This is a genomic window from Blautia sp. JLR.GB0024, assembly GCF_037000545.1.
GTDB lineage: Bacteria > Bacillota > Clostridia > Lachnospirales > Lachnospiraceae > Blautia > Blautia celeris.
In genome coordinates this window covers 1-57,671 of sequence record NZ_JBANBF010000014.1, presented here as the reverse complement: position 1 = coordinate 57,671, position 57,671 = coordinate 1, and the positions used below count along the sequence as shown (strand labels likewise).

Annotated in this window: 42 protein-coding genes, 1 pseudogene and 1 CRISPR repeat array (1 of these 44 running past the window's edge); of the genes and pseudogenes, 15 read left to right on the top strand and 28 right to left on the bottom strand. The window is 46.5% G+C overall.

The genetic code is table 11. From position 1 onward, the window contains the following. Positions 1–133, bottom strand: partial view of a hypothetical protein gene (locus tag V8Q34_RS22410; protein WP_335836360.1) — the 5' portion only. The gene continues 65 nt to the left of window position 1, outside the view; only the first 133 of its 198 coding nucleotides appear in the window; it begins with the start codon at positions 131–133; its stop codon lies off the left edge, out of view. Between the two features lie 69 nt (positions 134–202). Between V8Q34_RS22410 and V8Q34_RS22405 the strand changes: the two genes are divergently transcribed. Together V8Q34_RS22405 and V8Q34_RS22400 are read left to right on the top strand one after the other, a co-directional pair. Beyond that, the gene (locus V8Q34_RS22405) at positions 203–472 is read left to right on the top strand and encodes a hypothetical protein (RefSeq protein WP_335836359.1); all 270 of its coding nucleotides are present in this window, start codon (positions 203–205) and stop codon (positions 470–472) included. 320 nt (positions 473–792) lie between these two features. Then, positions 793–960 (top strand): hypothetical protein, encoded by a 168-nt coding sequence (locus V8Q34_RS22400; RefSeq protein WP_335836358.1) that lies wholly within the window; start codon positions 793–795, stop codon positions 958–960. On the opposite strand, the gene V8Q34_RS22395 is transcribed toward V8Q34_RS22400, so the two are convergent. Both V8Q34_RS22395 and V8Q34_RS22390 read right to left on the bottom strand, forming a co-directional pair. Beyond that, complete coding sequence (locus V8Q34_RS22395) at positions 941–1,138, bottom strand: hypothetical protein (protein WP_335836357.1); 198 nt, start codon at positions 1,136–1,138, stop codon at positions 941–943. The genes V8Q34_RS22400 and V8Q34_RS22395 overlap by 20 nt on opposite strands. 106 nt (positions 1,139–1,244) lie before the next feature. Then, positions 1,245–1,463, bottom strand: a complete 219-nt coding sequence (locus tag V8Q34_RS22390) for a hypothetical protein (RefSeq protein WP_335836356.1) — start codon at positions 1,461–1,463, stop codon at positions 1,245–1,247. Between the two features lie 482 nt (positions 1,464–1,945). Here V8Q34_RS22390 and V8Q34_RS22385 point away from each other — a divergent pair, with 482 nt between their 5' ends. From V8Q34_RS22385 to V8Q34_RS22350, 8 genes and pseudogenes are all read left to right on the top strand, one after another. Then, positions 1,946–2,275: a helix-turn-helix domain-containing protein gene (locus V8Q34_RS22385; RefSeq protein WP_335836355.1), complete on the top strand. Its 330-nt coding sequence runs from the start codon at positions 1,946–1,948 to the stop codon at positions 2,273–2,275. Positions 2,276–2,298: 23 nt separating this feature from the next. Beyond that, positions 2,299–2,625 carry a helix-turn-helix domain-containing protein gene (locus V8Q34_RS22380; protein ID WP_335836354.1) on the top strand — a complete coding sequence of 109 codons (327 nt, stop codon included), beginning with the start codon at positions 2,299–2,301 and terminating at the stop codon, positions 2,623–2,625. Positions 2,626–2,639: 14 nt separating this feature from the next. Further along, complete coding sequence (locus tag V8Q34_RS22375; RefSeq protein WP_335836353.1) at positions 2,640–3,236, top strand: ImmA/IrrE family metallo-endopeptidase; 597 nt, start codon at positions 2,640–2,642, stop codon at positions 3,234–3,236. 16 nt (positions 3,237–3,252) lie between these two features. Further along, positions 3,253–3,564 carry a hypothetical protein gene (locus V8Q34_RS22370; RefSeq protein WP_335836352.1) on the top strand — a complete coding sequence of 104 codons (312 nt, stop codon included), beginning with the start codon at positions 3,253–3,255 and terminating at the stop codon, positions 3,562–3,564. A gap of 43 nt (positions 3,565–3,607) precedes the next feature. Next, positions 3,608–4,801, top strand: coding sequence for a hypothetical protein (locus tag V8Q34_RS22365; RefSeq protein WP_335836351.1), 1,194 nt, complete (start codon positions 3,608–3,610; stop codon positions 4,799–4,801). A 270-nt stretch (positions 4,802–5,071) separates the two neighbouring features. Continuing rightward, on the top strand, positions 5,072–6,640 hold the full coding sequence (locus tag V8Q34_RS22360) for a recombinase family protein (RefSeq protein ID WP_335836350.1): 1,569 nt from the start codon (positions 5,072–5,074) through the stop codon (positions 6,638–6,640). Between the two features lie 24 nt (positions 6,641–6,664). Continuing rightward, positions 6,665–7,111 (top strand): annotated as a pseudogene (locus V8Q34_RS22355) (manganese catalase family protein); the annotation flags it as partial. Beyond that, positions 7,108–7,617 carry a superoxide dismutase family protein gene (locus tag V8Q34_RS22350; protein WP_103732449.1) on the top strand — a complete coding sequence of 170 codons (510 nt, stop codon included), beginning with the start codon at positions 7,108–7,110 and terminating at the stop codon, positions 7,615–7,617. The pseudogene V8Q34_RS22355 and the gene V8Q34_RS22350, both read left to right, overlap by 4 nt. Positions 7,618–7,702: 85 nt before the next feature. On the opposite strand, the gene V8Q34_RS22345 is transcribed toward V8Q34_RS22350, so the two are convergent. Further along, positions 7,703–8,452, bottom strand: a complete 750-nt coding sequence (locus V8Q34_RS22345) for a NifB/NifX family molybdenum-iron cluster-binding protein (RefSeq protein ID WP_033139328.1) — start codon at positions 8,450–8,452, stop codon at positions 7,703–7,705. A 130-nt stretch (positions 8,453–8,582) separates the two neighbouring features. After that, positions 8,583–9,767, bottom strand: a complete 1,185-nt coding sequence (locus tag V8Q34_RS22340) for an iron-containing alcohol dehydrogenase (RefSeq protein ID WP_033139335.1) — start codon at positions 9,765–9,767, stop codon at positions 8,583–8,585. A gap of 257 nt (positions 9,768–10,024) precedes the next feature. Here V8Q34_RS22340 and V8Q34_RS22335 point away from each other — a divergent pair, with 257 nt between their 5' ends. Further along, complete coding sequence (locus V8Q34_RS22335) at positions 10,025–11,149, top strand: aldo/keto reductase (protein WP_335836349.1); 1,125 nt, start codon at positions 10,025–10,027, stop codon at positions 11,147–11,149. A 98-nt stretch (positions 11,150–11,247) separates the two neighbouring features. Further along, positions 11,248–12,204, top strand: coding sequence for an alpha/beta hydrolase (locus V8Q34_RS22330; protein ID WP_033139326.1), 957 nt, complete (start codon positions 11,248–11,250; stop codon positions 12,202–12,204). 66 nt (positions 12,205–12,270) lie between these two features. On the opposite strand, the gene V8Q34_RS22325 is transcribed toward V8Q34_RS22330, so the two are convergent. After that, positions 12,271–14,646, bottom strand: coding sequence for a glycoside hydrolase family 31 protein (locus V8Q34_RS22325; protein WP_103731944.1), 2,376 nt, complete (start codon positions 14,644–14,646; stop codon positions 12,271–12,273). A 348-nt stretch (positions 14,647–14,994) separates the two neighbouring features. Between V8Q34_RS22325 and V8Q34_RS22320 the strand changes: the two genes are divergently transcribed. Both V8Q34_RS22320 and V8Q34_RS22315 read left to right on the top strand, forming a co-directional pair. Further along, positions 14,995–16,584 (top strand): DEAD/DEAH box helicase, encoded by a 1,590-nt coding sequence (locus V8Q34_RS22320; RefSeq protein WP_033139333.1) that lies wholly within the window; start codon positions 14,995–14,997, stop codon positions 16,582–16,584. Between the two features lie 158 nt (positions 16,585–16,742). Beyond that, a complete protein-coding gene (locus V8Q34_RS22315; protein WP_335836348.1) occupies positions 16,743–17,618 on the top strand; it encodes a hypothetical protein in 876 nt (291 codons plus the stop codon). A 74-nt stretch (positions 17,619–17,692) separates the two neighbouring features. Here V8Q34_RS22315 and V8Q34_RS22310 read toward each other — a convergent pair whose 3' ends face one another. From V8Q34_RS22310 to V8Q34_RS22295, 4 genes are all read right to left on the bottom strand, one after another. Next, on the bottom strand, positions 17,693–18,295 hold the full coding sequence (locus V8Q34_RS22310; protein ID WP_103731941.1) for a peptidylprolyl isomerase: 603 nt from the start codon (positions 18,293–18,295) through the stop codon (positions 17,693–17,695). A gap of 153 nt (positions 18,296–18,448) precedes the next feature. Beyond that, on the bottom strand, positions 18,449–18,904 hold the full coding sequence (locus V8Q34_RS22305; protein ID WP_148393270.1) for a GyrI-like domain-containing protein: 456 nt from the start codon (positions 18,902–18,904) through the stop codon (positions 18,449–18,451). A 122-nt stretch (positions 18,905–19,026) separates the two neighbouring features. After that, a complete protein-coding gene (locus tag V8Q34_RS22300) occupies positions 19,027–19,944 on the bottom strand; it encodes a helix-turn-helix transcriptional regulator (protein WP_335836347.1) in 918 nt (305 codons plus the stop codon). A gap of 22 nt (positions 19,945–19,966) precedes the next feature. Continuing rightward, positions 19,967–20,758 (bottom strand): nitroreductase family protein, encoded by a 792-nt coding sequence (locus V8Q34_RS22295; protein ID WP_335836346.1) that lies wholly within the window; start codon positions 20,756–20,758, stop codon positions 19,967–19,969. Between the two features lie 75 nt (positions 20,759–20,833). Here V8Q34_RS22295 and V8Q34_RS22290 point away from each other — a divergent pair, with 75 nt between their 5' ends. Continuing rightward, on the top strand, positions 20,834–21,502 hold the full coding sequence (locus V8Q34_RS22290; protein ID WP_033139320.1) for an MgtC/SapB family protein: 669 nt from the start codon (positions 20,834–20,836) through the stop codon (positions 21,500–21,502). A 42-nt stretch (positions 21,503–21,544) separates the two neighbouring features. Here the strand turns inward: V8Q34_RS22290 and V8Q34_RS22285 are convergent, their stop codons facing one another. The 18 genes from V8Q34_RS22285 to V8Q34_RS22200 form a co-directional block, all read right to left on the bottom strand. Beyond that, positions 21,545–22,357 (bottom strand): DNA-3-methyladenine glycosylase family protein, encoded by an 813-nt coding sequence (locus V8Q34_RS22285; protein ID WP_335836345.1) that lies wholly within the window; start codon positions 22,355–22,357, stop codon positions 21,545–21,547. After that, a complete protein-coding gene (locus V8Q34_RS22280) occupies positions 22,354–23,226 on the bottom strand; it encodes a phosphatidylserine decarboxylase (protein ID WP_335836344.1) in 873 nt (290 codons plus the stop codon). The genes V8Q34_RS22285 and V8Q34_RS22280 overlap by 4 nt, the downstream gene beginning before the upstream one ends. Before the next feature lie 19 nt (positions 23,227–23,245). Beyond that, positions 23,246–23,923 carry a CDP-alcohol phosphatidyltransferase family protein gene (locus tag V8Q34_RS22275; protein ID WP_033139332.1) on the bottom strand — a complete coding sequence of 226 codons (678 nt, stop codon included), beginning with the start codon at positions 23,921–23,923 and terminating at the stop codon, positions 23,246–23,248. Between the two features lie 60 nt (positions 23,924–23,983). Next, a complete protein-coding gene (locus tag V8Q34_RS22270) occupies positions 23,984–25,021 on the bottom strand; it encodes a lysylphosphatidylglycerol synthase transmembrane domain-containing protein (RefSeq protein WP_033139317.1) in 1,038 nt (345 codons plus the stop codon). Further along, positions 25,018–25,731 (bottom strand): phosphatase PAP2 family protein, encoded by a 714-nt coding sequence (locus V8Q34_RS22265; RefSeq protein WP_033139316.1) that lies wholly within the window; start codon positions 25,729–25,731, stop codon positions 25,018–25,020. The genes V8Q34_RS22270 and V8Q34_RS22265 overlap by 4 nt, the downstream gene beginning before the upstream one ends. 175 nt (positions 25,732–25,906) lie before the next feature. Beyond that, the gene (locus V8Q34_RS22260; RefSeq protein ID WP_335836343.1) at positions 25,907–33,805 is read right to left on the bottom strand and encodes a DUF5695 domain-containing protein; all 7,899 of its coding nucleotides are present in this window, start codon (positions 33,803–33,805) and stop codon (positions 25,907–25,909) included. 476 nt (positions 33,806–34,281) lie between these two features. Continuing rightward, positions 34,282–35,319, bottom strand: coding sequence for a LacI family DNA-binding transcriptional regulator (locus V8Q34_RS22255; protein WP_033139315.1), 1,038 nt, complete (start codon positions 35,317–35,319; stop codon positions 34,282–34,284). A 305-nt stretch (positions 35,320–35,624) separates the two neighbouring features. After that, a CRISPR array of direct repeats spans positions 35,625–36,128; the repeat unit is 33 nt; unit sequence ATTTCAATCCACACCCTCCTCGCGGAGAGTGAC. 291 nt (positions 36,129–36,419) lie between these two features. After that, positions 36,420–43,973 (bottom strand): family 43 glycosylhydrolase, encoded by a 7,554-nt coding sequence (locus V8Q34_RS22250; protein ID WP_335836342.1) that lies wholly within the window; start codon positions 43,971–43,973, stop codon positions 36,420–36,422. Between the two features lie 143 nt (positions 43,974–44,116). Further along, on the bottom strand, positions 44,117–45,343 hold the full coding sequence (locus tag V8Q34_RS22245) for a helix-turn-helix domain-containing protein (protein WP_335836341.1): 1,227 nt from the start codon (positions 45,341–45,343) through the stop codon (positions 44,117–44,119). Between the two features lie 131 nt (positions 45,344–45,474). After that, entirely contained in the window at positions 45,475–48,099 is a 2,625-nt protein-coding gene (gene ppdK / locus V8Q34_RS22240) for a pyruvate, phosphate dikinase (protein WP_033139312.1), read from the bottom strand. A gap of 216 nt (positions 48,100–48,315) precedes the next feature. Then, positions 48,316–49,233 carry an aldo/keto reductase gene (locus V8Q34_RS22235; protein WP_033139311.1) on the bottom strand — a complete coding sequence of 306 codons (918 nt, stop codon included), beginning with the start codon at positions 49,231–49,233 and terminating at the stop codon, positions 48,316–48,318. A gap of 80 nt (positions 49,234–49,313) precedes the next feature. Beyond that, entirely contained in the window at positions 49,314–50,666 is a 1,353-nt protein-coding gene (locus V8Q34_RS22230; protein ID WP_033139330.1) for a Sapep family Mn(2+)-dependent dipeptidase, read from the bottom strand. A 19-nt stretch (positions 50,667–50,685) separates the two neighbouring features. Next, positions 50,686–51,981 carry an L-cysteine desulfidase family protein gene (locus tag V8Q34_RS22225; RefSeq protein ID WP_244806905.1) on the bottom strand — a complete coding sequence of 432 codons (1,296 nt, stop codon included), beginning with the start codon at positions 51,979–51,981 and terminating at the stop codon, positions 50,686–50,688. A 13-nt stretch (positions 51,982–51,994) separates the two neighbouring features. Continuing rightward, the gene (locus tag V8Q34_RS22220) at positions 51,995–53,494 is read right to left on the bottom strand and encodes a response regulator transcription factor (RefSeq protein WP_335836340.1); all 1,500 of its coding nucleotides are present in this window, start codon (positions 53,492–53,494) and stop codon (positions 51,995–51,997) included. Positions 53,495–53,556: 62 nt separating this feature from the next. Next, on the bottom strand, positions 53,557–54,396 hold the full coding sequence (locus V8Q34_RS22215) for a carbohydrate ABC transporter permease (protein ID WP_033139308.1): 840 nt from the start codon (positions 54,394–54,396) through the stop codon (positions 53,557–53,559). Further along, entirely contained in the window at positions 54,393–55,280 is an 888-nt protein-coding gene (locus V8Q34_RS22210) for a carbohydrate ABC transporter permease (RefSeq protein ID WP_033139307.1), read from the bottom strand. The genes V8Q34_RS22215 and V8Q34_RS22210 overlap by 4 nt, the downstream gene beginning before the upstream one ends. A gap of 91 nt (positions 55,281–55,371) precedes the next feature. Continuing rightward, a complete protein-coding gene (locus V8Q34_RS22205; protein ID WP_335836339.1) occupies positions 55,372–56,688 on the bottom strand; it encodes an ABC transporter substrate-binding protein in 1,317 nt (438 codons plus the stop codon). Between the two features lie 2 nt (positions 56,689–56,690). Next, positions 56,691–57,647, bottom strand: a complete 957-nt coding sequence (locus V8Q34_RS22200; RefSeq protein WP_335836338.1) for a uroporphyrinogen decarboxylase family protein — start codon at positions 57,645–57,647, stop codon at positions 56,691–56,693. Between the last annotated feature and the right edge of the window lie 24 nt (positions 57,648–57,671).

Below are 57,671 nucleotides of genomic sequence, written 5' to 3'. Positions count from 1 at the left end.
CTTCTTTGTTTCTTTGCATCCGTATGTATATTTTGTGGCCTATAAACAAGATTAATAATGCCGCTAGCCCAAATGCTGACGCGGATAATAAAAATATGACCCACATATCTTTAACACCTTTCTCGATTGACATTTTCTTTCTGTTTCCCTATTCTTTAGTTACAGGCCCCGCCAGGCCGAGTAAAAATGAAAGGAGAACCTTATGAGCGAATACTATACGATTCTTGGAAAATCAGTTAAATGTCCTCAATACAACAAGAATATTGTACTTTCTGCCAAATATAGATTTACACAAAATCCTGAAAATGAATATGAAGTACGTTTTGCATATGCAACCTGTCCTATCATCGAAAACTCAAAATTGGATAAAGACAATCAGCGCAAAGAATATAAATACTTAGATTGTTTTAATCCTGATTGCAAACTTTTGAAAGACTTTCCTGAATTGTTTGATTCGAGAAATCATCTTTAAAAACGCACTTCCTTTTTTCTATGCAAAACTCAAAATTTTGAGCCGACTCTAAAAGGTCTTTTACTAAAGCCGCCCTGTACGACAATTGTTCGCTTTGTGCGGTTTTAGGCATTTCATCCATGAGAATTTCCAGATTTAGTTTTGCCTTTCTAATGGTTTCCTCAAGATCCGCAATATTTATAATCCTCTCAGATACAAATACCACCCTACATCACCTCCTTCATTTTTCATTGACACAACCATTTACATTATTTACCATATCTCCTATAATCTAAGTTACAGGCCCCGCCAGGCCGAGTACGCAAGAAAGGAGAAATAGCATGATTGATAAAGAGAAACGTGCTCACGATTTAGCAATTCTCTATATACAGGCAGAGATTAAAAATGGTCAAATAGAAACGCCTGAAGATTATTATTTGGATGATTTTGTTTCTTTGTACTATGACCATTACAATGAGATACTAAAAATCATTGAGAAATCATACTAAATTCTGTATTTTCATCTACCAGCATAAGGGCCTTGTTGATTTTTCCTGGAAGAATTACAGCAAGGTCCTTCATGTCGGAAACTGTGAAACCTTTTCTCTCACACTCCTTAAAAATCTCCGTAACAAAATCCTTAACCTTCTGATTATGCTTAATGCGTAATAATTCTTCGGTCTGCATTCTCTCACCTCCTCATTTCTTATTGATACAAACATATACATTTTCTTTCATATCTCCTATAATCTAAGTTACAGGCCCCCGCCAGGCCGCCGCCGATTCATGGCTGTCATTTCATGTAATCCGGTATATCAGCTCTATTAAAAATACTTACATCAATTTCCAGGGTTAACATCGGTGGCCTATCACATGGCGGGACCTCAAGTTTTAAACTCTTTATTCCATATAACTCTTTACCGTCCAGCACTATGCTGGTTATGTTTCCTAAATCTGTATGTCTACAATCGACTCTTAATTTAGGATATGGTAATTTAATTTCTTCCTTCACTTTTACCTCCTCATTTCTGATTGACACAAACGTATGTTCATGCTATATTTATTTCATCGAACATAAGTTTGTATTATTGGCGTTTAAACAGATATTCCATATCGTATTTTGGGAAAAATACTTTATGTATTTTGCACGCATCTTCATAGTGAAACCCTTTAATGGTATTACCATTAACAATGTCACTAACAGTTTGGTATCTGCATTCAAGTAACTCACCAATTTGAGTGAATGTTATTTTTTCGTTCTTCATGACCTCAATTAGATTTGGATACACTTTTTCACCTCCCAAAATATTCGCACGTGCGAATTTCATAACTGCATTATATACTCACGAACAACCATTGTCAAGAAAAATATTTGCACACGAGAATATTTTCACTTATATTTCTTATATTTATTTGTTTTTGAATACTTTTTCGTTTACAATATTCGCAAAATCGTATATAATATAAGTAACAGAAAAGGTGGTGAAAATTTAAATGGAACGGGCCAAAATAATCGAAGAACTTATAAAAGAACAAGGCTATAGTTTACGATCATTCGCTCAAAAATGTGATATACCATATACGAGTCTTTATACAATACTTAAAAGAACTGGTATACGAAAGACAAGTGTTGAGGTTGTAATAAAAATATGTCAGAATCTCGGCATCACTGTTGAAGAACTTGAAGAGATGGCTACAGGAGAAAAACTTAAACATGAGCCGTCATATGATGATGTTGAACGCCTCATAGCAAGAAATGGTAAACAGATGTCCAAAGAACAGAAATTGCGCCTAATACAGCTCTTGTCTGAAATAATTGAGTAAAAACAACTACAAGGTGAGAATATATGAAAAAAGCCAGAATACTCGAACAATTAATTAAAGGGCAAGGGTATAGCCTAAAAGCTTTTGCTAAAAAATGTGACATGCCATATACCACTCTATATGGAATTTTAAAAAAGGGTGTGGGATGCGCAGGCGTTGATAATGTTATACAAATATGTCAGCATCTTGGTATCACAATTGAAGAGCTTGAAGAAATGGCTACTGGTGAAAAGCAAAAACATGAGCCGTCATATGATGATGTTGAACACCTCATTGCCAGAAATGGTAAACAAATGTCAAAAGAACAGAAATTACGCCTGATACAACTTTTGTCCGAAATAATTGAATAATTCTGGAGGACAAAATGGATCCTGAAAAACTACATCAAAAAGTCTGGGAAGTCTGTACAGAGTGCGGAATTAAAGACTTCCCTTTTGATTGCATCGCTGTCCTGAAGCATTATGAGTTTAAGGTATTTACATACGAGCAGGCAAGATACCTGCGCCCTGAATTATATGCCCTGTGTCGGGATATGTCAGATGATGCGTTTTCGGATAAAATTTTAAAGGTCGTGTTTTATAATGATAAACTTTGTATACAGCGTATCCGCTTTTCATTAATGCATGAATTAGGCCACTTTTTATTGGGGCATGAAACTGAAAGCAGAGAAAATGAATCGGAAGCGGACGCCTTTGCTGCCAACCTTTTAGCACCTGAGGCATTGATAAAGTACCAAAATTTCCACAGTGCCCCGTCCGTCAGCAGTTATTTTGGAATTTCAATAGCTGCTGCCAACCATATAATGATGCGGACAAGATACCGCTCTTTCTGGAGCACAGATAAGTATGAGGCTAAGCTTTTGGCTTACCTATACCCAAATTCATCGACAATCCATTTTGGAGAGGATGGTATTGTAACGTCCGTTAAATTTGATAACATATATTATCTGGTTAATGGTTGAAAGGGATGACAAATAGATGACATACAAAGAATTTTTAAATTACCTGGAAAAAAACTTTGATGGATACATGGTTTTTATGGAAAAGGCCACGGAATTTCAGGAGACTAAAAATCAGAATCGGCCCGCTAAGAGCCGTTGGAAAGAGGCTAAGGTGCAGAAGGCGGTCCGTGAGATGTGGAACAAAGCCATGCAGCCACTCTATGACAACCTGAAACGAGAAATAAAATCAGGTATTCCTTATAAGTGGATAGAGTACATAGAGCAGCATGAGGTGCTGGAAGGTCTGCGTGATGCAATGGCCGATCTGAGCTTTGGTGATGTAGATTAATTTGCTGCGGCATGTTAATAAATTATTTTAAGGGGGATATTTTATGAAGAAAAAGATTCTTATAATGCTTTTCGCAGCCATGTTAAGCATTTCTTCCATAGGGTGCGGAGCCACAGAGACCAAGTCCGACGATACCTCAGACAAACAACTTGAACAGTTGCAAAAAGAAAATGAGGAACTCAAAAAACAGCTTGAGAAAGATAACGTAGCGACTAATACACCTGCTATGTCAAGTGACTTTAAGAAAGGTACAACAAAAGTCACTCATGGGGAGTTTACAGTAGATATACCTGCAAATTGGATTTCAAAAAATATAGAAGGAGAAGACGGCTTATATTTTTACCCTACAGAAAATAATACAGCGCTTTTAATGCTAACGTATACTCCCGTTCCTGAACTCCAGTCGGCATCCGATGAACAAATATCTAAAAACATGGATGGCTGGGTAAGCGGGTTAAAAGATGGTACCGGAGTAATTTCTATTGATAGTGTCAACGACTCTCAATATAATGGTACTAATGTAAAATTAGTTACTATGACACAAAAAATAGATATTTCAGACGAAAACTTTAAGGTTAGTGCAATAGGTTTTATTGCCAATAATGGACTTGGACAAATATTCATGGCTGTAGTCAACAACAATAATATTGATTACAGTGATGATTTTGAATCTATTCTAAACAGTTTAACAATTTCAGAACCTGAAACAAATAATCCGGAAAAAATCGAATCTGCCACGCAAGAAAATAATAATGAAGAAGCGCCACCATCGGTTACAGTTTACGGACCTGGTGTCCTAAAAGTTGGGTATGATATGCCTGCAGGCGAATATATTGTGATGCCGTCGAATAGAAGTAGTGGATATTTTTCTGTAAATTCTGATGCAAATGGTGATGATATTTTGTTTAATGACAATTTTAAATACAATTCAATTATCACTGTATATGATGAAGAGTATCTTGAGTTATCATCAGCAGTAGCCTACCCTTTCGATGAATGGTGTTCGCAGAATACCTTGGATACCTCGAAAGAAGGTTCTATGCTTAAAATAGGTGTTAATCTTCCTGCTGGTGAGTATAAATTGAATGCCACCTCAGATCGGGGTGGATATTATTGTATTTATTCAGACAGTCGGCAACAAGATATTCTTTCAAATGATAACTTTGAAGGTCAGGCATATATTAATGTATCCGATGGACAATATTTAGTTTTATCAAACTGTATCATAGAACAGTAACAAAAAAGCCCTTGTTGCTACAGGGGCTTCAAAATAATATATTCCACGAGGAACCGAAGGGGGAGATCATACCAACTGCCGGTTGCTAAAAATGTCAAATAATAAAAACCGGCCCCTGCGCCAACAGAGACCGGCCATACATCCGAAGATGTACACTATTACCCAAACACTAATATTGTATCATCTTCGGGGCAGCCATGCAAGCGGAACAAAAGTTCGCTGGCTGTTATTTTTGTACCCAAAAATCATATCCTATAGAGAGGTGATACGATGAATACACTTGAAAGAGACTGTATCTATTTAAGAAAGTCCCGTGCAGATCGGGAGGCCGAAGCACGCGGAGAGGAGGAAACCCTGGCCCGGCATGAAAGAATCCTGCTTGACCTTGCCAAACGCCGCGGCTGCCACATTGGAGCCATTTACCGGGAAGTAGTATCTGGTGAAACAATATCTGCCCGGCCGGTGATGCAGCGCCTCCTGCAGGAAGTGGAATCTGGTATGTGGGACGGTGTTCTTGTTGTGGAAGTAGAACGTCTGGCCCGTGGAGATTCCATAGATCAGGGTGTTGTTGCCAGGGCATTCCAGTATTCTGACACTAAAATCATAACCCCTACAAAAACATATGACCCGAACAATGAGTTTGACGAGGAATATTTTGAGTTCGGGCTGTTTATGTCCAGAAGGGAGTATAAGACCATAAAGCGCCGCCTCAATGCAGGCCGGGTATCGTCTGTACAGGAGGGCAAATATTGTGGTAACAAGCCTCCGTACGGATACCGTAGGGTGGAGCTGGAACACACAAAAGGCTACTCTCTTGAGCCTATCCCTGAGCAGGCAGAAATTGTAAAACTGATTTATAACTGGTATACATACGGGATAGATGGCGAGCGCATCGGCATGTGCAAGATAACCCGTAAGCTGATTGATATGGGTGTCCCATCTCTATCCGGAAAATCATGGTCAACCGCCACAGTAGCAAATATACTGGAAAATCCGGTCTATACCGGAAAAATAAGGTGGAACCGAAGGAAGGGCATGAATAAGATTGAGAATGGAAATGTGGTAAAATCCCGTCCTCGTTGCAATGATTACATATTAACAGACGGTCTCCACGAGGCGATCATATCGCAGGATATCTATGATCTTGCCCAGTATTACCGGAGCATGAATCCACCCAGACCGATAGGCGCATCAAACACCGTAAAGAATCCTCTGTCCGGTATAATAAAATGCGGGAAATGCGGTCATAACATGGTCAGGCGGCCGTATAACAGCCGGAAACAGGAAGACACACTCCTCTGCTCTTACACTGGATGTAATAACGTGAGCAGCCGGCTGAGTCTGGTAGAAAAAGCCCTCATTGCCGGCCTTGCAGATCTAGTACAGAGTTATAAAATCAATGACTCACTTAATGATACCAACGGAGTAGACATCATAGCCACAAAGGAAAAAGTCCTTTTGGATAAGCGCGCCGAACTGGAGAATCTTAACACCCAGAAGAATAGGCAGTATGAACTACTGGAACAAGGTATATACACCACAGAGGTTTTCCTGGAGCGATCAGGCGCCACGGCAAAGCAGATAGATGACTGCGCCGCTGCCATAGAGCGCATTGCCGCAGAACTGGCACATGACCGGGAACTCCTGGAACAAAAATTTAATTTTATCCCAAAATGCGAACACCTCTTATCCAATTACTGGGACTGGGACGCACCTACCCGGAACTCCGTGCTGAAAGAGCTACTCGAAAGAGTTGACTACTTTAAAGATAACAAAAATGACTTTAAGCGCGGGGATGAAATCACCTTTACCCTGGATATCTACCCCAAAATCCAATAGAAATACCATTGATAACCTCTCTGTACCGACGAACTGGCACACATGGAAATGGTAGCCACCATTGTACACCAGCTTACACGCAACCTTTCCATGGAAGAAATCGAGAAATCCGGCCTCGGTCCCTACTATATTGACCATACAGTAGGCATCTGGCCTCAGGCTGCCGGGGGTGTCCCCTTTAACGCCTGTGAGTTCCAGTCAAAGGGTGATCCTATCACGGATCTGTTTGAGGATATGGCAGCAGAACAGAAAGCGCGGACCACTTATGACAACATTCTGCGTGTCATCAGAGATCCGGATGTTGTGGACCCCATCCGTTTCCTGCGTGAAAGAGAAGTTGTGCATTTCCAGCGTTTCGGTGAAACCCTCCGTTCCGTTCAGGAAGAACTGGATTTCAAAAACTTCTATGCATTCAATCCCAGCTTTGACATGCCTGCCAAATGCAGCTGCGATTCAGGCTGCAGCAAATGACATTCATGCGCCGGGAATTATTGGAAGCCATGCAAAAGGTGATCACCACTGCACCGGAAGCTTACGCCTTTGTTTACGGTGGAAAAAAATATCCTCATATCAAAGGTTTCGTATACTTTTTCCCGCTGTGGGGAGGTACGGTTGTCCTTGCTGATGTTGCCGGACTTCCCACATCGGAAGCTGCCTGCCGGGAAAAAATCTTCGCCTTTCACATTCATGAAGGTTCTTCCTGCGAAGAAAATGCAGAAGGGGATTTCCCACTGACCGGCAGCCATTTAAATCCAAAGGATTGTCCGCACCCGGAACACGCCGGAGATCTGCCTCCGCTCTTTGAAAATGACGGCTATGCCCTTTCCATGTTTTATACCAACCGGTTCGTCCCGGAGGAAATCATTGGCCGGACGGTTGTGATCCACGAAAACCCTGACGACTTCAAAACCCAGCCCTCAGGGGATTCCGGCAGCAAAATAGCGTGCGGGGAAATAAAAAGCAATCTGGAAGATTAAAGCACCGCATTTCATTCCATGAAAATAGGCATCCGCAGATGAACCTTCACCTGCCGATGCCTTTTTCCTGACTTTGAGTATAAAATTAATTTCCGCAGTGATGGCCGCACTCATGGGAATGCTCACCGCAGCTGCCGCTTCCGTGCTCATGCTCATGATGTGCACAGACTGTATCCGGATCATAATTCAGGCTTCCTGCCAGAAATGCCTCCACCTGGGCATCCGCATCTCCGCATGCTCCGGGATAAAGCTGGATCCCTGCCTCTGCCAGCGCATTCCTTGCGCCACCGCCGATACCTCCGCAGATCAGCACCTGAGCACCGCACTGATTCAGAAATCCGGCCAGGGCACCATGTCCGCTGCCATTGGTATCTATCACTTCAGAGGATACGATCTTACCGTCCTCCACCTCATATACCTTGAACTGTTCTGTGTGTCCAAAATGCTGAAATACCTCTCCATTGTCATATGTCACTGCAATCTTCATGTTTGAATCTCCTCTCCTGAATGATTGAACGCACGCATTCTGCCGGTGTTCTCTCTGCCCGCAGATTCTGTAGCTCCCGCCGCTGATTTCCAGAGATGACGCCTCCACCAGAAAACGCGCCAGCTTCTTCCTGGCTTCCGTATAGACCGCCTGGACAGTGGCTCTTCCCACTTCCATCTGCACCGCACACTCTTCCTGGGTATATCCCATATAATCAATCAGCCGAATCGTCTCATACTCCTCGACTGTCATCCGTATCCGATGCGTAGGCTGACCACCCTCACCCGGCACAAAAAAACCGCACCCCGGCAGCCTGCATATCCTCTTTTCCTTACTCGGCCTCGGCATCTCTCCACCTCCCGCAGCCTCTCACTTCTCATGCATTCATTATTAACATATGCTTATTATACTCATGTTATTAGCATATGTCAACTATGTATTCAAAAGTTTTTTCTCCCGGCCCGTCCGCATTTTCAACTCACAAATGATTCGCCCCTTTCAATATTTCATACACATCCCTCTGATGCAGCTCCCTAAACTTCGCCACCGTAAACGTATCCTTCCCCGTTGCCCTCTCAGCCATATCCACCAGTTCTTCTTCCGTCAGCACCCCGGCCTCCAGTTCTCCCAAACAAACCGGCATTCCCAGTTCCCTGAAATATTCCACCGTTTTTCTTATCCCTTCTCTCGCAGCAGCCACATCATCTTCCGCCTGCACACCCCACACCTTTCTTCCATACTGCGCAAACCGCCCCGGCTCCTCCATATACACATACAGTGCCCAGGACTCCCAGACAGCAGACAGGCTGGCTCCGTGTGCCACATCGTATTTTGCGCTGAGCTCATGTCCGATCTTATGGGGTGCAAAATCTTTTTCCGCTCCAAGCCCCGTAATTCCATTATGGGAAAGACTGCTGCACCACATCAGCTCACTCATGGCCTCGTAATCCGTCTGGTCCTTCCACGCCTTTCTCCCGTTTTCAATGACAGTCCGCAACAGCGCCTCCGCAATCTCGTCTGTCATCTGATTTCCCTTTGTATGGGTAAAATACCGGTCCAGGGTATGCATCATAATATCCACGATTCCGCATGTCACCTGATATTTTGGCAGCGTGTAGGTAAGCTCCGGATTCATAATGGCAAATTTCACCCGGTTAAAATCCGTACTCAGTCCCTGCTTCCTTCCAATGGCCTCATTTGTCAGCACCGCGGAATCACTCATCTCACTTCCCGCTGCCGCAATGGTCAGAACCACTCCCACAGGAAGGCTCTTTGTCAGAGGCACTTTCTGTGTCCAGATATCCCAGAGCGCAGTTCCCGGATTCGCCGTCCCGTGTGCGATCCCTTTTGCCGTGTCAATGGAGCTTCCCCCGCCCACAGCCAGAATAAAGTCTGCTCCAAAGGAAACCGCAGCCTCCACACCTGCCTGTGCAAAGGACAGCCGCGGGTTTGGTTTCACCCCGCCCCACTCTTTGAAGGCGATCCCCGCCCTCTCAAGTTCCGCTTCGATCCTGTCAAGCAGCCCGCTTCTTTTCACACTGCCTCCGCCATAGACAAGGAGTACCCTGTTCCCGCCCCATTTTTTTACTTCCTCTGCTGTTTTCTTCTCCGCGTCTTTTCCAAACACTACTTCTGTAGGTGCGTAATAAATAAATTCCTGCATAATTTCTCTCCTTTTCTCCCGTAATTCCTGTTCTTCCATGCGCTTTCCCAGGCGGTACGTGCCTGGGCTGCCCCTCCTTTTTGGGACATTCCTGCGCATTCTGGCCATTAAGTTCAGTATACTTTATTTTTTCACACATTTCCACGAAAAACCCCTAATAATTCAGGAAATCTCTTGTCATTCCCCTGCATAGAATGATAAAATAGATATCAGCTACTAATGAAACCATTTTGACTGAAACGAGGAGGTTTTACACTATGGAATACCGTAAATTTGAAAATCTGGGCGTATCTCCGTCCCTTCTGGGCTTTGGCTGCATGCGCTTTCCGCAGACACCTGACGGAAATATCGACGAGGCGGAAGCTGAGAGAATGCTGGACCGCGCACTTAAGGCCGGAGTCACCTACATAGACACAGCCTATCCATACCACAACGGCGACAGCGAACCCTTTGTAGGAAAAGTCCTGAAAAAATACGACCGCAAAAGCTTCTATCTGGCAACCAAACTGCCCGTATGGAATGTAAAAACCCTGGATGACGCAAAACGTATTTTCCAGGAACAGCTTGACCGTCTGGATGTGGATTATGTGGACTTCTACCTGCTTCACTGCCTGGACAAAGAAAAATGGCAGAATGTCCTGAATCTGGGTATCATCCCTTATATGGAAGAGCTGAAAAAAGAAGGAAAGATCAAGTTTTTCGGCTTCTCCTTCCACGATGATTTTGAAACCTTTAAAACCATAGCCACTTACCGCAAATGGGACTTCTGTCAGATCCAGTACAACTACGTGGACACAGACATACAGGCCGGTGACAAAGGCTACGAGCTGACACAGGAGCTGGGTATCCCTCTGGTGATCATGGAGCCTATCAAGGGCGGCTCTCTCGCCACTCTGCCGGATTCCGTCACAGAACCATTCAAGGATTACAAACCAAATGCCAGCATTTCCTCCTGGGCGCTTCGCTGGGTGGCAAGCAAACCCAATGTAAAAGTAGTTTTAAGCGGTATGACCACTATGGAACAGGTGGAGGACAACCTGAGCACATTTGAGAACTTTACGCCGCTTTCCCTGCAGGAAAAGGAAATCGTAGCTGATGTTGCCACTGCCATCAAACAGCGCACCAAAAACGGCTGTACCGGATGTGCATACTGTATGCCATGTCCCTTTGGCGTGAACATCCCCCAGAATTTCCGCATCTGGAATGATTTGTCCATGTATGAAAATAAAGAACAGGCCAAACGTGCCTACTTTAATGACCTGGAAGAAGATGCCCGGGCTGACCACTGCCAGAAATGCGGCAAATGTGAGGAAGTCTGTCCCCAGGCCATGTCCATCCGCGACGATCTGGAACGCGTTAAGGAAGCCATGGAGAATCTTTGATTTTTTATACAGTCAATGCACAGACCTGACCGAATAATCACCTCCTGATTTTCATATACTGTAAACGCCGGAAAGAGAAAAGGAGTATTGATAATACTATGAAGGAAAAATTATCTTCCAAAACTTTAAAACATGCCGCGGTCGCAGGGGCAGGTGTCTGTATAGGGGCCTCCTATGTGCTCACCAGTTTTCTGAGGCGTTTTGCCCTCTCCCGCACATTTCCCATGTACCGGACGGAGCGGAAAAATACAGACAAGCCTGATCCGCTGGGCGATTTCCTGCGTCCAGGCAAGGAATGGATCCGGAAAGAAGCTTCCTCAGTCACTCTGATCAACCGGGACGGCATGAAGCTGAACGGGCTGTTTCTCCCCTCCATCCAGGCGGGAAGCACACGCTATGTGATTCTATGCCACGGCTACCGCAACAACTGCTGTGAGCTGGGCATGTATGCCAGACACTTCTGGCACAGAGGATATTCCGTGCTTCTTCCCGATGCCAGAGGACACGGGGACAGCGAAGGCAAATACATCGGTATGGGATGGCAGGAGAGAAAAGATGTGCTGGAGTGGATTGACTTTCTCCGCCAAAAGGACCCCAAGGCCCAGATAGTCCTGATGGGCATTTCCATGGGCGCAGCAACAGTAATGATGACTTCCGGCGAAAATCTTCCGTCCAATGTAAAGGCTGTGATCGAGGACTGCGGATACACCAGTGTCTGGGAAGAATTCAGCGTGCAGATCCACAATTATTTCCACCTGCCGCCCTTCCCCTTTTTGTACCTGTCCTCCCTGGCCTCCAGAATTCGTTACGGTTTTTCCTTCAAGGAAGCCAGTGCCATACGGCAGGTGGCAAAATGCAACCGCCCCATCCTCTTCATTCACGGCTCAAAGGACACCTTTGTTCCCTTCTACATGCTGAACAAGCTGTACCACGCGGCCAAATGCGAAAAGGAAAAGCTGGTTGTGGACGGTGCCGGACATGCGCTGTCCTGTGCCACTGACCCCAAACTGTATTTCCGTACCGTGGACAGATTTCTGGACAAATATATCATATAAAGAAGAGCTGCCGTACAGGATAAATTCCTGCACAGCAGCTCTTCTGTCTTTTTGAAAAATTTCTTCTCAGCAGGCGGTCAGCACTTCTGTAACCGCACACAGCAGCGGTTCCTCCAGCTCCATGGCAAAAAGGGCCGGAACTGCTCTCTCACCCAGCTCCTCCACGGTTTTCAGCACAGCCTCTTTTACATCATAGGCAATCTGCGCACGCTCCAGGATCTCATATACACTTCCTGTCATATCCTTTTCAGCCATCATGAGCCCTTTTATAAACCGGACTTTAATCTCACTTGTCACCGGTACTTCCTCTGCCCTGACCGTAAGGGTTCGTGTATCGGCATCATAGGACTGCACTGCTTCCATGGCCTGTCCGTCTGCCAGCACCTCTGCAGCAGCATTTTCCACGCCTTTAAAGCGCAGTGTCCATGTCCTTCTCTCAGGCAGCACGGAAATATTTCCTTTCGCGGCAGAGATCAGGAAACTCTCCCCGTTTTTCTGTGTCAGCTCTGTGCAGACCCAGTTTTCATCTGCATCCTCCGGTGAATCCCCCTCATCCTCCCAGAGGGAAAAGCTGCCGTCAGCTCCCGGGAAGATACAGATCTCCAGATTCTGCGGATTACTCAGATCATTCATCTGCTCCGGAAGCTCCTGCATGGGCACAATGCCTCCGGCACGGACAAATACCGGCATCTCCTCCACACATCTATAGACAGAGAGCAGACGTCCGCCTTCATATCGGCGCCCGTTAAAGAAATCAAACCAGGTGCCTTTTGGAAGCCATGCCTTCGCGCATCCCATACAGGTGCAGGTATCTGCCGGATCTGTGATAGGTGCTGCGATCAGCTCTGTTCCGAAATAATATTCATTCGGCACATGGTAAGTCTCCTCCCTCTCCGGCTCCAGCCAGTACATAGGCCGCACCAAAGGCTGGCCGTCCCTGCTGGCGTAACGGTTCATGGTGTACAGATACGGCACTAATTTATGGCGCAGGCGAAGAAATTCTTCCATGACGCTCTGCGTGATCTTGTTATATTTCCATGGTTCCTTGCCATTGAAAGGATTATCCGTGCTGTGCAGGCGGTTCAGCGGTGAAAATACACCTAACTGCACCCATCGGGCAGTCATCTCATCATCGCGAACCCCGTGCATATGGCCTCCGATGTCGTGGCTCCACCACCCATATCCTGCATTGCTGGCAGTTGCGGTAAAGTAGGGCTGGAATCTCAGGCTCTCCCAGGAAATAACCGTATCACCGGAAAATCCGATGGGGTATCTGTGGCTTCCGATTCCGGCATATCTGGAAAAGGTGAGACGCCGTTTTCCTCTCCTGGCACTGTCCAGATAATGAAAATGGTTCAGCATCCAAAGCGGATCCAGTCCCGGAATCTTTGTGACGGTTCCCTGCTGCCAGTCCAGCCACCAGAAATCAACGCCCTCGTCCTCCAGAGGATGATGCAGCTCCTCAAAGTACACCTCCAGAAAATGCCTGTCCGTCACATCAAACGGCACCGGCTCCCCGCTTTTTGGATCTATTCCCATACGTTTCGCCACCCGCTCGTAGGCCTCCTCATAGGCACGTACCCCGTCCGCAGGATGTACATTCAGTGTGATCTTCATATTTCTGCTGTGAAGCCAGTCCATAAACTCTTTTGGGTCCGGGAAAAACTCACGGTTCCAGGTATATCCGGTCCAGCCGCTTCCGTATTTCGGATCAATATCCACCAGATGCCAGTCCATATCCACAACGGCCACTGAGAAGGGAATCCGCTCCCGCTCAAAACGCTCCATCAGCTCCTTGTATTCCTGCTCTGTGTATCTGTGATAGCGGCTCCACCAGTTTCCGAACACCCATCGGGGCAGCAGTGGTGTTCTGCCGCAGAGATAGTAGAGGTCCTTTACTGCCTCCTGATACCTGTGGCCATAGCCGAAGAAATAGAGATCAATACTTCCCTCCGGACGCAAGTCCACCCATCCATCCTCTGTAACTGCCATACTGCGGCTGTCATCCACAATGGAAAATCCGTTTCTCGACACCACACCGCTTTCCAGAGGAATAGCCCCGTCCGCCTCGTCCAGAGTGCGTGCTGTTCCTCCCAGATCTTTTACAGGGTCCTTATAATGCCAGTTCGTCTCATTGGATTTTCCGCCTGTCACTTTGATAAAAAGACCGTTTGGGGCAAATTCCTGTTTGTTGTAGGTAAGCTCCAGGGCACTGGTAAAGATTTTCAGTTCCCCCTCTGTCTCTGACACCTTGAATACAGGCACCGGAAAATCCCGGTTGAGAACTGTCTGGGTTGCCCTGTCCTCAAAACTTCCGTCTCTGCTGTATTCCAGACGCAGAAGAGATTCCGTCAGAACTGTGATTCTGTAGTTTTCCCCCTGAATAATGCTTTCTTTTCTGGCCATCGGTCTTGCTTCCAGCTTTTCATTGATTCCGCTCATGTCTGATCCTCTCCTGTAAAATTTTTTTTCTTCCGGAGTTCTCTCTCCGTTTTCCTTTATTGTAATTGTTTTGTATAATACCCGCAAAGGTTTTTTAAGAAAACCTGCTGTTTTTATGCAATATCGTCATTTTTGCCTCTTTCTCCTGTCGATATCTTCTAATTGACATTGGTTTCTGATTCTGGTATGATGTAAGCTGCTGATTGTGTATAAGAGGGTGCCGCGATAAGCATTTACTGCGCTTATGCGACACCCCTTTTTCATGCAGCAGCACATTTCAGCGTGACGAACCTTTATATAATGAAGGATTCGGGGCAGTCCCCCGATAGAAAGGATTATTTATTTTATATGGAAACAACGAAATTTGAAGAATTGGATTTATTCCCGGAAATTGAAAAAGCAGTGAGATACATGGGTTTTGAGGAGGCCTCCCCCATTCAGGCCAAAGCGATTCCTGCAATGATAAGCGGCCGTGATATTATCGGCCAGGCACAGACCGGAACAGGAAAAACCGCAGCCTTTGGTATCCCTCTTTTGCAGAAGATAGATATTAAAAACAAGAAACTCCAGGCCATTGTACTCTGTCCCACAAGAGAGCTTGCCATTCAGGTGGCGGATGAGATCCGTAATCTGGCAAAATACCTGCACGGCATCAAAGTGCTCCCCATCTACGGCGGCCAGGACATCGTAAAACAGATCCGTTCCCTGAAAAGCGGAACACAGCTTATCATCGGTACCCCGGGCCGTGTCATGGACCACATGCGCAGAAAAACCCTGAAAATGGAAGATGTGCACACCGTTGTCCTGGACGAGGCAGACGAGATGCTCAACATGGGATTCCGCGAAGACATCGAGACCATTTTAAGCGGAGTTCCGGAAGAACGCCAGACGGTACTCTTCTCCGCCACCATGCCCAAACCCATCCTGGAGATCACCAAGAAGTTCCAGAAGGACGCTGAGGTCATTAAGGTGACGAAAAAAGAACTGACCGTTCCCAATATTGAACAGTTCTACTATGATGTAAAGCCAAAGAACAAGGAAGAAGTGCTCTCCCGTCTTCTGGACCTCTATTCCCCAAGACTCTCCGTAGTGTTCTGCAATACAAAGAAGCAGGTGGACCTCCTGGTCAATGCCCTGATCGGCAGGGGCTACTTCGCTGCCGGCCTGCACGGAGATATGAAACAGGCCCAGCGTGACCGCGTGATGCAGAGCTTCCGAAAAGGAAGAACCGACATTCTGGTTGCCACAGATGTAGCTGCCCGCGGCATTGATGTGGATGACATTGAAGCTGTATTTAATTATGATCTCCCCCAGGACGATGAATACTATGTTCACCGTATCGGACGTACCGGACGTGCAGGAAGAGAAGGCCGTGCCTTTACCTTCGCCAGCGGAAGGGAGCTCTACAAATTAAAAGAGATCCAGCGCTACTGCAAGACAAAAATCTATGCGCAGAAGGTACCTTCCTTAAACGATGTTGCCAACACCAAAATGGAAAACATTCTGGAAAATGTGGACTCTGTCATTGAAAGGGAAAATCTTTCTCTCATGATCGATGCCATTGATGAGAAAGTCAACAACTCTGACTATACAACTCTGGACCTGGCTGCTGCCCTGCTGAAAATGTACATGGGCATGGTGCAGGAGGAGCCGGACGAGGAAGTTGTGGATTTCGGTGACACCGGAGCTGAGGAGCCCGGCATGGTCCGCCTCTTCATCAATATCGGTAAAAAACAGCGTGTCCGTCCCGGAGATATCCTGGGCGCCATTGCAGGGGAAAGCGGAATGCCCGGCAAACTTATCGGAAGCATTGATATGTTTGACAAATACACCTTTGTGGAGGTTCCCAGAGAGTATGCCAAAGATGTGCTGAATGCCATGAAGACCGCCAAGATCAAAGGAAATACCATAGCCATTGAACCTGCAAATCAAAGATAAGAAAAACATCTGCCGTGATTTGCATAACACCCGAAAGGGTGTACAATCATCCGATCGTATGTTAAAATGTCTGTATCCTGATAAAATAAGGGGATACAGACATTATTTTTATGCCGAAATACAGCATTTACATGCTGCCGGCAAAAGGGGGTATACTAATGAAGAAAAAAATTGCAGCACGGATGCTCTCGGCCATCCTGGTTTCCGCCATGCTTTTTTCAGTAAGCGGCTGCGGCAGCCGTCAGGCAGAAGAAGCATCCAAGAAGACGGAGGCGGCCGCAGAGACGAAAAAGGATTCTCCTTCTGACAAAGATACGAAGGAAGAGAATACGGAAGCTCCGAAAAGCACCGTAAAAATACTGGACGGAAAGGGCATTACACTGAATAACGGGGAGAACAATGCCGGTTCGCCGCAGTCAGCCGGGGAACCTTCCCAGGAGACAGAAGCCCCTGCAGAGTCCTCGGAGACAGAAGTTCCGGGCAGCACCCAGACCGGCCCTCAGGAGATTCCGGACCCTTTGGCAGGCACGGAAGAACGCCGTGATCTGACTGCAGAGGAACTGGACGCTTTCTCCGCCTTTGTCAGTGACATGGAGAATTACGGTTTTCTGTGCTCTACCTACAGCGTTCCTCAGGAGGTTGACCTGGATCAGGTTTTATACACCGGCGCAGGTATGAGTTCTGAACCGCTTACCTTTGAGGAAAGCGCCGCACTGCAGGCAGCGGAGGGGGAACCGGTCTTTACAGATGTGACACATCTGACCTCACAGCAGATCGAGGACTTTCTTCAGCGCAAGATGGGAATCAGCCTGAGCGAAGTCAGCCGCTTTAGCTGGACTTATCTGGAACAGTTTGACAGTTATTATGTCCAGCACGGAGACACCAACCGTGTGACCTTTCTCTGCACCAGCGGATGGACAGAGGACGGCATGTACTATCTTGACTGCCAGACTGAGAGCGGCGACATTCACACTGCGCTGACGCTGGAGAGAAGCGGTGACACGTATCTGTTCCGTTCCAATATCATGCAGTAAAAAACTGCCGTACCGGCTGCCGGGAAATATTCTTCCCGTCCGCCGATGCGGCAGTTTTTACTTTTCAATACAATCTAGTCCACCACTTCTACGCTCTCTATGACCGGCTGGTCCTCCGGCGCCACACTTCCGTTACTGTCCGTTGTTTTCACCTCATCACAGATTTTGTCCACAACATCCATGCCTTCTGTCACATGACCGAAAGCGGCATATTCCTTGTCCAGATGTGAGGATGTCTCCTGTACAATAAAAAACTGGGAACTGGCGCTGTCCATATCGCTGGAACGTGCCATGGAGATGGTTCCTCTCGTATGCTTCAGAGGATTGTTGACTCCGTTTTTGGAAAACTCACCTTTGATGGTCTGATCCGCACCGCCGGTGCCGTCTCCCTTCGGGTCACCGCCCTGGATCATGAATCCCTTGATGATCCTGTGAAAAGTCAGGCCATCGTAGAAACCCTCCCCGGCCAGATCCATAAAATTTTCCACGGTCACAGGCGCCGCCGAGCTGTCCAGCTCCACAGAGATGGTGCCGTAATCCTTTATATGGATCTTCACATGATGCAGGTCTTCAGGTGATGCCTGGCTGACCGGCTCCTCCTGCTGTCCGCCGCATCCTGTCAGCAGAACAGACAGTGCCAGAGTCACTGCCGCAAGTAAACAGTTCCATTTTTTCATATCTCATGCCCTTCCTGTTTTGACCGGAATATCACGTTCTCCGGCCATATTGTCTTATATTATGGTCTATATTTTGGCCGCAAAATGCATCTGCGGACAACAACGCCAGTATACCATATTTTTCGTCCTCGGAAAAGACTGAGCTTCTTATTTTTATTTCAGACCTATATAAATATAAATGACTGCGTTCTCCACATCCTGATTCCGGTATTCTTCAAAATCTGCGCCGAATGCCCTGTCCAGATCCATCTTCCACAGCTCCTGCCAGAATGCCGCCACTGCACGCTGCATATGGCCTTTTACTGTAAATCTGGCATATCTGCCCGCAGGAATCCGCAGGCTCACCATACCTTCCGGTGCCTCCCCTTCTGCATCTGTCTCGCACCCCACGGTAAAATCATAATCGTCCAGAATCCCTCCGGCATATCCGGAATAAATCCCCAGCGGCATTCCGCTGCACTTATCCGGTATCGTATCGTGGATTCCCTGCACAAAAAATCTATCCCAGAGTCCGCCGATCACGGCTCCCACATCAGGTGCCTGGTTATTCGTACGTGCTCTCAGGCCAAAAACCTTTTTCTCTTCTAATTCCACAATTTCATATTCCATTTATAACAGCCTCATCTCTTCTGATTTTCCCGGCCCGGACAGAACCCGCAGGAACCGCCGGATACGGGATAAGGCTACTATAACAGATGAACCATGACAACTGTCTGTCATCATTGCCGGGATTATTCCGTTTCTTTTTGATAACATCTCTGCATTCTGCCGAACATGTCCGCCAGTTCCTTCCGCAGCTCTTCCGGTTCCAGAAGCTCCATCTGTTCCCCAAAACTTAAAAGCCATCCATAAAGACTGTTCCTGTCCACAAAATCTGATTCAAACAGCAGGAATCCATCCTCCTGTTCTGTAAAACACTCCACCCCGTACTCTTCAATGAGACGCCATTTCATACCGGATGCACACCGTACCTTCACATGGATGGAAGCGGGATAGATACGCCTGGGGGACCAGTCACAGTCAGGGAGCTGCCTTTTTTCAAACTTCCCGCCTGTATCCCGAAGACTGTCCATACGGTTTAATTTGAACATCCGGTAATCGTTTCTCTGCCTGCAGTATCCCCACACATACCAGGAAGACCACTGAAAAATCAGAAGATACGGCTCAATCTCCCGCTCCCCCTCTCCCCTTGGGGAATAATACCGGAAGCTTATGAGGCGGCAGGCTTCAATGGCATTTTGTATCCGTTCTATCTTTGGCGCAAGGGCGGATTTATACCAGGAGGACAGATCAATTCTGATATGGTCATTGCTGGTGAGCACGTCCCGGCTTCCCATGGACAGCTTCTCCATTAGAAGCTGATACCGATTGGTTCCCGCCACACTGTCCAGGCTCCTGAGCCCTGCCAGTATGGACTGCATGTCCCGGGAGGTCAGAAGCGTCTTATCCAGCCGGTATCCCTCCATAATGGAAATACCGCCGTTCTGCCCCTGGATCGTGACCAGCGGAATCCCCGCCTTGCAGATATCCTCCACATCCCGGTTAATGGTCCGTCTGGAAACCTCAAATTTTTCTGCCAAATAAGGGGCTGTCACCTTATCCTGCTGCAGCAATATAGAGAGTATGCCGATCAGCCTGTCTATTTTCATCTCTTTACCTCATATTTACTTACTATTTCCACAGAATATCCGCTTTTTTCCTGGGCGCGGTGCGTCTGTATTTCACATCCGGATATCCCAGCAGCATACAGCAGGAAACCATCTTTTCCCCGATTCCCAGCCACTCCCGCAGAACAGGGCTTTCCTTAATAACACGCATCATATAGCCGCTGTAGAGCACTCCCAGGCCCTGTGTAACAGCCATATTCTCGATATTGGCAGCTGCAAGGCCTCCATCCAGAGGATTTTCCGAAGCAATGACCAGAAATACAGGTGTATTGAAAAAGAATGTATCCTTCTCCCTGTCCCGCTCCCATAATTTATAGAATAAGGAAAATGCCCGGGCATAATCCGGCCCTGTCTCTTTTAAGGACCGGATGATCCCCGGCATTTCCTGCCAGACAAGGCTTTTAAACTCTGCCAGCCGCTCTCGGACCACCACGAAAGTACAGTCCTGCATATTTTTGGCTGTGGCTGTATAGCGGCCCGCCTCCAGGATCTTTCCTATGGTTTCTCTGTCCGGAATCTCCTTCTTAAAACTGCGGATGCTTCTGCGGTACTTTACAGCTCTTAAAAAATGTTCACCGGAAACGGAAAACTCACCCTCCCGATACTCCTCCACTTCTTCCATATCAAATTCCGGGATGGACACCGCATTGACCGGACAGACCGCAACGCAGTGGCCGCACTGGATGCACGGACGAATGGCCGCAGCTTTTCCCTCATCCAGATGAATGGCACTGCCCGGGCAGTCCTTTACACATGCCCCGCATCCCACACAAGTTTCCTGATTGATCACTATCATGGCAAAATCCTCCTTTGCTGGCTATTGAAATCATATTCTGTTATAATAGATGGAAATAGAAACGGAGGGATTTATATGGAACTTATTCTGCTTTATTTGAAGTATCCGCTCCGCATGCTGGGCGCCATTCTCTGTGGTGCCCTCATCGGATACGAGCGGGAAAATCAAATGAAAATGGCCGGCATCCGCACACATTCCATTGTGTCCCTTGCCTCCGCACTCATGATGATCGTATCAAAATACGGATTTTTCGATGTCCTGTCCTCCCACGTAAACCTGGACCCATCCCGTATCGCCGCGGGTGTGGTCACTGCTATCGGTTTTCTGGGCGCAGGGGTCATCTTCACCCACAAGATGAATATTAGCGGCCTGACCACCTCAGCAGGGCTGTGGGCAACGGTCGGCGTGGGCATGGCACTGGGCGCAGGTATGTATGTTCCCGGCATCACTGCCACTGTCCTGATACTGCTTCTGCAGTTTTTCTTCCACCGAAATTTCCGCTGGCTGAAATCCTCCAGCATTGAGCAGGTGACCCTTATCATGGAGCAGGAGGATGATTTGCGCAGCATCCTGGAGAATACCTTTCACCTGGATGAGATCAAGATCACCAGCATGAAGGTAAAACGCCTGAAAGACAATCAGGTGGAAGTGAAGCTTTTCGTAAAGTTCCCGGACAGCTATGATATCTTCCATACCCTGGAGCTTCTCAGGAAAAATCCCAAAATCACTTCCATCGATCTATAGCTGTTATCTGACAGCAGGCTATGTATAAGGCCTGCTGCCTTTCTATGCCGCGGCATTTAAATCGTGATAAAACATGTACTGCTGCAGGATTCCCGCATATCCCTTATACCTTTCATGGGGAAATCCACCCGGATAATGGGCCTCCAGAATCTTCTTCACATGGGTATCCACCGGAAATGCCTCTATATGGTAAAGTCCGAAAAGGCAGATACAGTCTGCCACCTTTTTTCCGATCCCATACTGTTTTACCAGCTCTTTGTGGGCAGTCTCATAATCTGCCAAACGCAGCATTTCCAGGTCCAGACTGCCGTCCAGGACAGCCTGCGCTGCACCTAAAATGTACTTATCCCTGTATCCCAGTCCCAAGGTGGAAAGGACTTCCATACCTGCATGCGCGATTGCTTCCGGTTCCGGAAATGTATCATACCGCAGCCCTTCCTCTGTATACTGTTCTGTTCCTACGGTACTGCACAGCAGTTCAATGCTTTTTCTGATGCGGGAGATATTGTTGTTCTGGGATACTAAAAAGGTCACTATCATTTCCCATAGATCCTGACGCAGGATCCGTATACCCCATCCTTCCCGCACCGCTTCCAGAAGATAGGTATCCTCCGCATCTACCGATCTTTTGATCGCGCCGTAATCTGTATGCAGGTCCAGATAATCCTCCCAGATTTCTCCAAACGCTTCCTCTGTGCAGGAAAAAGAAAACATGTCTCCGTTCTGTTCTATTTCCAGATACTTTCCAAAAGCGGTAAGGGCATACACATTTTCCCTTTTCCGGACCATTCGGAAGCACTGCCCGGACTCTGCGATCTGCCGCAGATCCAAATCTGCTATTTTTCTCTCTGTCATTCCCTGTCCGTTTCCTCCCCCAGTCTCTCTCCCATTTTCACAATGGTCTCATAACCGTTCTCTGTATTTTCCAAAAAACGCCGGTCAAACTTCACCGCATCCTTCTGAAAGAGCAGGATCACAGTGGAACCGCCGAACTCAAAGCGTCCCTTTTCCTCTCCCCTTCTCACGCTGCCCTCCTCATGATAATTGGTGATACGCCCCACCATGAGTGCACCTACTTCCATCATGAGCACCACCTTAAAATGCTCACTCTGCAGCAGAGAGAATTCTCTTGTATTTTCCTTATAGATGGGACAGACCTCATTTGCCGCCGGATTCACCGTATGAAATACACCCGGTATCCTGATATTGACGGATTTGACGCCGTCATCCACATAGCAGTAGCGGTGATAGTCATCTACGGTCAGACGGAAAATGCACGCGTATCCTCCCCGGTATCTCCCGGCAATACGTCCGGAACGCAGCAGGGAATCCACGGTATACTCTGTCCCTTTAATAGAAAAGCGTCTTTTCCCGTCAATGGGATAGACGCTCAGCTTTCCATCACAGGGACTGATCAAAGTGCCTGCATCCCCCTCTATGGGCCGGTGTTCCTTCTTAATCTGTCTTGTAAAAAAATCATTGTAGGAGGCATATTCCCGCCCCTCATACAAGTCAAGGTCGATACCCTGCCGTTTCACAAAGGGGTTGATGAGCACTCTGGAACACCTGCTGTCCAGAAGCCATCCACCTGCTTTGGAAACTCCGGGCAAAACCAGGACCTTTAAAGCCAGACGTCCTGCCCTGTGGGTATACATCCACCGAAGGAGTCTGTCCTGCCCGGAATCCTCTGTTGTGATCTTTCCTTCTCTGTCTATGTATTTCATCCCGTTATCCTCCTGTATCTTACAGCTTTCGCAGCCAGGGAAGCCATGGCCAGCCGTGTCTGAATTCTATGCGGTATCTGGTCCTGAGAATCATAATGCAGAGAGCCACAGCCACCACTGCCACCAGAACTGCCAGCGTGGAGTTCTTTGGCTTTCTAAACCGGAAATTCACCACGAACAGTGTCCCTACCACCAGAAGCGCCAGGTGCAGGCATATGATGAAAACAAAATCCGGCACAAAAAACTGTATCATGAACACCAGCGGAAGCACCACAGCCATGGAGGTGATGGGAAGGCCCTTGTAGTATTTCTCCCCCTCCTCGCTGACCAGTGCGCCTTTCATTTCCATCACGTTAAAGTAAGCGAGCCGTATGACAGAGTTGACACAGTACAGCGCTATGATCACCAGCCCCACAGGCCCCCTCACGCCTAAAAGGTAACATATCATAGCCGGAAATATACCGAAACAGACCACGTCACACAGGGAATCGATCTGGATGCCAAATGATTTCTCATCCTCTGTCCTGTTTTTCATGGAGCGGGCGATTTTTCCGTCAAACATATCACACAGTCCTGACAAAGCCAGGCAGAACACTGCCACCTTAAATCTGCCGTGTATTGCCTGCGACATTCCGAATACGGAAGAAATCAGGCTTATATAAGTCAATATCACTGAATAATTATAAAATCCTATCATCTTTTTCTGTCCCTCTTTTCTTTATCCTTCCCGGTACATAAGGCGCCGGTTCTCAAAACCCTACGCGGCACTGTCCTGGACTTTACGTCCTATTGTAAAATGCGCAACTGCAGTCATACCCGCGCTGAAAAGCAGCTGCACGTAAAAAGCAATCCCTCTGCTTAAAACCATGCCGGGCAGCAGCAGGCTGCCCACAAAAATCGTCTTGAATATGATCAGAAACAGATTCTCACTGATTCCCATTCCTCCCGGCAGAGGCAGCATATCCACAGACACAGACACTACCGCCTGAAGCATGACCACATCATAGACACTTGCCCCGTGCAGACCGAAGGCCCGGTAAACAAACCATGTCACAAAAAACAGGGCAAATCTCTGCAGAAATGTGATCAGCAGCACATTTACGATCACTTTCCCATGTCCTTTCAGGTAATCCGAAGTAACCGTATAGTGATTCATGGACTCTTCCAGTTTCCTGGTCCTCTCCTCTTTTTTCCTGAAAATCCGCACATGTTCCAGAATCGCAAGTCCCTTCATCATAATGAACTTTGCCAGTGAGGGACACAGCACCAGGACAGACATGGCAATGCAGCAGAATACATTTAAAGCCACTCCCAGATAAAAGACCGGAAGAATTCCTTCCAGATATTTATGTACAAACCCTCTCTGGAAAAATGCAACAAAAAGGCCGATAAACACCAGCACCGATTTGTACGTGATGGTAACGATCATAAGCACCAGTGTAGCCACCGGAACGGGAATCTTGTTTTTCCTCATATAATAAATCTGCATAGGCTGCCCGCCGCTTGCGGACGGCGTGATACAGCTGAAGAAGAACCCGATACAGGAATACTGGAAGCAGGTCCTTTTCTTTGTCCTGATACTCAGTGTTCCCAGCATGTAATGGATAATGATGGATTCTCCCCAGATAAAAATGATCACGCCCAGCACCGCCGGAAGAAGATACCAGGGGTTCACCCTGACGATGGCCTTCAGCACAGCATGGAGATCCTCCCCGTGGAAAACACTGTATATGGTCAAAATGAAAACCGCTGCAAGAAACAGTCCGTTTCCTATTTTTTTCTTTTTACTTGTCAAACTTCACTCTCTTTCCCGCAGGCACTTTTTCTCCTGCTAAAAAACATTTCATATAATCTGTCAAATACTTTTTTAGACAGCCTGTAAATATTCGTATGGAATGCAATATAATAAGTAATTTCCGCTATGGCGATCCCGCCGAACACATCCACTATGTAATGCTGTTTTGTCACCTGCGTGGACACACATACCAGCAGGGCAAACAGGCAGGAAAATACCCGGTACGCCTTCGGAACCGATTTTCTTCCCCGAATGCCGATAAAACAAAACCAGCTTACCAGGCAGTGGATGGAGGGGAAGAGATTCACCGGCGCATCCATGTTATATACAGCCTGCAGCAGAGTCACCCAGATGCCCTCCCCTTCAAGCGCAGGCCTGACATTCGTTGTTGGCAGCAATAAAAAAAACACACAGCAGACCAGCCTTGACATCATGTCTGCCGTGGCAAAACGGATACAATGTTCCTCGCCCTGCCTTGCGATCAGTATGTAATTTATAATCCAGAACAGATAGCAACCCAGATAGACGGATACAAATCCGGGAACCAGAGGTACCGCCCTGTCAAAGGGCAGCGTCAGGTCATAATGCTTCCATTCGCCGGCAAGCTTGGCAATCCCAAAATACACAATACAGTTCACTGTCACACAGGAAAGCAGCGGAAATACTGCGTATGAGGGAATCCATGCATTCTTTTTCTGTTTGTTCTGCATAGTCTGTCTCCTTAATACATCTAAAAGGTATTATAACAGATTTCAGCAAATAGTCTAATAAAATTATCTTAATAACAATATTTTACTGTTTTGCGCAGGTTAATGCAAAAGAGCATCTGCCGGCTCAGTCGCCGCAGATGCTCTGTAAAAAATTCTTATTTTATTTTGTTATTTCTTATTCTGTCCGTCTTCTCTTGAGAAGACACACGATTCCTGCAAGGGAGAGCACAGCAACGCCTGCAAACGGAAGGATTGGTGTTTCATCTCCTGTTTTCACACTTTTGGCACCATTTCCGGAACCGGAACCGCTTCCTTTGCCTGAATTGCCTTTTCCTCCAGTGTTTCCGGGCGCCTTGGGTCCGGAACCTGATTTTTTCTTCAGATTCTTCATGGCTTTTTCAAGTGCCTGCGCTTTTTTGTCTACATCACTCTGTGACGCGCCGTCAGCGTCCAGGATTGCCTTTGCCTCCTTTAATGCCTGGCTGAAGGTTTGAAAGCTTGCTGCTGTGTAATCTTCTTTTTCCAGCTTTTCCGCCTTTTGGATCAGGGCTTTGATGCGGCTCAGATCCAGGCTGCTTTCGTTGTTTACCTTCACAAGCTGATTCATTGCTGCCTGCAGGTCTTTACCTGCCTTGTCCACAGTCTCCTGGTCTGCTGCTTTGTCAGCCAGAACTTTCTGGGCGTTTACCAGTGCCAGGTCAAAGACTGCCCATGTATCTTCCGTATAGTCAGCTCTTGTAAAACCATTGGCCTTCTCCACAAGCTTTGCAAGTGCTGCCTTGTCTGCCTCCTGCTCCGGGTCTTCCGGATCTTTTTCCCTTAATACCAGGGCTGTCATGGCTGCATTCAGAAGAGCTGTCTGCTCCTCCACCTGCTCCGCAGTGGCGGCCTCATTCTCAAAGACTTCTTTTGCAGCCTTCCAGGCCCGGGCAAATCCTTCCCAGCTCTCTTTTGTATATTTGGATTCCTCTTTTTTCTCTGCCTCCTCAATCGCTGCTTTCAAAGCTTCTTTATTTACCACATCTGCATCTTTTTTCTCCAGGTTCTCCATAGCAGACCGCAGGGCATCTCTTGCGTTGTCGGCTTCCTCCTGTGTGATATCTTCTTTTTCCGCCGCAGCTTTCGCTGCTGTCAGAGCCTCTGCAAACAGATTCCAGGTTTCCTCTGTGTAAGCATCCTCTGTCTTCTTCTCAGCCCGGGCAATCATACTGTTAAGCTCTGTCAAATCTGCTTTTTCGGTCAGGCATGATATGGCATCGTTCAGTTCTGCCAGTACAGCATTCACAAGTGTCTGGTCCGCATCTGTATCGGCATAAATATCTTTTGCCTTTTCATAAGCTTTTCGGAACGCTTCCCAGCTTGCTTCTGTGTAATCTGCCTGCTGTTTTCCTGCCGCCTCAGCCAGTGCTTCCTTCAGCAGTGTTTTATCCGCGTTTTCCTTGATTTCATCTGCGTACCGGCCCATTGCCTGCCATTCAAGGACTCCGGTTCCCCTTGACGGGTCTTCCTCACTGCCCTCCCGCAGAGCCGGTTTCATAATCATCCGGATGGAGGTTGTGGTAATCTTGTCAAATGTTATCGTGTTAAATGTATCCGCATCGCATCCCATACGATTTTCAGAAACAGGAAGCCATGTGCCCTCCTCACTGAGATACTCAATCTGTGCGGATGCAGGAAGGAAATCCCCGTTTCCATTTTGGAAGAAGTATACACTGCTGCCTTCCAGAACCACCGGTTTCTCCCAGGTATAGGATACCCAGCCGTCTTGTATGCTGCCGTTCTCATCGTAGCGGTCTAACCAGTTGTGCCATGCACCGTTTGCTGTATCCGCAGAATTCTCGGGTACGGCGCCGTCATTTAAAGCTGCAAGTCCGCCCAGATCGTATGGTCTGCCGTCCTGTCCGTCATAGCTGCATAATCCCTCTGCCGCCGCACAGGCCGCCATATTTCTGACCCCTGATTCAGTACCGGCTTCTGTAAGGTTTTCCATGGCCTCCATAAGGCTGTCAAGAGCATTGTCAACCTGCTCCTGATCCGTATATATGTCATTCAGAACTTCTTTTGCATTTTTCAGCGCCCGGTCGAATATTTTCCAGGAGTCCTCTGTATAATCTGTCTCCTGTTTCTCCTCTGCCGCCTCTACAGCTTTCCTGAGCGTATCTTTGTTTGGCAGTTCTTTTGCGTAAATGCCCATTACCTGCCATTCAAGGACTCCGGTTCCTCTGGAAGGATCTTCCTGATTCTCTTCCCTGAGGGCCGGTTCCATGTTCATACGAATCGCTGTGGTGGTGATTCTGTCAAATGTAGTGGTATTGAATCGGTCAGCTTCACAGCCAAGTCCCTCTGCACCTGTAACCGCGTTCCAAATGCCTTCCTCATCCAGATACTCAAACTGTACTGCTTTTGGAAGGAAATCTCCGCTTCCGTTCCTGAAATAATAAACGTTGGTGCTGTCAAGAACCACCGGTTCATCCCAGGTGTAGGATACCCATCCGTTAAGAACCTGATTTTCACTGCCGTAACGGTCATGCCAGTTGTGCCATACAGGGCTGCTCTGGTCTGCAGAATTTTCGGGTACTGCGCCGTCATTGAGGGCTGCAAGGCCGCCCAGGTCACTGAGCCGTCCGTCCAATCCGTCATAATTGCACAGGCCGTCCGTCTTAGCTCCCAAGGCCAGATTACGGATACCCTCTCCGCCCTTTTCTTCCAGATTATTCTGTGCTTTTACCAGCCTGGAAAGGGCTAACTTCACCTCCTCACTGCTTACATCCGGATCGGCAAGGACAGCCTTAGCATCTGCCAGTGCCTTTTCAAAGGCTGTTTTTGTCTCCTGTGTATAAATCTCTGTTTCAATGCCTGAAGCCTCCTCCACAGCTTCTGTGAGGGCCGTCTTATCTGCTTTTGCTATGGTGCCGTATACCTTCCATTCCATCAGGCCAACACCATTTTTATCTTCATCCTGTTTTACCATGGTCACCCGGAAAGCTTTCGTTGTCACAGGCTCGAAGGATGTAGTGTTGAAACCGTCAATTTCTGTTGGGTAAGCGGTCGGTTCTGTTACCTCATTCCAATTTCCTTCCTTGTCCAGATATTCATATTTATAGGATTCCGGAATATTAATACCACCGTTTGTGGTGATGCTTCCGTCATACCAAAAATAAATATCACTTTCGTTTAATGTCACATCTGTATCCCATGTGTAAGTAACCGTTTCATATTCACTTTCATTGCCCCATGTACCATATCTTGCGTACAATGACGGATCCGGATCCTGTGAGCTTTCAGGTACAACTGCGTCATTTACCGCCGATAATTTTTCCCAGTCGGATATAAAGCTGGTTGACGGTGTTGCACTGTACGCCAGATTTGCATCCTTTACAGGAAGGGTGATCATCACTCTCTCCAGTCTGGCTGCTGCCGCATCCACCTCATCCTGGGATGCTTCTGTATTGTCAAAGACAGCCTGCGCCTCCGCTATGGCTGTATTCAGGATTTCCTCAGCACCTTCCTCAAAAATATGGAGATTCAGGGCTTTGGCCTTATCCAGAGCTGCCTGCAGAAGTTTTTTATCTGCTGCGGATTCATCAGAGTAACCGTATACTTTCCATTCGATCACACCGCATCCCAGTGTCTTCGGGTTCATGATCATGCGGAATGCTGTGGTGGTCACAGGTGAAAAGACGGTTTTATTATACTGATTTAATTTTGTACCAAAGCCGTCCCCGTTCTCCACATCTCTCCAGTTACCTTCACGGTCAAGATACTGGAAATTGACGGAGGCCGGCGCAAAGTTGCCGTCTGTAAAATAATAAGCATCCGTGCCTGTAATGGTAACCTCTGCGTTCCAGGTGTACTGTACCCAGGCTTCTCCTTTCTGGTCTCCCTGCCAGTTGTGCCATACACCGTGTGACTTGTCATTGGAGTTTGCAGGGTCAAATCCATCGTTTAAGCCTGCTACACCGCCCAGGTCATCCGGATTATCAAAAACAGCTGTGGGTACGGCCAGCAGAGCGATATTCTGTTCTTTTCCCTCCACTACCTGAACCATTGTGGAAACTTCCAGTTCCAGGGCATCAATTCTTCCTGAAACCTCAAATTCCCCTTTCTTTGCGTAGGAAGATTTGTCAATCTCATTCCATGTTACCTGTTCATATTGGCACAGACCGTTGGAATACTCCACCTTGGCTGTTTTCGGCATTTCAGGTGCTACGCCTACAGAGGTGATGACTGGTGATACCACAACCTCTGTCACGGTAACTGCCTCATCAGATCCATACGCCGCCTTGATTTCCTCTGCGCTCATGGCTTTTGACAGCATTTTAAAGTTATCATAGGTACCGTTCAGCCATGGAGTGCTTTCAGAATAAGAACGTCCCAGGAAGCTGCGCTGGGTGGTACCCAATCGGCTGAAATCAAATTCCGCATCCTCTATCTCTGCGTATGCTTCCCCGTTGATATACAGCACTGCCCTGTTGTCTTTCAGGGTGACTTCAATATTCTGCCATGCATCCGGGTTGAGGAGCACACCTGATTTTGCTGTTATGACCTCTTTTGTCTTCTGGTTTGTTATATTCAGCGACAGTTCGTTGGCGCTTTCGCAGGCAGCGTAGAACAAATTATCATCCATATCGCCGAATTCGAAAAGTCTCGTCCCGTTTGTCTGTTTGCCGTTCAGTTTTATATCCATGGATATGGTGGCCTCTTTGGTATATTTTGTAAGGCCGCTTTTCAGCTTCACGTATCCGCCGATCTCTCCATCCATGGAAACACCTCTGCCGTCTTTTCCTTCGGAAAATTCCACATTTGCTTTCAGTTCAGCATTGATACCTGAACCGCTGATATCTTTTACAGTTTTATTCTCTGTATCAACATTTGCCTCCTCAAAATCATAAGAAGCGATGGTTTCCGGAAGCTGCGGTATGCCTTCCACTGTAATCTTTACCGTATCACTGGCTGTATTGCTTCTGCCTTCTGCTGTAAGTTTCAGGGTGTATTCCCCCGCTTTGTCAAATTCCACTTTTGTGGAAACCGCTTTATCGTTTGCAAAAGTGACTTTTGCACCGGCTGGCGCCTCCTCTGCTGTCCATGTCACATCAGGGGTTCTGTGCAGCCATGCGGCATCTCTTGCCATACCGTGGAGAACCGTTTCTTCCTCCATGGTAACCCGGGTATCCTCCCCTGCATCCACAACAGGTGTTGTATCATTCAGAAGCTCCCCTGGCTGAATCCTGATCCCGGCGCTGTCACCTTCCGGAATAGGCAGAGCCACGGTCGTGGTCTGATCCTGAGCTTCAAAGCTTCCGGCTGTCTGACCGTTGACAAAAACCTGATAGGTACCTGCCGGAATACCGGTAATGTCCAGATTTGATTCATGTTCCTGTCCCGTCACATTTACGATATCCAAAGAAATACTGCTTCCGTCTTTGGAAACTACTGCGCTGCTGTACTGATCTCTGTACAGTTCCAGGGAAACCTGCTCATTGATCAGGTTCAGTCTGTGGTATACGCCGTCGAGAGGCGTCACCTCATAGCTGCTGCCATTGTCAGAGACTTCACAGCCATATCCAAGAAGTCCGAATACCGGGTCTTCTGCCACATCAGAGGAAGCGATCCTGATTGCTCCAAACAGGGCCAGATCTGCCTCTCCTGACATCTGTCTCCATCCATTGTGGAGTTTTCCGCCTCCGGTTCCCAGTGCCGTATCATTTCCCATCTCTGCCTGATATGTCCAGGCAGCCGTGCCCACATTTTCCGCATCCGCGTCAATCTGGCCGGAGTTGATGACAGTGAAGTTAGCCAGTTTACCTGCATAGTTAATGCGCTGTGCAAGTCCTGCCTCCTCAGATGACATGCCGTTATCCTGCCTGCGCAGCCAGTCATCCATGCAGTATCCTGCCAGGGAGGCTGTATACTGGAAGTTGAACCAGTTTTCGCCGCAGATGGTAGTTGGATTTCCGTAATGGTACCAGATTGGCTGTACACCGCGGCAGGCCCTTGTCTTTTCATTTACTTTTGCCATGACCTCCTCGTTTCCGAACATTTTTGCCATGGTATATACAGCTTCCTCACTGGTATTGTCATATGGGTATTCTGAAATGTACGGATATTTGTCATTGGCAAAGTTATTAAATTTTTTCTCCATGACAGATTCCAGGTTTTCTGCCTCTTCCTCATATCCTCTCTCTTTAAGAGCCTGGATAATAGATGGTGTAGTGGACTCTCCCATAAGTCCTGTATTCCAGTTGTATCCTACACTTCCTTCGTTATAGAGGGCATCCATAATATGATAACATCGGAGCAGATAGGTGTCCGCATCCTCTTTGTACTCGATCAGATCCGGGTACTGCTCCGCGATTTTATACATGGAAAAGTAAGTATTATAAATATGGGGGTATGCGAATCCTCTGTATGTCGGTGTACCGTTCGGTTCCGGCATCAGGAAATCGTGTATCAGGAAATCTTCCTGGTGTTCCTGCATCAGATTCTCCCAGATAGCTGTATCCAGATATTCGTCCAGGGCCTGTACCTGCTCTTCCACAGGATTATAGGAATTCATTTCCGCCAGATACTCTCCATGGACATATCCCCAGTCATCACCCCAGCCCCAGTATCCGTCAAAGGAACCGCGTTTTGACTTGCTGTCCATCATCCAGTCATCAAATACTTTATCCTGGATAGCTCCCGGCGCATCCCACTGTGTTTTCAGCAGAAAATCCGAGTGCAGATTCAGAGCGGACTGTAAATCATCCATCATATAGAACTGCAGCATGGTTGTCTTCTCTTTCCCGTTCTGTCTGTAGTTCACAATGATATCATTCTGTCCCAAATCTCCGAAAGCGATATTATAAATATGGTACTGCTCACCGTCAATCACTTTTGTCTCTGTAAACTCTGCATAGGTGTTATCCTCTGTCTTTTCGCAGGGCAGGTTATTGGATACCGTATTGGTGCCCCGGTGAAGGTTATTGGTATGAGGACAACGGAATTCAAAGGATATATCCTCTGACGGAACCTTTGTATGCAGATACATTTTTGCCGGCATATCCCTGGCGAATGTCATGCCCGGGACTGCCACTGCATCCATGATGCCCTCTTCATACAGGGTATCTTTCATCTCTTTTTCATCCGCCACACCTGTGAATTCAAACGCGTAGGTTTTGCTTTTTCCGGCTTCAAGCGTCATACTGGTACTGTCCATATAGCCCTTATTGCCTGATTTCTCATCTGCACTGACAGCATCTGCGTGAATATAAAATACATTCAGACCATTTGCCCAGTCAGCCTGATCCATACACCACTCTTTTTCTTCTGCTCTTCTCTGTCCCACCTGCCAGTGGTCCTGGTATTCAAATCCTGCACCTGTCTCCGTATCCGGAGTCATGAGCAGAAAATGCCCCTCACCGCTTGGTCTTGTGGCATACACATAGGAAGAATCTTTTCCCACAAAGCTGTGGTCCACAGTGCAGGTTTCGTATGCCTCTCCCTGGTTTACCCATATTTCATGGAATGCCAGAGGCACACCAAAGTCACCGAAAATAAGATCTGTGTCCGTGGTATTTTCTACGGTGATTTCCCAGCGAAGCTGGTCATCCGCCAGGGAATAGGTCTCCACCAGCCTGAAATCCCTGATGGCTCTCTCCCCTTCCGTTTTCGTGTTGTCGTAGGTTACAACAATCTTATTGTCCTTTAACTCCACGCTTCTTCCCGCATCAGAGGAATTTGTCAGCGCTTCTGTCCAGTTCTCCTCCCCGCTCTTCTTTGTCTTGAACATCAGGTCACCCATCCATTCATGGGCAGGCGTGTCCTGTTTTGGATTGTCATTGACGTTCATGACATAGTTGGTATCATATTCGTCTCCGACAATTTTCAAGGATGTAATTTCCCCGTACCTGCCGGTCTCTACATCAAAATATTCATTGCGGAGATGATATCCCTTATCTGTCTTCTCTGCGATGAATTCCCGGGCTGCTGCCTTTATCTCTATTGGGCCGAGATACGGCAGACAGGTTCCAAGAGTCATGGCTGCTGTCAGGGCTAAAGACAATCCTGAGAGTGCGTATTGATTCTTTTTCATCTTATTCTCCCTTTCTTTAAAACGTTTTACTAACTATGGAAGAATTATACTTTATAACAATACCTTGTACAACATTTTTTTCTTATTTTATATGGTTTTTGTGATAATTAGAAAATTTTATCGCCCTATTATTGTACATTTTATACAATTTTAATTCGTTTTACTTTGGCAATGGAAAACAGAAAAGGTACAAGTCTGCAATCATCAGGCTACTTGTACCTTTTATATTATTTTTCCTATTTACGCTACTATTTTGTCTAAATAACAATACAATTTAAGGAACTTTGTGTATGAAATTTTATATTTTAGTATAACGTTTTACTTATTCACCTGTTTATATCACTGGATAGTACCGTGCTCTTCTGCAATTGGATAAAATATCGGCTGATGTCAGTGTGATATACCGGTTTTTTTGACTGTTGAATCGAGATATGATATTTTTGTTCTTTATAGATTTTATGAAACAGATGATAGTATTACTGAATCCTGCAAATGGAATTGCGGTATATTACCTGGCAGGGTATTTTATATTCCCTCTTTTCCGCCTCTCCTGCCTGATTTTCTAACTTCATGGTCAAAAGTTCTGCCGCTATATTTCCCATATAGCTCAATGGCAGTGCAACCGTAGACAGCGTTGGGTAAAACGCTTCACTAATTTCTCTGTTATCAAAACCAATAACTGATAAATCCGTTCCTATCTTCAAACCTTTTTCATTGACATAGTCATATACGCCGCCTGCCATAATGTCATTCATAGCGAAAATCGCAGTGACTCCCTGCTGGATCAACTGTTCCGCAGCTGTATAGCCGTCCGCACGATTCCACTCTCCACTTATTTCCCAACACGGATTGAATGGGATTCCGTTGTCAAAGAGAGCTTTCATAAATCCTCTCATTCGTTCCATTGTATGGTGGCTTTGATGATTTCCTGTGATGACTCCTATTTTTCTATGTCCCATGGAAATAAGTGTTTTTGCTGCCTCATATCCGCCCTGTTCATCATCATAAATAACCGAAGGTACCTCACTGCTGTCCACTTTTCCATATACTGCTACTGTTGGGACCGCTAACAGTTCCGGAAATTGTTTCATCACATGGTAATGGCCTTCCACATATATGATACCTTCCACTCTTTTCGCAAGCATCTCCTGCATTTCGCCCTGAACCAGGCTGCTGTATTCTTTATACGTATAGAAAGCGTTGCCGTATTTCTGATACATTCTCATGTTGCCCATAAGCAGAGCATAGCCCTTTTTTTCCAGACAGGCGCTTATGCCGTCCACAATGGCAGGGGTATGGAATATAGTCAGATCCTCTGCTATGATTCCGATTGTTTTGGTATTTTTTTGTTTCAGATTTTTTGCCATATAATTTGGCACGTAATTCATCTCTTTTGCTTTCTGCAAAACCAGTTCCTTTGTCTCCTGTCTGGCCTTTTCCTTGCCATTTAGTATATTAGAAACCGTTGAGATTGAGACGTTACATGCCTTTGCAATTTCCTTGATTGTTGCCATGTTCATCCTCCGACAGTTATATTCTCCCAAATCCAAGAATAAATCCTGCATAACAAAACAGCGCCAGCCCAACGACCAACGCTGTAGGTAAATTACCGGGTTACTGTGCCATTATTATAGTTAGATTTTTTGCTGGTGTCAATGGGTTTTGTCATGATGGTCAAGGGGATTTGCGTAATCGGGAGATTGGTTGTTTGTGAACAACTACGGTATCTCCAAATGCAGCGCTGATATAAATGGCTCTATTCTGCACTTGATTTGTAAAGAGTGGATTTTTCCTTTTTTGGGTATTTGGTTTTATTGCTGTTTCAGTTTACACCCTTCTCGCGGAGAGTGACACAGAGCCAAACGGAGCAATGTACAAAAGGATGAATTTCAATTCACACCCTCCTCGCGGAGAGTGACCGTGAGGGGAAAAAGGTATGTAATACCGGTTACACATTTCAATCCACACCCTCCTCGCGGAGAGTGACAATTACCTAAATACATGGTCATTATTTTAAACCCATTTCAATCCACACCCTCCTCGCGGAGAGTGACGCATATCTCCACAGGGTTCTTGTCCGCTGTGAGTATTTCAATCCACACCCTCCTCGCGGAGAGTGACAGGGATGCCAGCCCTATGATTACTCCAACCGTACCATTTCAATCCACACCCTCCTCGCGGAGAGTGACCTGCTGAACTTCGCAAACCAGTTCCACCGTGCAAAATTTCAATCCACACCCTCCTCGCGGAGAGTGACTCAAAGATAATGTTGAAGTACGAAACCGTGCAGATTTCAATCCACACCCTCCTCGCGGAGAGTGACAGCAAAATCTCCCAAAATACCAACATCGTTTTAGAACATCTTGCACAAATATTACACATATATAATTCCTTATTTTTTATTTTAACATAATTATCCTCCTTTTTCCATAAAAATATAGGTGCGAATCTCCCTGGAATTTTGTGTTCACTTGGGATTCGCACCTATTGAAATTATATTTTCTTTTTAAAAAAGGGTACTTTCTCCTTCCTGATTTCCCCCGGCCCCGGCATATGAACTTTTGTCATCTTCCGGGGGATAAAAGAACTGCGTTTTATGCTGTTCTGTTTTTGATTATGACCTTTTTCTTTTTCTCAAGATACTGAGTGTGCAGGCAAATATAGCGATCAGTGCAACGGCGCCCAAACCTGCAAACATGCCGATTGGTGTCTCATCCCCTGTTTTTGCAGAAGAGGTTCCTTTCTGGCTTCCACCGCCGGATGGTCTGCTTGGATTTTTGCCTTTGTCTTTATTGTTGTCAGTCGGCGGTTGGGGTTTTGGATTTGGTCCGGCTGTAACTTTTTCAAGCTGGTCCATTGCTGCCTGCAAAGCTGCCGTGGCTGCATCAATCTGTTCCTGTGTTGCGGTTTCACTTTCATAGATATTTGCCGCATCATCAAAGGCTTTCTGGAATTTTTTCCATGTTGTTCCTGTATAGTCATCTTTTTTCAGCTGTGAAGCTTCATCTATCAGGGCTTTTAATGCGGATTTATCTGTCTCTTCCTCTGTCTTTGCAGGATGTTTTTTAAGCTCTGCCATAGCTTCTGCCAGTGCAGTAATCTCTTTATTTACATCCTTCTGAGATGCATCTTTGTTATCATAAACAGCTTTTGCCTTGTTAAGTGATTCTTCAAAAGCCTTCCATGCTTCCTCTGTATAATCTTCTTTGTTCAGCTGTTCTGCCTGCTCGATCACTGCCTGCAGTCCGCCTTTATCCACTACGGTAACTTCCACCGGAGTAAGGCCATTATACGCCTCAGACAATGCCAGATCTGCTGTGTCTATTTCTTCCTCTGTAAGTCCTGGTTTATTCTGAAGTGCTTTTGCTGCTGCAAGAGCATTTTCATATATTGTCCAGCTTTCCTCTGTGTAACTTTCTGCAGAAGAAACATGGGATTCATAGCCTTCTATCATAACGGCAAGTTTCTCTTCCAGTGTTACAAGTTCAGCCTGAGCCTGGGTCAGTGCTGTCACTGCATTGTCAACATCGAGCTGTGTTGCCAGTTCACTGTCACGTACATCGATTGCATTTGTAAGTACATCTGCATATAATGCCCAGGATTTTGCTGTATACAATCCTGCCTCTTCTTCTGAAGGCGCATTTTCAATTGCCTCCGTAAGAACTGTTTTATCTACAACATGTTCAGGTTTTTGTTCCAAAGCATTTTTTGCCGCCTCAAGTGCAGCGATTGCATCGTTTACAGCCTGCTCATCATTTGAGCCTATCAATGCCTGCGCAGCTTCCAATGCTGCCGCATAATCAGCCCAGCTCTCTTCCGTATAACTGTCTTTACTGCTCTCCGGAACTGCATTTGCGGCAATGCCTTTTTCCAGAACGGACTGGATCGTAACTAATTTTTCCTTGCCTGCGTAAAATGCTGCGCGCAGTGCTTCCACTGCTGCATCAATTTCATCTTTTAATGCAGCCTTATTGTCTGCCACTGTCTGGGCTTCTGCTCTGGCAGATTCTACTGCAGACAGATATTCTGCCCAGGACGCAGATGTATAAATGGAATTATCCATGGCATCTACTTCAGCGATAAGGTTATTCAGCGCATCTTTATTTGCAGTGCTTTCCAAATCTTCCAGGGCTTTTGCAAGAGCCTTTGTCACCTCATCAATGGCTTTCTGGTCAGCTTCTTCATTTCCGGAAGCTATTCTTGCTTCTTCCAAAATAATGGACAGCGCTTCCCAGGTTTCCTCTGAATAATTGTCCTTTTTCAATGCATCTGCGGCAGTGATCAGAGTATTCAATTTGTCTTTATTGACAGCAGCATCATTATGAGTTACACCAATCCAGCTGATTACAGGATCCGGATTTCCGGTCTTACTGATTGTAACTGTGACCTTTCCTTTGGTTTCTTCTGTCACTTCAAATGTCTGATTTACCTGAAGGTCTGTGCTCGTGTTATAAACGGTAAATGCTTTTTCTGCCAATAAATTATCACCGGAAGTAATCGTCATTTTTGAAGGTCTGCCTGTATTCCACCATTCCTGGAAACCAGCCGATACTGTATAAATACCAGGTTCCAGATTGAAGGCATATACAATATTCTTTCCGCCTGCAGCCCACCAGCCATTTGACAGGTAAGTATCACCGGCATGATGTCCCAGATCAAATTTATCTTTGTCAACTAAATTTGTAACACCGACATATCCGGCGCCGTTTTCTTCCGTATAGGCTTCGTCCGGTACTGCATTTTTCAGTCTTCCCAACAGATTTGCATTGACAGTGTCATAGTATTCTGATGTATCTGCTCCACTGTCGAAGAAGTAGATCAACTTGGGATTTACAATGCTGATCTCGTGTGTAAACTCTCTGTTTCCATCAGTCAAAATTCCTGTCACTGCGGCAACACCCAGTTTGTTTTCATCAAGACTGCCGATATCCCATGTCACTTCTTTCTCAACGGAACCACTTCCGAAGTCTACCATAACAGTACCCGGCAGAACGTCTGCAATCTCGGATACGGAACTGACAACTGTCGGAAGTTCACTGGTCACTTCAAAGCTTGCCTTATTCTCCAGTTCGTCCAGTGTCCAGTCTGCATAATTTTTCAGCTGAATCTGATTGCCCGGAAGGAATTCTACCGGCAGCCATACATATCTGGAATCACTTAAATCCCCGCCGGAATCCGGATTGAACCAGCGGTCACCCATGTAAATAAATTTGCCGTTTGCTGCATCCACAGGGAATACACAGGTGCTCTGCGTATCAAAGGTAGTACCTTTTGTATCGCCAACGCAGGGATCTCCCATAACGGTCCACGGTCCAAGAGGATGATCCGCTACTGCATACTGTGCTTTATTCGGACTCCATCCTGTACAGCCGGAGTTGATGATATAATATTTGTCTTTGTACTTAAACATAGCCGGAGCTTCTCTGGAAGCATCGATAAAGTTTCTTGTATAATCCGATGCTGTCAGTTCCTCTCCCTCTTTGCCTGTTCCTTCCACTGCATCCGCAGGGTCTGTGATCAGTCCTGTGTAATCTGCGTTTAATTTTGCGATATAAGTTGTCAGGTTTCCATCAGAAGAATAGATTACGTACGCCTGTCCGTCATCGTCCTTGAACAGATTCATATCACGCACGGCTCCGCCCACATTATCCCAACTGTGGTTTGCATCCGCGCTGTCATGCAGTTTGTATGTACCTAAAAGCTTAAATGGACCTGTCGGGCTGTCGCTGATGGCAACACCAGCTCTTGCTTTGCCGTAGTCTGCTGTGTTGGTCGGTGTACGTCCGTCTGCATGGAACCACATGACATATTTTCCTGTTGCGTCATTGTACAGAACTTTCGGACGCTCAATAACGGTTCTGTCCTCAGCCAGATTCCAGTAAACCTCTTCCAGTTTGCTGCTGTAATTCTCTGTATCATCTGGTGCCTGGTCTTTATAATCTCCGTACAGGCTGCTGAAATATTCGTCTGTCTCAAAGATAGAAAGATCGGCCTCATAGCCCTCTTCCTGGTCTTTGCCGTAATCCTCTTCGGATACCGGAATGCTCTTAAGAACGGCACCTTCATCTGTCCAGTTATACAAATCTGTAGAGGTATACAGATGAACACCTACTACCGGACGGTATCCATTTGTCTTATCTTCGCCGTACCAGTAATATTTGGTTTCTCCATCGATGGTGAACTGCTGAATCTGTCCGCCGTGTGCCTGTATTTTATTACCGTTGTTGTCAAAAAGCTGTGCTCCGTTCGTTCCTGTGATAGAGCTGTAGGTGAATACTTCTTTCAGCGCATTATATGCTTCTTCCAGTGCATTCAGCGCATTTTTAATGGCTTTCTGGTCTGTTGACTGCTCTTCGATCAATTTTCTTGCCTCTGTCACAGCAAGATCAAAGTCTTTTTTTGTCGCGTCAGAATAGCTGTGTCCATCCATTGATGCCTCATAGGAATTGATCTTAGCCTCAAGGCCCTCCACCGTATAAGCTGCAACTGCCTCTACCATAAGATAACTGAGAACCGGGTCTCCGTACTGGTTCGTACGTTTTGGGCTGTGAACCATCACATTCAGTTCTCCGTCATGAACCTCAACTTTATAGGATTTCTCAACTAACTGGCCTTTTGTGAGTTTCAGATCGCTCTCAACAGTTTCTCCTTCCAGCTTAATATCCACATTTCTGGTATCCCACGGATTTTTGAAACCGGCTGTTACAACATAATCATTATTGGATCTCTGAGGAACTTCAAATTTATATTTGAATCCACTGACATCTTTGATAAACGTTACGCCTGTGTCGGCCATATAGATATAACTGCTTGTGATATCCGCTGCACCGCTGCCGCCTTTAACGATCTTTGAATTTTCATCATTCGGCTCATATCCCCAGCTTAAGCCTGTTTCCGCATCTGCACTGTATTCCTGGTCAACATTTGACTGATATAAACCACGTCTGTAACCATCCGGAACGACAGAGGCATCAGAAGTTCCGCAGTTTACAAGATAGAGAACATAATCATTAGCTGCTATCTGTTCTTCCGTATAGCCTTCTCCTAATCCTGTAATGGCATCCTGAATCGCCGCTGCGCCTTCTTGGATCTGGTCCTGTGTTGTTGCAGATTTCAGCATCAGCTCTCTGCCTGCTGCTACTGCTGCATCCAGAACTGCCAGCTTTGCTGCCGGGTACTGGGCTCTGTCCACTTCACCCGCTGCTGCTATGGCATCCTGCAGTTCACTTAAATCCAGAACCTTTTGAATCTGGATGAAGGAAAGTACAGGATCGTTATTTTTCTGCTTTGCCACACAGAATGTTACATCCCCGGCATTTTCAATCGTAATATCTTGTGAGTATGTGTTCCACGGGTTGTTTCCATTCCAAGTGTTGGTTTTTCCAATCTCTACAGTTTTTCCGTCCTGTTCTGCAGTAATAACCATTTCTCGCTGTTGATTCCACCACTCCTTAAAGCCAAAATTAACTTTGTAATTACCCGCTTCCAGCGGAATGGTATACTTAATTACCTGATCTTTATTCGCATACCAACCTGTATCATATTCATCCGTCACCGTTCCGTTATACTTACCATATTCATCCAGGTATCCCCATGAACCTTCTGTATACGCCTGATCTGCTGTTTCATTTAAAAGATCTGCATACTGGTCCATAGCTGCGTATTTTGGAGATTCCGGGCTGTTACAGTCAATGAAATAAATCATGTTTGGTGCCACAACCTGTACGTTAGCGGTTGCTGTCATTGTGGTGCCTTCCACGGTACCTGTAACTTTTGTATCTTTTGTCAGGTCAACGCCTTCCAGATTCCATGTAACTTTTTTCTCCAGCGTATTGTTTTTGTTTGTAACCACTTCTACCGTATCCGGCAGTTCTGCTGCAACACCTTCCACAGTATATACATTTACATCATCAATCCTGACGATTTCTTCTGTACTGCTGTCATAAGTCACACCGTCCACAATATAAGTTGTAATGGAATTTGCCTTCAGTACTGCAGTAATACTCTTCTTTGCAGTGTCTGCCGCAATGGTATCTTCTGAAGACACATCAGCCCAGTTTTCACCGTCTTTTAATGTTCCGCTTGTACGTATAGCAGTCACATTGTCGCCCATGGTACTGAAGCTGGACAAATCAAATTTCCATGTTTTGTCCTCTCCTGCTGTGTTCACTGCCACAACGACAACTTTTCCGCTTTCCGGATCATATGCTGCCAGTGTGTCATCGCTGGAACCGATAATTGTATATCCGGGACGAATATATCTGGATAACTGGCCATATGCATAATATTTCTTTGTAAGCAGTATTTCCTGATTGTCATGATCGCCGATGGCGATTCCCCAGTATCCGCTGTTCATGTTAACACGGTTATAGAGCTCTTCCAGACTGGCATAATCCGCATCGCTGCTTGTTTTTATCTCTTTATCCACATGCATATCAATGGCATTCCATAAAATCCATGCATTTGCTTTCAGTCCGTTTACATCTGTCATCATTTGTTTTGCCAGACCAAGGGCTGCGCTCATCTCTCCTGCATCTGTTCCTGCAGTATAGGCACCGTCAACCTCTGACATCCACAGATTCTTGTTTTCCTTCTCTGCCAGTTCTTTCAGCTCAGCACGTCTGGAACCGCCGTATGTATGTGTGTCGATTCTCTGGATGATTCCTTTTGCTTCATCAGAAAGAGCATTGTAGGAGGTAATGGCCGTATCAATACTTGTCTCATCTGTGCCGCAGATTATGATATTGATTTCCCGCTTCTCCAGCTCTTCATTCAGCATCTCAATAATCTTTGACTGGGATTCTCCCTGGTCAAAATGGCAGCCTTCCTGCTTATTGCTGTAAGCTCCCCAGTAACTTGTATACGGCTCATTCATAGGTGTTGTGCTCTGGAAGGTGATAACACCCTCCTTGTTCCAGTGCTCAATCACATCAGCCATATAGACTGCAAATGCACGATAAGAGTCAGTCCTTAGATTATCCTTATTGGAATCTACTGCCCCTGAACTGCATCCGCTGTTTGTCATAAAATACGGCGGGGAATTGGAAAATGCCTCGGCTATGAAGTCTTCACCGCTGGCCTCAGCAGCTGCTTTCAAAATATTGATCTGATTTTCATCTGCTTTCCAGTTATAATTCCAGGCATAGCCGCAGCTTGCGTCGGCTCTGTCGTAATTCTCTTCATACCATGCAAGCTCATGTTCACTTTCATTTATCTTTGTCACATCCGTTGCATATCCCGGAATTGCGGAATCAGAACGGGTGATATGCTCACTGTGAAGGAATTCTTCCCCTTCCGGCAGTTTGCCCTCCTCACCGGATTTGATGACTGCCATTTTTACAAAATCAAGTGTCCAGTCACTTTTACCGGCGATATTAATCGTATTGTCTCCTGCATTCAGCGCAACATCGGAGATTGTTACAAGAAACAGCATATTATTATTGCCTGAAGCAATGATATGGCTGTTAATGGTGTCTGCATCGACAAGATAATCCTTTTCATCATTAACACGTATTGCTACATCACGCTTATTGCTTCCGGTAAGAGTAAGGAGCAGTTTAACCGTATAATTTCCTGTTTCCTCGGCTTTAACGGTATAACGCAGATTGTCACCATCGCCTGGCTCGTCATCCAGTTTGTTTATCCAGCCAATCGACTGAAAGCTCCCAACCTCACTGCCTTTTGTAATACCGAAGTCCGCGTCAGATACTGTGTATTTCAGGCTTTTCATTGCTGTATTTGTTCCGACAGACATTTTTTTGCCTTTGTACTCTGGTTTGCATCCTTCTGTCTCCAGGTCGTAAAATTCTGCTTTTTCGTTTACCGGCACTTTTGTCGGCTCTCCTACCAGATCACCACCGCCCACATTGTAACGGCCAATGTTCATATCCAGGCCCTCATCACTGAAGAAAACCCTTGCCGCTTCCTCTGTCATCTTATCACTGTAGCCAAGGCGGTTTGCCCACCAGCAAAGTGATGTACCCCATCCCTCAAATTCACCAAGTCCATCCTCATTGGTGTCATGAAAGGTAGATGCCAGGCCCGGCTGAAGCTTGATCACTCTGTCCGCGTCCGCTGCAGAGACCAGTTGAAGTCCGCCTAACGGTATGGATGTCAGGCAAAGTGCTGCGGTAGTGGCTGCAGCAATCCCTCTTTTAAAACTTCTCATTCTCTTTCCTCCTTTTTTCCTTTTTGGTACACCCAGATATTTCCCGGGCTGCATGTCCTGCCGGTCATGCTGCCTACCATTTCTAATTATAAATAAAAAAACGGCTAAAATATATCACATATCTTAGCCAAAAGTCACATTTCTTATTTCATTTTCCATTTTTTCCTATTTCCGAATTTCCTTCTGTACTCATTGGGATTCATACCCACCACCTGCTGAAATGCCCTGGCGAAATGGCTTTGGGAGCAGAATCCAAGATAAAAGGCAATTTCCTGAATCCGGTAATCCGAATACTTTAAAAGATTTTCTCCCCTCCGCACTTTCTCTCTGCGGATGTAATTAGTAATGGTGATCTTTTCCTGAGAGCTGAAAAGATGGGACAGATAGTCTGCATTGATATCCATATGTTCCGCAATGTCAGCTACCTGAATGGGATCATGCAGATGACTGAATATGTAATCCTTTACCTGTCCGATCAGAGGATTTGTCTTTGTCTTCTGCTTCTCTCCTCCCTGTATGTTCTCTTCATCCACAAGCCTGGCATAGACAAACTGCGCCTCGCGCTTAAATGCCTCCACCTCAGGAACATTATCAATCTCCTCCACCTGCTGAATGAGGCTGTCTGCCAGGGAAAAGGATTTCTCCACGCTGATCCCTCCCCGGATGGCGGCTCTTGATGCCAGCGTGATATTGCCAACCGCCACATTTTTATGGGAACGAAGCGGATCTTTTGCAAGGACTCCGATCTCTCCCTCATAAGTCTCTGATATACTCTTTGTCAGAGCCTGGATATCGCCCTTTTCAATGCTGTCCAGTTCCCGCAGTTCCTGCTCATAAGGGTTATGCAGACCCGCGCTTTCCTGCCGTTCAAAAATATCCCGGGAGATGCGGTTCTGTAAATTCATGGTGGCTGTATAATTTTGCTGGTTTCTTTTCCACAGCCGGGCCGCCGACAGCTCTTCACCGGTGAGATGCCAGTGCAGAAGCAGAACTCCGGAAACGAACTTGTCCAGAGGACAGACAGGAGGTATGTAACCGCTCTTCCTTCCCAGGTTATAGTATCTGCGGATTTGAATGAGAATTTCCTGGCTCAGAGGACCGATCGTTACCGGACCGGCTATGATTACCGCTCCCTTTGACAGCCCTTGGGCAAATATTGCATAGACCAGGCTGCTCTCCGTGAAAATAACCGGATGCTGTTCACTTTTTTGGGAAAATACTTTCTCCACAAATTCCGGATTTTTCTCGAAAATCAAAGTTTCTATGTCCCTGGCACCGAATTTCTGTATAATTTCTTTATCTGTACTAAATAAATGAAACGGAGTATGGATCAGATTTACCATATGCTCTAAAAAGTATGGCTGCAGCATTTTATAGTCCTGCCTTTCGTGATTCCTGTTCTCTTACTGACATGAAATAACTCCCCCGCATTTTCATACGGGGGAGCCTCTGCTTGGACACAATACGCTTTCGCGTACATTTATTCTATTGGCAAAATAGATTATTTATTATTCAGCGCTGCCTGTGCTGCTGCAAGTCTTGCGATCGGCACACGGAACGGTGAGCAGGAAACGTAGTTCAGACCCACTTTGTGGCAGAACTCTACGGAAGACGGATCTCCGCCGTGCTCGCCGCAGATACCCATTTTCAGAGTCGGGTTTGTCTTACGTCCTTTTTCTGCAGCCATCTGTACTAACTGGCCTACACCTGTCTGATCCAGTTTTGCAAATGGGTCAGATTCGTAAATCTTGTTGCTGTAGTAGGAACCTAAGAACTTACCAGCGTCATCACGGGAGAAACCGAATGTCATCTGAGTTAAGTCGTTGGTACCGAAGGAGAAGAATTCTGCTTCCTCAGCGATCTCATCTGCTGTCAGAGCTGCACGAGGAATCTCGATCATAGTTCCTACATGGTAGTTGATGTATTCGCCTTTCTCTTTCATAACTTCCTCTGCTGTTGCAACAACAACATCTTTCACGAATTTCAGCTCTTTCTTCTCGCCTACTAACGGAATCATGATCTCCGGAACGATATCATATCCCATCTCTTCTTTTACTTCGATAGCAGCTTCGATCACGGCTCTTGTCTGCATCTTGGCAATTTCCGGATAGGTAACAGCCAGACGGCATCCACGATGACCCATCATTGGGTTGAACTCGTGCAGTTCATCACACTTAGCCTGTACTTCTTCTGCTGTCAGACCCATATCGTCAGCCAGTGCTTTGATGTCTTCCGGATCTGTCGGAACGAACTCATGAAGCGGCGGATCTAAGTAACGAACAGTCATCGGGCGTCCTCTCAGAGCTTTATACATAGCCTTGAAGTCTGCTTTCTGGAAAGGAATCAGCTCATTCAGGGCTGCTTCTCTTGCTTCTACATTGTCAGACAGGATCATCTTACGAATCTTCGGAATACGATCCGGCTCAAAGAACATATGCTCTGTACGGCAAAGTCCGATACCTTCTGCACCCAGTTTTACAGCATTTTCTGTATCAACCGGTGTATCTGCATTGGTACGAACCTGCAGTTTACGGAACTGGTCAGCCCATCTCATGATGCGGCCGAAGTTTCCGCCTACAGAAGCTTCCTCTGTCTGGATATCACCTTTATAGATTTTACCGGATGTTCCATCCAGGGAGATGTAATCTCCTTCTTTGAATGTATATCCGCCTAATGTAAACCATTTCTCTTCTTCGTTGATCTTGATCTCTCCACAACCGGATACACAGCATGTTCCCATACCACGTGCAACTACGGCTGCGTGAGAAGTCATACCACCACGTACAGTCAGGATACCCTGAGCAGCGTGCATACCCTCGATATCTTCCGGAGATGTCTCCAGACGAACCAGGATAACTCTTTCGCCAGCTTCGTGAGCAGCTTTTGCTTCGTCAGCTGTGAAGTAAACTTTACCTGCTGCAGCACCAGGAGATGCCGGCAGAGCGGAACCGATCACTTCGCCTGCTTTTAATGCATCTGCATTAAAGGTAGGATGCAGTAACTGATCCAGGGATTTTGCTTCAATACGGCAAACTGCCTCTTCCGGTGTGATCATGCCTTCGTCTACCAGGTCGCAGGCGATCTGGATAGCTGCCGGAGCAGTTCTCTTACCGTTACGTGTCTGCAGGAAGTACAGTTTTCCTTCCTGAATTGTGAATTCCATATCCTGCATATCGCGGTAATGGTTTTCCAGTTTCATAGCCAGTTCCATGAACTGTTTGTAGCATTTCGGCAGGTCTTCTGCCAGTTTGCTGATTGGCTGCGGTGTACGAACACCGGCAACAACGTCTTCACCCTGAGCGTTGATCAGGTACTCACCATAGATACCTTTTTCACCTGTGGATGGGTTACGTGTAAACGCAACACCTGTACCGGATGTCTCGCCCATGTTACCGAATACCATTGCCTGTACGTTAACGGCTGTTCCCCAGTCTCCCGGGATGTCGTTCATACGGCGGTATACAATAGCACGCGGGTTGTCCCAGGAACGGAATACAGCTTTTACTGCTCCCAGTAACTGCTCCTTCGGATCCTGCGGGAATTCTTCACCATTCATCTCCTCAGAGTAGATAGCTTTGAATCTCTGCACCAGCTCTTTTAAATCATCTACAGTTAACTCTGTATCGTACTGAACGCCTTTTGCTTCTTTTACTTCATCAATGATTTTTTCAAAGAAAGATTTCGGCACTTCCATAACTACGTCAGAGTACATCTGGATAAAACGTCTGTAGGAATCATATGCGAATCTCGGGTTTCCGGTTTTTTTAGCAAAACCTTCCACTGCGATGTCGTTCAGACCCAGGTTCAGGATGGTATCCATCATACCAGGCATAGATGCTCTCGCACCAGAACGTACAGATACCAGTAACGGATCTTCATTATCTCCAAATTTCTTTCCCTGAATTTTTTCCAGTTCTGTCAGAGCCTCAAAAATCTGACCCTGGATTTCTTCAGAGATTTTTTTGCCATTGTCGTAATAGTTTGTACAAGCTTCAGTTGTTACAGTGAAGCCCTGCGGAATCGGCATACCTAAGTTGGTCATTTCTGCCAGGTTGGCACCTTTACCACCGAGCAGGTTTCTCATGTTGGCGTTTCCTTCACTAAATAAGTAAACCCATTTTGCCATTTTGAACATTCCTCCTAAAAGTAGTTGTATGACTTGTACAGAGAAGCGTATCCCCCTCTGCCGTATCACGCCGGCGGGCAAAGCCCGCACACAACCTATTTTAATCATTTTGGGAATATTAGTCAAGTAAGAATGGTAAAAATCATGAAAATTGGGGGTTTCCCATGTTTTTATGGGAAAAGCGGTCCGAAATTCGTCATTTCGGACTGTCTGTGCTTACGGAAGCTGTTTTCCGGCAGCCATATACAAAGCATACCACTCTTCTCTGGTGAGACGCACATCGGATGCCCGGCAGATTCCCTGTATACGCTCCCTGCTGGTACTGCCCACAATGGTCTGTATCCCGGCGGGATGACGAAGGATCCAGGCAACTGCAATGGCATTGCCGGTCACCTGATACTTCTCGGCAAGTTCGCCGATCAGACGGTTCAGTTCCGGATATTTATCACTGTTTAAAAAGACCCCCTCAAACATTCCGTACTGGAAGGGTGACCACGCCTGAATGGTGATATCCTTCAGACGGCAGTATTCCAGCACACTGCCGTCCCTGTTGGCACCGGCATCATTGTGCACATTAACATTGATCCCGGAATCAATAATGTCACAATGGGCAATGCTGAACTGGAGCTGATCTATTAAAATCTTTTTGCCGCAGTAATGATTCAGAAGTTCAATCTGCATGGCATTCTGGTTGCTGACCCCAAAATAGCGCACTTTTCCCGCTCTTTCCAAAATGTCAAATGCCTCTGCCACCTCTTCCGGCTCCATGAGCGTATCGGGGCGGTGCAGCAGCAGGATATCAATATAATCCGTGTTAAGGCGGGCAAGGCTTTTGTCAACGGATTCCAAAATATGTTTTTTGGAAAAATCATAACAGATACCTGGGCGGATAGCACATTTGGTCTGAATGAAAATCTTCTCTCTCAGCCCCGCGTCTACAGCCTGACCAAAAATTCGTTCGGCCTCTCCCCCTGCATATATGTCTGCATGATCAAAAAAATTGATTCCGCAGTCCACAGCGGTATCAATAAGGCCTCTGACTTCCTTTACAGAAGGCAGGCCGGTGATTCTCATACAGCCCAGCCCTATTTCCGACGCGCTTATTTTTCCTTTTCCAATCTCTATTTTTTTCATTTTTCTTCCCCTTTCTCTGCTTTTATCCTCACCGGATATTTTTGTTTTCTTGTAACTATTCTGTCTGCGTGTTCTTTCCTTTACAGTTCATTTAAATTTTGTAAAGCTTTCACATAAATCCGCACTGCCGTTTTCAGACTGCTGAGTGACTGGGCCTCATCCGCACTGTGACAGCTTCCATGGCCTTTTGGCAGTCCTGCTTTTTCCCAGTCAGACTGAAGCCCCGGGCCAAATCCCACTGCATTCGGAATCTTTCTGGCATATGTCCCCCCGCCCATGACGTACGGCTTTTTTCCATCCTTTACGATTTCCTCGTAGGCATTGGTCAGACAGGTGACAAACGGCGTATTCTTGTCCACATAAGAAGGCGGATCATCCTTAAAACTGCGGATGGAAAACCCGTATTCTCCTGCAGTTCTTCCCAATTGTTCAAGAATCTTCTCTGCTTTTGCAGTGATGGGATAGCGAATGTCCATATCAAGGACTGCCCTTTCTTCCTCCATTCTTACAACCGTACCGGATGCGGTAAGCGCACCGGAAAATTCATCTGCACAGTCTATGTTAAGTTCTCTTCCAAAACCGTCCGCACAGGCTTTATCCAGAAATTCCAGAACTGCTCTTTCCTTTTCTGAGAGTACAGATAAGTTCTTATCCTCACTGTATATCTTCTCTGCCAGAATCCCCAGGGCATTTTGGGCCCCCTGAGGAAATGCTGCGTGACCGGAAATCCCCTCAGCCCAAATTTCTTTTTTTCTTCCTCCTAAAAGCCGAAGCTCAGCCTTTGCATATGCCGGGATGCTGTTTACGGCGTTTCCGCCTGAGAGAATCATGTTTCCTTCCAGTTTTTCTGAGGCAAATTCCACCCTGCAGATTCCCTTTTCCCCATAACACACAGGAAAGGCACAGTCTGTCACAAAGGACATGTCCGGGGCTGGATTCTCATTTAAATATGAAACAACATCCTCCATATCTACCTCCTCCCTGCATCCCAATATCTGCAGAAATGTCACTCTGGGAACCATTCCCTTTTCCTTCAGATACCCCATTGCGTACATACAGGCCACCACCGGTCCCTTATTATCCTGCACACCTCTGCCTATGAGAATATCCCCTTCCCTGCTGCAGGAAAAGGGCGGATACAGCCATCCCGTCCCCTCCGGGACCACGTCCAGATGGCCCCAGATCCCGATCGTTTTTGTACCTGTTCCATATTGGATCACCGCACATTTATCTTCAAAAGAGCGGCAGGAAAAGCCCCATCTGCTTCCTATTTCCAATATCTTTAAAAGTACCTCCCGACAGGCTCTTCCGTAAGGTGCGCTGCCCTCTGACTCCCCGGAGATGCTGGGTATTTCCACCAGGGCGGCAATATCCTCCACCATGGCATTTTCTTTTTCTGAAAGCCACGCTTCCAGCTCCCTGTCTGTTGCCATATTTCTCACAGTATCCTCCTTATGTCTTCTGCTTTTCCAGCATCAGATCAAGTATGATCCGGTTCGCATCCTTCATGCCTGAATTGCCCAGAATCCCCAGATTTTCCAACGTCTTTTCTGCATTGACATGGACGATTCCGTCATGGCTGTCCGCTCCGCTCCCATTCAGTGCCATGTTGGCCGCCCGCACAGCGGACTGGACTGCCGTAGCTATTTTAAGTGCACAGCCTGGCTTTGCCCCGTCACAGACAACACCGGAAATATCTGCCACCATACTGTTGATTGCCCAGGTCATCTGTGCATAAGTCCCGCCCAGCATAAAGACAATGCCGCAGGCCACACCCATGGCTGAGGAAATGGAACATCCGCACAGCACGGAGAGCCTTCCCAGATAATGCTTGGTATGTACTGTGAGCAGGATACTCAGGGCCAGCGCGCGCAGGATTTTCTCCTCCTCTATTCCCAGCTTCTCGCCAATCGCAGCAATTGGAATCGTAGCCGTAAGCCCCTGGTTGCCGCTGCCGGCTGCGCTCATCACAGGTTTTTCACAACCGGCCATTCTGGCATCCGCGGCAGCCGCTGTCATAGCTGCTGCATAATTGGCAGCGTCCTGTCCCACAAGTCCGTTTTCTGTGCCGTCCATGAGATTTTTTCCCACCTGAAGTCCATACTTATGGCTGATGCCTTCCAGGGCTATCTCCCGGTTGATCTGCATGACTTCTCTTAAAAATTCCAGCTTTTTAAAAACTGCATGTTCAGAAAAATCCAGAATTTCTTCCAGAGTAACCGTATATGGCTCCTCTGCTGTTTCTTCTGCCTTTCCTAATTTTCTCTCTTTCTGATAACAGACCCTGCCGTCTTTTTCCACATAAACTATGTTCTTATGTGTCTCTGCTGTAATAGCCTTTGCCATATGGCTGCCCGCCCGAACGGTTACTTCTATGTAAACTTTCTCCTCTGTAGAAGCCAGTTCTATCCTGACTTTTCCCTGTTCTGCCAAGGCTTTTGCCTGCCTTTTTTCCTCCGGGCCGATACCGCTTAAGATCATAAGTTCTTTTTCGGGGCAGGCCGACAATGCCCCCAATGCCACAGCAATATCAAGTCCCGTCATACCTATACCCGGAATTCCCACATTCATGGCATTCTTGAGTATATACTGACTTGTCTTTACCGAGATTTCCTCCGGTGTCTCTCCCAGGCATGCTGCGGCACAGGCCGCAGTCAACGCAGCCGCTGCAGGTTCGGTACATCCCAGTGCCGGCGCTATCTCCCGGTGCAGCAGACTCTGGTAAAACACCCTTCTGCTCTCCTCCATTTTCTGTCCTCCATCAATTTCTGTCCGGGTTCTGACCCCTGTACTTCTTTGGTGTCATCCCTGTCTCCTGCTTAAATATCTGTATAAACCGGGAAGTATCATTATACCCGACCATAGATCCGATATCTGTGATAGAGTAAGTATCCTTCTCCAGAAATTCTCTTGCTTTTTCCACTCTAATCCGGCGGATATATGCAGAATAACTGATGCCTGTCTTCTCTGCGAAGAGATGGCTCAAATAAGCTGCATTCATAAAAAACACCTTTTCCGCCAGCATTTTGACCGAGATATCCATATAATAATTCTTCTGCGCATACGCTTTCATTCCAAGGATGATATCTTCCCCCTTGGAAGACTGGCCCTCCCCATTACAGGCACAGTATTCCTCCGCGGTCTCCAGGAGTCTCTGCTTCATATCTCCCATACTGGAAAAATCCATGAGACGCAGCCTTGGTATGGGTCTGCCTGCCGCCTGATGAATCAGCACAGCAGCCTGAGCCAGGAAGATTTCCAGACTGTCCACATGAATCCTCCCTCTTTCCTCCATATCACGGAAAATCTCATCTAACGCGGATTGTATCCTGTCCCTGCTCTTTCTCTCCAGAGAAATCTGCAGGAAATTCTTCTGTTCCTCTGTCATTTCATATTTTACTGCCTTTATATCAGTGATCACACTGTACTCCAACAGATGTTCATCACTGTAAATCCTGTTTTCCAACGCTGCAGTCGCCTGTGCAAGGGCATTTTTCAATTCCCCCGGCGCCTGATTTTCTGCGCTGATTCCCAGGTAACAGTCATACTTCTCTTCCAGAAGTTTCTGTATAATACGCTTCTGCCTAAAGCGGCTCTGTCCGTCTGCCCCCATAACGATCATCCATATGCCCTTCTCGAGCTCTATCAGACGAAAGGCAGTCCAGACCTCCTGCCCGTATATATTGTGGAGCCAGAGCATAAATTCCTCCCGCTCAGGATACCTTCTCCCTGAAAACCAGAGTACCAGAACCTGATATCTCCAGAAGACTTTACCGAACATCCGCTCTGCCAGCAAATCTTTTCCGGTTTCCTCTTCCTGCACACTCTGGGCTATAAATCTGGTCACCATATCCTTTCCCAAGAACATGGCCTGTTCTTTTTTTCTTGTGCTCTGCTGTCTGAATTTCATCAGAAATTCTTCCAGCTCCGCATCCTCTATTGGCTTCAGAAGATACCCCTCGGCTCCGAACTTTATGGCTGATTTGGCGTACTCAAAATCAGCATAAGCGCTGACCATGATCACCTTCGCCTCCGGGTCCTCTCTCTTTATCTCCCTGAGCAGTTCCAGGCCGTCCATTCTGGGCATACGGATATCTGTAAATACCAGATCAGGCTCTTCCTGCCTGAAAAGCGCCAGCCCCTGTTCCCCGTTCTGAGCCTCCAGGATCTGAAATTCCCGTCCGAAATCCAACTCCAATATCTGTTTTTTCATGGATTTTCTGGCATAAATCTCGTCCTCTGCAATCAGTATTTTCATCATCTGCGTATCCCCTCTTTCCGGCGGCTAAAAACATTCCTCCGGCTGCTGCCGTTAAAAAAAGTTTACCCTTTTACAGAACCGGCTGTCAAACCTTTTATAATGTGTTTTTGTCCCATACAGTAGACGATCAGCATAGGGAGCATAGACATAAGGTATGCCGTAAATGCCATGGTATAATTAAAAGAATATTCCGTCTTAAAATTATACTGGAATAAGGGAAGAGTCCAGATATCCTTGGAACGGTTTAAGATAAGCAGCGGAAGCATAAAGTCATTCCAAATCCACAGAAGATCCATAATCAAAAGTGTGGCAAGCATAGGTTTCACCAGGGGAATTACAATCCTGATATAAGTCTGGAAAACGTTACATCCATCCATATAAGCAGACTCTTCAATCTCAAAAGGCAGCCCTCTGATGTAGTTCACAAACAGGAATACTCCCTGTGTCAGACTGTAGGCGGCGTAGAGTAAGATCAGCCCCTGACGGTTCAGCATGTTCAGATTTGTCATGAGTTTTGTGACCGGAAGCATGATGACCTGAGAAGGAATGAAGAGTCCCATAAGCAGATAATAGTACACGCCTTTGTAGTATTTCCCGTTAAAATTCCTGGCAATAGCATAGGATACAGAGGGTACCAAAACCAGGATAAGCCCCACGGATACCGCAGAAATGATCAGCGAATTCTTCGCGAATACCCAGTAATTATTATTTTGGAACAGCTCCTTAAAATTGTGCAGATTCAGTCCTGACGGCAGGGCAAAGAAATCTTTTCCTGCCTCCTCCAGTGTCTTAAAAGAGTTGATGACAACCAGATACAGAGGAAACAAAATGAGGAACAGCCCCATAAGGATCAATAGATTTCGCAGGATAATCCATCCCATACCTTCTTTTTCTAATTTCATTCGTGGACGCCTCCTTTACTGGTAAGCTTTAACTGTGTCAGGGAAAAGACAGCCACAACCAAAAAGAGCACACAGGCCTCTGCGTTTGCCATGGAAAACCGCATGTTCTTAAAGGCATCATTGTAAATAAGGATGCCAATTACCTCTGTAGACCGCACCGGACCTCCTCCTGTCAACGCAAATGGGAAGTCAAAGGAGGTAAATCCCTGTTTGATCATCAAAACCAGATTGACAGTCAGTGTAGGCACCAGATACGGAAATGTCACGAACCGGAACCGCTGAAAGGGTGTGGCCCCATCCATTTTTGCAGACTCATACTGCTCGTCAGGAATCTGCTGCAGACCCGCCACAAAGATCACCGTCGGAAGTGCCACAGCCTGCCAGATATGTACAAAAACCACTGCGGGGAGAGCTGTTTTTCCCGTCATGAGAAGGCTCTGTGAAAGCCATCCGATTCCAAGTGCCTGCCCTACCAGCGGAACCACTCTGTAAAAAAGCTGGTCCCAGATAAGGGCGATCGTGATTCCCCCGATCATGGCAGGGACAAAAAATACAGATTTTGTAAATGTTCTAAATTTTTTCAGTGAATTAAGTGATAAAGAAAGCGCCAGAGAAAGCGTTACCACTCCCGCCACCAAAAGAATACTGTAGCAGACCGTAGTTTTTAAGGAACCCCAGAAATTCGGATTTTTAAACAGGGATATATAATTCTTAAACCCTACAATATGAAACGTAGTGGACATCCCATCCCAGTCTGTAAAACTGTAGCGGACGCCATTTATCACGGAGTATACATAGAAGAAACTGTAAAGAGCCACCGGAATCAGTGTAAACCCAAAATATATCCATTTTCCGGAGCCCTTTTTCTTCCATTTTGTATCCATTTTGTCAACCCCCTTCTGTTTTTCATGATTTTAGTAATAAAACGGCAGGCCGATGCCGGCACTGCCGTTTCCTCTGCATATTCCGCCTTACTTATTCCGCAGATGTGATCGCAATGGATTCATCCATTTGCTTCAGATAATTGTCCACATTTTTCTCACTCCAGAAGCCCTGGGTCACATTGTAAAGGTCTGTCACCACATTATTGTCAATGGTGGATGCCATCCAGTCATGTACCTGTCCGTCGGAAATCAGTTCCAGCATTGGCTGTACTCCCTCATCCTTATGGACCACACCTGTGATACAGGAAGGCGCACCCTCAGCGTCGCAGAAAAGCTGTGCATTTTCCGGCTGTGCCAAAAACTCCAGAAATCTGTAGGCACCTGCCTTTTCCTCCTCGGATGCCTTGGCTGAAATACAGACTGCTGCGTCAATACCGGATAAAGTATTTGTAGTCTCTCTCGTGTCATTTGGAAGAGGGAAGACGCCCAGCTTCAAATCAGGATTGGCAATCATAATGGTACCGCGGGCATAAGAGCCTGTGATGCACATAGCATACTGTCCATTGGCAAAGTTCTCATAGCACTGCATATCCGAAAGGGCAAGGGCATCCTCATTGCTGTAATCCAGCAGGGTAAGCATCTTTTCCGCAACCTTCTGAAAGCCCTCGTCACCTTCAATCTTACCTTCCCCGGCAACTGTCTTCTCAATGGTCTCCACACCCTCCGGATCAAAGGCAACGGTGCAGCACTGGAAGGTATGGCCTACACGTCCCGGGTCTTTTCCGTGAAGTCCCAGCGGTGTTACTCCCTTTTCCTTTAATGTGTTGCATACACTGACGAACTCTTCCCATGTTTTCGGAATTTCCAGGTTGTTTTCCTTAAAGATCGTCATATTGTACCAAACCCCCATATAGTTTCGGCTGAAGGGAAGCGCATAGTATTTTCCATCCTCCTGCTTCGTCATATCCAGGGCTGACTGCTCCACATTTTTCAAAAATTCCTGTTCTGATAAATCCTGTACATATCCGTTAGCCACCTTCTGATGGAACTGAAGCTGTGTAGGGAAGTCTGTGAAAATCACAGGGATATCACCGGATGCAACACGGGAGGTTAATACTGTAGGTGCATCGGGTACTGTGTTCATCTCAATCTTGATATCCGGGTTCTGTTCATTGAATTTGTCTATGATATTCTGGTACCCTACCTGGGCTGCTTCCTCTGACTTCTGCTGGAAAAATTCAAGTGTCAGCACATCTTTGCCATCCTCTTTTCCTTCAGTCTTGTCCTGAGTGTCTTCCTTTTTGGTTTTCTCCTGGTCCTTACCTGGATCTTTCGCGCCGCTGCTGCAGCCTGCCAGGCTGGAAACAGCCATTGCTGTACACAATAAAACCGCTAATTTCTTCTTCATAATCACTCATCTCCTTTTCTGTATGTATGTGCTGCTTCCACGGCTTCCCTGATATAGTCAAGACGGATGCCTTCCCCCTGTATGGTACAGTCCGCACCTATCATAATGCCCTTTGTTCCGAAGTCTTCAAGCACTGTCTGTACTTCTTTTCGTATCTCTTCTTTCGGTCCTTTGAGAATATTTCCCTTGTTGTTCAGGCCGCCGAGAATAGCACATGAGAAGTTCTCCCTGCCCTTTTTAAGGCTGTATCCATTGTCTTTTACGGACCAGTTTACCAGGTCTGCCGGATAGTCATAAAACCAGTCCACATGTGTTTTGAACGCATATTCCGGCTCCCCGCAGATATGCAGAATATTATACTTATCCTTTTTTCTATCCGCTGCTTGTAAAATCTGTAAATCAAAGGGCCGTACCAGTTGTTCCCACTCTTCTTTCGTAAATCTCCCTTCCTCACCATACTGTGCGGAGTAATAAATACCGTCAGCTCCCGCATCCAGATATGCTTCTGCCCACGCTTCAAGCCCGTCTGCCAGTTTTTGAATGCCCGCTCTGACTGCCTCCGGTGCCTCCTTGCTGTACTTCATGAGTACATCATCCCCAAAGGCTATGGATGCCGCTTTGAAAGGCCCGAACATTGTCTGGAAAAGCAGCACATCATCGCCTGCCTGCTCTCTGATGCCCCGGATAACCTCTGTCATTTTTTTCAGTTCTTTACTGTCCGTTCCCCTGATACCGATGTGAAACCAGTCATCGGCGCAGTGTATCTCACCGGTTACCGGGTAAGCATAATCCTGCATGATCTTTATCACATCCATATCCGTTTCCCGATAGAGTTTTAAGTGTTCCCCGATCATTTCCTCCACGGTAAAATCCGGTTTGTAATGGAACCAGAAACCAGCCGGTATATAATCTGTCTCTTCCCGGTTCATAACTGCTTTTACACGCTGTGCCTTGTTCATTTTTCATTTCCCCCTTTTGTATTA

Bases quoted from the DNA above. Each gene is read 5' to 3' on its own strand.
- V8Q34_RS22255 (WP_033139315.1), bottom strand. From the start codon at position 35,319: ATGGCAACAATCAAGGAAATTGCAAAGGCATGTAACGTCTCAATCTCA.
- V8Q34_RS22370 (WP_335836352.1), top strand. From the start codon at position 3,253: ATGACATACAAAGAATTTTTAAATTACCTGGAAAAAAACTTTGATGGA.
- V8Q34_RS22285 (WP_335836345.1), bottom strand. From the start codon at position 22,357: ATGACAGAGAGAAAAATAGCAGATTTGGATCTGCGGCAGATCGCAGAG.
- V8Q34_RS22405 (WP_335836359.1), top strand. From the start codon at position 203: ATGAGCGAATACTATACGATTCTTGGAAAATCAGTTAAATGTCCTCAA.
- V8Q34_RS22250 (WP_335836342.1), bottom strand. From the start codon at position 43,973: ATGAGAAGTTTTAAAAGAGGGATTGCTGCAGCCACTACCGCAGCACTT.
- V8Q34_RS22375 (WP_335836353.1), top strand. From the start codon at position 2,640: ATGGATCCTGAAAAACTACATCAAAAAGTCTGGGAAGTCTGTACAGAG.
- V8Q34_RS22220 (WP_335836340.1), bottom strand. From the start codon at position 53,494: ATGATGAAAATACTGATTGCAGAGGACGAGATTTATGCCAGAAAATCC.
- V8Q34_RS22245 (WP_335836341.1), bottom strand. From the start codon at position 45,343: ATGCTGCAGCCATACTTTTTAGAGCATATGGTAAATCTGATCCATACT.
- V8Q34_RS22200 (WP_335836338.1), bottom strand. From the start codon at position 57,647: ATGAACAAGGCACAGCGTGTAAAAGCAGTTATGAACCGGGAAGAGACA.
- V8Q34_RS22235 (WP_033139311.1), bottom strand. From the start codon at position 49,233: ATGAAAAAAATAGAGATTGGAAAAGGAAAAATAAGCGCGTCGGAAATA.
- V8Q34_RS22265 (WP_033139316.1), bottom strand. From the start codon at position 25,731: ATGCAGAACAAACAGAAAAAGAATGCATGGATTCCCTCATACGCAGTA.
- V8Q34_RS22230 (WP_033139330.1), bottom strand. From the start codon at position 50,666: ATGGCAACAGACAGGGAGCTGGAAGCGTGGCTTTCAGAAAAAGAAAAT.
- V8Q34_RS22260 (WP_335836343.1), bottom strand. From the start codon at position 33,805: ATGAAAAAGAATCAATACGCACTCTCAGGATTGTCTTTAGCCCTGACA.
- V8Q34_RS22325 (WP_103731944.1), bottom strand. From the start codon at position 14,646: ATGAGCGGAATCAATGAAAAGCTGGAAGCAAGACCGATGGCCAGAAAA.
- V8Q34_RS22340 (WP_033139335.1), bottom strand. From the start codon at position 9,767: ATGCAGGAATTTATTTATTACGCACCTACAGAAGTAGTGTTTGGAAAA.
- V8Q34_RS22330 (WP_033139326.1), top strand. From the start codon at position 11,248: ATGAAGGAAAAATTATCTTCCAAAACTTTAAAACATGCCGCGGTCGCA.
- V8Q34_RS22305 (WP_148393270.1), bottom strand. From the start codon at position 18,904: ATGGAATATGAAATTGTGGAATTAGAAGAGAAAAAGGTTTTTGGCCTG.
- V8Q34_RS22215 (WP_033139308.1), bottom strand. From the start codon at position 54,396: ATGAAATTAGAAAAAGAAGGTATGGGATGGATTATCCTGCGAAATCTA.
- V8Q34_RS22350 (WP_103732449.1), top strand. From the start codon at position 7,108: ATGACATTCATGCGCCGGGAATTATTGGAAGCCATGCAAAAGGTGATC.
- V8Q34_RS22345 (WP_033139328.1), bottom strand. From the start codon at position 8,452: ATGCCGAGGCCGAGTAAGGAAAAGAGGATATGCAGGCTGCCGGGGTGC.
- V8Q34_RS22320 (WP_033139333.1), top strand. From the start codon at position 14,995: ATGGAAACAACGAAATTTGAAGAATTGGATTTATTCCCGGAAATTGAA.
- V8Q34_RS22385 (WP_335836355.1), top strand. From the start codon at position 1,946: ATGGAACGGGCCAAAATAATCGAAGAACTTATAAAAGAACAAGGCTAT.
- V8Q34_RS22310 (WP_103731941.1), bottom strand. From the start codon at position 18,295: ATGAAAAAATGGAACTGTTTACTTGCGGCAGTGACTCTGGCACTGTCT.
- V8Q34_RS22205 (WP_335836339.1), bottom strand. From the start codon at position 56,688: ATGAAGAAGAAATTAGCGGTTTTATTGTGTACAGCAATGGCTGTTTCC.
- V8Q34_RS22210 (WP_033139307.1), bottom strand. From the start codon at position 55,280: ATGGATACAAAATGGAAGAAAAAGGGCTCCGGAAAATGGATATATTTT.
- V8Q34_RS22395 (WP_335836357.1), bottom strand. From the start codon at position 1,138: ATGCAGACCGAAGAATTATTACGCATTAAGCATAATCAGAAGGTTAAG.
- V8Q34_RS22275 (WP_033139332.1), bottom strand. From the start codon at position 23,923: ATGATAGGATTTTATAATTATTCAGTGATATTGACTTATATAAGCCTG.
- V8Q34_RS22225 (WP_244806905.1), bottom strand. From the start codon at position 51,981: ATGGAGGAGAGCAGAAGGGTGTTTTACCAGAGTCTGCTGCACCGGGAG.
- V8Q34_RS22280 (WP_335836344.1), bottom strand. From the start codon at position 23,226: ATGAAATACATAGACAGAGAAGGAAAGATCACAACAGAGGATTCCGGG.
- V8Q34_RS22290 (WP_033139320.1), top strand. From the start codon at position 20,834: ATGGAACTTATTCTGCTTTATTTGAAGTATCCGCTCCGCATGCTGGGC.
- V8Q34_RS22300 (WP_335836347.1), bottom strand. From the start codon at position 19,944: ATGAAAATAGACAGGCTGATCGGCATACTCTCTATATTGCTGCAGCAG.
- ppdK (WP_033139312.1), bottom strand. From the start codon at position 48,099: ATGGCAAAATGGGTTTACTTATTTAGTGAAGGAAACGCCAACATGAGA.
- V8Q34_RS22360 (WP_335836350.1), top strand. From the start codon at position 5,072: ATGAATACACTTGAAAGAGACTGTATCTATTTAAGAAAGTCCCGTGCA.
- V8Q34_RS22315 (WP_335836348.1), top strand. From the start codon at position 16,743: ATGAAGAAAAAAATTGCAGCACGGATGCTCTCGGCCATCCTGGTTTCC.
- V8Q34_RS22400 (WP_335836358.1), top strand. From the start codon at position 793: ATGATTGATAAAGAGAAACGTGCTCACGATTTAGCAATTCTCTATATA.
- V8Q34_RS22335 (WP_335836349.1), top strand. From the start codon at position 10,025: ATGGAATACCGTAAATTTGAAAATCTGGGCGTATCTCCGTCCCTTCTG.
- V8Q34_RS22365 (WP_335836351.1), top strand. From the start codon at position 3,608: ATGAAGAAAAAGATTCTTATAATGCTTTTCGCAGCCATGTTAAGCATT.
- V8Q34_RS22295 (WP_335836346.1), bottom strand. From the start codon at position 20,758: ATGATAGTGATCAATCAGGAAACTTGTGTGGGATGCGGGGCATGTGTA.
- V8Q34_RS22380 (WP_335836354.1), top strand. From the start codon at position 2,299: ATGAAAAAAGCCAGAATACTCGAACAATTAATTAAAGGGCAAGGGTAT.